This is a genomic window from Rhodococcus sp. FG69 (assembly GCF_057808915.1).
The window spans coordinates 57,672-115,342 of sequence record NZ_JBMDIX010000009.1; the positions used below are offsets into that span (position 1 = coordinate 57,672).

The following is a 57,671-nucleotide window of genomic DNA, read 5'->3' on the forward strand; positions in this document are numbered from 1 at the left end:
TGTCGTCCACGCTCTCACCGGTGGCAACCCTGGCCCCTACGGTGTGCAAGCCGCGATCGCTTCCCTGCACGCCGAGGCCCCTACGGCCGCAGAGACGGATTGGCCGCAGATCGTCGAATTGTTCGGGGTACTCGCCACCATCGCACCGTCGCCGATCGTGTCGCTGAATCGCGCGGCCGCGGTGGCCATGCGTGACGGCCCACACGTCGGCCTCGAACTACTCGAATCGCTGCGGAGCGATCCACAGTTGCAGAGCTATCACCCGTTTCATGCGGCGCGGGCGGACCTGCTGTGTCGGTGCAACCGATTCGACGAGGCCGCCGGCGACTTCAGACGAGCACTCGCACTGGCCGGGTCCGAACCCGACCGCAGATACCTTCGACGGAGGCTGATGGAGGCCGAACGAAACGACGGATAGCCGCCGTACGACTGTTCACCTGTGAAGCCGCCCGACCGCGTCGACGGGGAACTAGGATCGCGTACGCAGGGCGCAGAGCACGCAGCTGTACCGAGGGATCTGTAGGGGGATGATCGTGTCGGTCAAGCAGAACGTGGCGCGCCACCACACGTTGTCGCACATCATCGGTGGGGTCGCTGCCGTCCGTGTGATGAACAGAGCGGGGCTGGTCCCGTTCCCGAGGCTCGATCATGGAATCGCCTCACTGCGCGCGGTAGCGAAGTACGGGCCGTTCGCGGGGCCGGTTCACGCGAACGCCAGAGCTGGAGTGACGTCACCGGCGATCGTCGACGAACTCGGGCCACTGTCCTACGTCGAGCTCGAGCAGTACTCGAACGCGGTGGTGCGAGGGTGGGCGAAGGACGGCATCGGCGCCGGATCGGTCATGGGAGTCATGGCCCGCAATCATCGTGGCCTGGTGCTGACAATGCTCGCTGCAGCCAAAGCCGGTGTCAGGCTCGTGATGATGAACACCGGCTTCGCTCCGCCACAACTGGCCGATGTGTCTGTTCGGGAGCAGATCGGGTCGTTCGTGTACGACGAGGAGTTCTCAGCGGTGGCTGCTGCGCTCGCACCCGAGGTCACGCGGTACCTGGCGTGGTCTCAGTCCCCCAACCCGGACGCTACCCCACTGGATGATGTTCGAGCAGCCAACTCCATGGACGCCGTCCCGGCTCCCGAGTCGCAGGGAGGCTTCGTCTTACTTACCAGCGGCACCACTGGAACACCGAAAGGCGCACCGCGCGAACATACCTCACCGCTCGCTTCGGCTCAGTTCCTCGACCGCGTCCCGCTGCGACGTGACCAGACGATGATCATGTCAGCGCCGATCTTTCACGGCACCGGTCTGTCCCAATTCGCGTTGGCGCTCGCTCTGCGCAATACGGTCGTGATGCATCGGAAGTTCGATCCTGCGAACACGATGCAGCTCGTAGCGCGGTACCGAGCCGATTCTCTCGTGCTGGTACCGACGATGCTGCAGCGAATAGTCGACTTGCCTGCCGACACACTGTCGTCCTACGACACATCCTCGCTTCGGATTCTCTTTGCATCCGGTTCGGCGATCTCGCCCGAGCTGTGCCGCCGAACAGCCGCAGCATTCGGGCCTGTCCTGCACAATCTCTACGGCTCCACCGAGGTTGCAGTCGCAACGGTAGCCACACCCGAGGACCTCGAACGCGCACCCGGAACTGCAGGCAGGCCACCTGTCACCTGCCGGGTCGAATTGTTCGACAGCGACGGCAATCCCGTCCGTGGAGCAGGTGCCGTAGGACGCATCTTCGTCGCGAGCGGCTTGAGCTTCTCCGGCTACACCGACGGCCGCGACAAGGAACGCATCGACGGGATGCTGTCGACGGGCGACGTGGGACATTTCGATGCCGATGGTTTGTTGTTCGTCGACGGCCGTGACGATGACATGATCGTATCCGGGGGCGAGAACGTCTATCCCTTGGAGGTCGAAAACCTGCTCGCCGAGCATCCCGACATCATCGAGGCAGCCGTGCTCGGCGACTCCGATCCGGAATTCGGACAAAGATTGAAGGCGTTCGTCGTGCCGACTGCGAGTTCGCCCCGTGATGCCGATGCAATCCGGTCCTACGTCAAGGAACATCTCGCCAGATACAAGGTGCCTCGGGACATCGTTTTCGTCGACGAACTTCCCCGCAACGCGACGGGAAAGATCCTGCGGCGCGTCCTCGGCGAACTCTAGTGGACCGCCGTTCACTCACCGGGACGACCTGGTAGAGAATGAGGTACACGGTCAACGCGGAGGAGAGCAGCAGAATGTCCGATTGGGCGAAGAAGATCAAGGACGAAGCCAGAGGTTTGATCGCGGAGGCCGAGCAGGAGCTGACCGTCCTCGAAGGTGGCGACACCGTCGACCTGACAGCCGACGTGCCCGAGGACGATGACACCCCCGATACAACTGCAAGCGACACCTAGACGCTTTTTGGGAGCCGATCATCGAGTCATTCGCGCGAGGGCGCGCGGGTGACTCGATGATCTTCTGGATCGCGGAGCGGCTTCAGGGCTTCAGGTACGCACATGCGAACGTGTTCGACTACCAAAAGAGTTCGAGGTCGGTACTCGAAAGAGTACCGACCTCGAACTAGTGGTAGCGGGGACAGGATTTGAACCTGCGACCTCTGGGTTATGAGCCCAGCGAGCTACCGAGCTGCTCCACCCCGCGCTGCAAGACACGAAGTTACCCGACGGCAACGACCGATTGCAAATCGCATGTACAGCGAGCGAACATGCCGCTGGGCGCGCGCCGAGGCGGGCGGGATACCGGTCGACCGCCCTCGATTTCAGTGCCCCGCATCACAATTTCCAGGTGATACATCCCACATAACGGACCTGTAACGAACCGGATACGAATACACACCGAGGTCCGCCGACCAGGTGAAATGCCGTCTTCAGTCTCACCATGTGGATTGCTTCTTTCCCAAATCTTAGTGTGACGCCACCGAATTCCTCGACTACCTTCACGGTCGGCCCTAAAACACAGGGTCAGTACCACCCCCGCCGCTGCATTGCTCTGCCCCGCGGGAGTGGATCCCCGAAACGCACGGGGGCAGAGCCGCAACACGTACGACGCCGCACCTCCTCGGGACGGCCTCTCGAACAGGTGCACAGGACGCACACTCGCAGTCGAGTGTCCTACGGCTGGTTGCGACGGCAAGCGCGGAGAGGATTTACCCCGTATGACCACAGAAACACATTTCGCCAAGCGTGCACTCGGATGGGCCGTCGTCACCGGCGCCGTCGTAGCGATCCCCCTCGGCCTGTCCGTGGGTACCGCCAGCGCAGCCGAGCACAACTGGGACGGTGTCGCACAGTGCGAGAGCGGCGGCAACTGGAACATCAACACCGGCAACGGCTACTACGGCGGCCTGCAGTTCTCACAGAGCACCTGGACCGCGAACGGTGGCAGCGGATCGCCGCACAACGCCTCCAAGGCCGAGCAGATCCGCGTCGCAGAGAACACCCTGCAGAGCCAGGGCCCCGGCGCATGGCCCACTTGTGGCAAGAACCTGACCACCGGAACCTCGGCTTCCGAGCCCGAAGAAGCTCCTGCAGCTCCCGTCCAGCAGGCACCGGCAGCACCGGCCGCCCCCGTCGCTCCCGAGTACCAGGCGCCGGCCCAGCAGGCAGCCGAGCAGGCAACCACAGCAGCGCAGCAGGGCTTCGACGCCGCCTCCGCGCTCGCTGCTCAGTACGGCCTGAGCGCTCAGTTCGAGCAGCTCGTCAGCGCGAACGCACCTGTTCTCGCGTCGATCGGCCGCTAGCTCGAGGTCTTTTGGACTGACCGCCACATAGACGAAGCGCCCGCCGTCACTTCAGTGAAGTGACGGCGGGCGCTTTGCCGTACCGGGTCGAATATCAGTTGGCGTTGTACGCGTTGATAGCTTCCTGCAGCGCATCGAACGCGTCGCCCAGCCTGCCGAGATCGCCGCTTTGCTGCGCCGACCTGACTTCGGCGAGAGCCGAGTTGAGCCGCTGCACCTCTGCTGCCGTCGGTTGACCCTGCTGAGCCGGTGCAGGTGCAGCAGGCGCCGCTTCCGTACCGCCCTGAGTCCCGCTCGCCGGAGGTGTCGTCTCCGTTGTCGGTTGCGGATCGGCAGCTTCCCCGCCGGGAGCGGTAGCAGCAGTACCCGTTCCCGAGCCGAAGACCTGATCGAGCGCCTCCGACAACCTGGCTGCGTAACCGACGCGAACTCCGCCTTCGGAGCCGGGTTCGCGATAGCTGACGAGCACCTTCGTCAACTGCGGGAAGGTGGACGTCGAAGCATTCTTCCGTGAGGTGTACAACGGCTCGACGTACAGAATTCCGCCGTCGGCAATGGGCAACGTCAATAGATTGCCGTACTGCAGCTCGTTCGATTGCTCGAGCAGGGTTCTGTCCGACGCCACACGCGCATCCGAGGTCATCGAGTTCTGCGCCTGCTGCGGACCCTGAGTCTGAGTTTGGGTCGGAAGCTGCAGAATCGTGAACTTCCCGTAGTCCTCCGGATCGGATCGGACCGAGATGTACGACGCCAACAACTCTCGGTTGAACCCGACCATGGCACTCGTCAGACGGAACGACGGCTCACCGGTGTCAGGGTCGCCGATCAGCACGTAGTACGGAGGTTGGTTGAATTCACTGCCCGCGCCGCTGTTGCTCGTCGGGTCGCTCGGAACGGACCAGAACGCGTTGTTGGTGAAGAACTCGTTCGGGTTGTCCACGTGGTACTTCGCCAACATCTCGCGCTGGACCTTGAACAGATCCTCCGGGTATCGGAAGTGCGAACGAAGTTCGTCCGAGATGGCAGATTCGGGCTGAACCGAATCCGGGAACACGCCCATCCATGCCTTCAGGACCGGATCGTTGTCGTCGACCTGATAGAGCGTCACCGTGCCGTCGTACGCGTCGACCGTCGCCTTGACGGAGTTGCGGATGTAGGAGACCTCTTCTCGCGGAAGCGGTCTACCCGTCGTCGGCTCCACGCTGTCGACGGTGAGCCCGTCCAAGGACGCACGCTGAGCGTAGGGGTAGTTCTCCAATGTGGTGTATCCGTCGACGATCCATACGATCTTGCCGTCCACGACCGCCGGGTACGAGTCGGTGTCGGTGGTCAGCCACGGCGCAACCTTTTGCACTCGATCCCGTGGATCACGATTGAACAGAAGCTTGGAATCGTTGCCGATCGCGCTGGAGAACAGGATGTTGCGCTCACCGTACTTCGCGGCGAAGGCAAGTCGGTTGAACCAGTTGCCTACCGAGACACCACCTGCACCGGTGTAGGTGTAGTTCGAGTCGTCGGTGTCGTACTCGCGGTCGCCGGACTCGGCTGCTCCGACGATCGCGTAGTCAGGATCGGCCTGCGCGATGACCTCGCCGTAGTAGATGCGGGGTTGGTCGACCGGGATGACCTGTTCGGTCCCTTCCGACGCAATGTCGCTGACGGTGTAGATCGGGTAACCACTGTTGCTGTTGGCACCCTCGGACGTGGGATCCTGCACCGCAGCGTTCACACGGTTCGCAGGCGCTGCGACGAATCCGTTGCCGTGGGTGTACACCGTGTGGCGGTTGATCCAGTCCAGCTGGTTGCCCGTCAGACTTTCCGGGGACAGCTCACGCGCAGCGACGATGTAGTCCTGCAGCTGGCCATTGATCTCGTAGCGGTCGATATCGAGCGTCTCGGGAAAACCGAAGAAGTTCTTCAGCTGCTGCTGCTGAGTGAAGGTTCTCGACAGCACGTTCGGATCGAGCAAACGCGTGTTGGCGATGGTCGTGATATCCGCCTGGCTCTCGCGTGGATTCTGCGATCCCTCGCCGGAGTAGTCCTGGTACTCGACGACGTCGTCGCCGATCTTGTACGCATCCCTGGTCGCAGTGATGTTTCGCTCGATGTAGGCGCGCTCCTTCTCCGCAGCGTTCGGACGTACGGAGAACTGCTCCATCAGCAGTGGGAACACAGCGCCGACGAGAATCGAGGACAGCACGAGCAATGCTGTCGCGAGCGCGGGGACCCGTAGGTCACGCAGGAAGATCGCGGCGAAAAACGCTGCAGCACAGATCAATGCGATTGCCAGCAGAATCAATTTTGCAGGCAACACTGCGTTGATGTCGGTGAAGCCGGCACCGGAGAAAGTCGGTTCCTTTCGGGTGCTGGAGAGCAAGGAATACCGGTCGAGCCAGTAAGCGATGGCCTTGAAGAACACGAATGCACCGGCCAATACGGCCAGCTGGACTCGCGCGGCACGCGTCAGCGCACCCTCGCGGCCCGCAAGTCGAATTCCGCCGAAAACATACTGCGTCAACAGGTTCGCGAAGAACGCGATCAACGTTGCCACGAAAAGCCAGTTCAGCACGAACCGGTAGAACGGCAAGTCGAACGAGTAGAAACCGATGTCCAATCCGAATTGCGGATCCGTGACTCCGAAATCGTCACCGTGCAGAAACAGCTGAACCGTCACCCAGTTGGACTGCGCGATGAGACCGGAGATGAAACCGAAGGCCAACGGGATGCCGACTCCGAAGAGACGCAGCCGGCTCATGACCGTCGTGCGGTATCGCGCGATCGGATCGTTCGGCCCGGCAACGGGAACGAACACCGGACGGTTGCGGTAAGCAAGCAGCAGCGCCACGAAAACGACACCGCCCACGAGCACACCGGCGATCAGGAACAGCACGAGTCGCGTCAGCAGCGTGGTCGTGAACACCTGACGGAATCCGACCTCCCCGAACCACAGCCAGTTCGTGTAGGTGTCGATGAGGCGAGGACCGACAAGCAGCAATGCTGCGAGGACCAAGGCCAGAACTAGTAATATCCGGGCGCGCCGCGACAGCGACGGGAGACCGGTGGGGGCCCTCATGCCCACGTGCCACACTCCAACTTCGGGCGATACACCTAGGTATCGCTGATGGGGTCCCGCGGCGCACTGCGTGCGTCGCGTGTCCGATTTGAGGACCACTGTACGGAACGCATCCCCTACTCGCTCACACCCCTTCGGCGGCGCCTCGACGGTCCGACGCAGCTGCGGTCCGCGATACGCCGATGCACCAACGGGAAGATGCGGCAGCAATGGGATGATTCAGCGGTGAGCGATTTCAGCGACGACCTGTTCCGTGACGGTGTGGACCCCGACCCGAACACCGAGGCACTCTCCGATGCCCTGGCCCGATGCGCCCGGGAGGTGGTCGACTTCGTCGACAGCGAGGGATGGCACCAGCCTCCCCAACTGTTCGCGCTCGTACCGACCTCACTGTTGGCTGCCGCCGAACCAGGACTCCTCGACGAGCTCGCCGACGGTGATCTTCTGACTCCGATCCAGCAACACTCCCTCCCCGAGGACATCAGCGGAGGCTCACGCGCGCTCGACGAATTCCTCGCCACCACCACCTGGCCGGAAGGTGTCGTGGGGTGCGCAATCGTTCAGGAGATCGTCGTGTTGCCGCCCACTGCCGAATCGGCACTCGACGACGCCCTCGTCCCCCTCCTCGCCGACAGAGACGCAGCCGACGATGCGGCCCGGCATGCCGCGCACACCCACCCCGAACGCAAGGACGGTCGCCTCGTCGCCGCCGTGCTGAAAGACGGACCGTCGCTGACACTGCTTCAGATGCAACCGGACGAGGACGCGGACCCGTTCGCGCCCATCGAACTGTTGATCTACGAAAATCTGGCCCCGGGCATCGTCAGCGCTCTCCACGCCACCTTCGATCTGGTCGAGGACGACTGACCGACGTCGACTTGGTAGCTGACAAGAGGAGATCAGCAGCTCGGCACCTCTTCACCGACGCCGATTGCTTCGAGCGAATCGATGGCCCCGTCGAGCGAGTCGACCTTGACCAGGCGCAACCCATCGGGGGCGTTCTGCACCGCTTCGTCGCAATTGCTCGCGGGAACGAGAAAGGTCGTCGCGCCTGCCTCTCGTGCGGCGATGAGCTTGTATGGAATCCCGCCGATCGGACCCACCACGCCATTCGAGTCGATCGTGCCGGTACCGGCAACGAAGTCACCGTTGCTCAGCTCGCCCGGGCTGAGCTTGTCCACCACCGCCAAACTGAACATCAGTCCGGCAGAGGGACCACCGACGTCTGCGAGGTTGAACTTGACTGTGAACGGTACGTCGGGTTCCTCGGCAGGCGTCACTCCCAAATAGCCCCGCTGGGCATCGTCCGGCCGTGCGCCGAGGACGATCGACTCGGTTCGCGTGATGCCGTCCTTCTCCACCACGATGTCGATGGTGTCTCCTGGCGATCGGGCGCTTACCGACTCGCGCACGGCCGTGACCGAGTCCACCGGCTCGCCCGCCACCGACACCAACCGCTCGCCGTCGTTCAGCAGACCAGCAGCCGGTCCGTCGGGAGCAACGGCGCCGACTACGAGGACGATCGGCAGGCCGAGATGATGCAGCGCGGCGAGTTCCGCACTGTCCTCGGACTGCTCGAAGTCGGCCTGGTTGCCCTCTTGGACCTCTTCCTTCGTCTTGTCCGGCGGGTACACCTCTTCGCGAGGGACGAGGCCTTGTCGTCCGCTCGCCCAGAAGCCGAACGCTTCGAAGATGTTCAGCTGATCGCGAACCGCCACCGTGGTCATGTTCAGATGCCCTGTGGTCGGGTCGACATCGACTCCGTCGATCTGAACGACGGGCGCACCGTCTGCGTCGCCGAGCGTGTTGTAGGTCGGTCCTGGGCCCAAGGCCGCGAACGGAACAGTGATGACCGTTCCCACGACGCCGAGCACGACAACGGGCACCAAGGCGGCGACGAGAGTGGCAATCCTACGATTCACCCGACAAACATTAGAACCGCCGACTGTGACAACCATGTGAGACCCCTCCCGAACGGCGCGATCGCCGTTCGGTCTGTTCGCCGTCAGCGTGATCACCAGCGGTGCTGTTCGCGTCCAGGCCTTGTACCGTTGACCTATGAGCAATTTTGGTTTCGGAGGCTCCGACGAGGATCCCGACAAGAAGAAGGATCAAGGCGGCGACGGGTCGGGTGGTACTCCCGGCGGGTTCGGCTTCGGCGGCGAGGGATTCGACCCCGCGGCTCTGGGACAGATGCTCACCCAATTCGGACAGATGCTCAGCGGCATGGGCGCACCGGGCGCGAGCGGGGCGTCCTCGGGCCCGGTCAACTACGACCTCGCCAAGCAACTGGCACGCCAACAGATCGGGAACATCTCCCCTGTCGGCGCAGGCAAAGCCGATGCCGTCGCCGAGGCAGCGCATCTCGCGGAACTCTGGCTCGACGGGTCCACGACGCTGCCTGCCGGCGCGTCGAAGACTGCGGCGTGGAACCCAGGCGACTGGCTCGATAACACGATCGACACCTGGAAGCGCCTCTGCGACCCGGTCGCAGAGCAGATCTCCGGAATGTGGACCGCCGGACTGCCCCCGGAAGCCCAACAGATGGCCGGGCCGATGATGGGCATGCTCACACAGATGGGTGGCATGGCCTTCGGTTCCCAGCTCGGCCAGGCACTGGGTCAACTGTCCAAAGAGGTTCTCACCTCCACCGATATCGGTATTCCACTCGGTCCGAGCGGTGTCTCGGCGCTCTTGCCCGAGGCCATCGCCGCATTCACCGAGGGCCTCGAACAGCCCGAGCGCGAGGTGCTGGTGTTCCTTGCCGCCCGGGAGGCTGCTCACCAACGGCTGTACAGCCACGTTCCGTGGCTTCGTCAGCGCGTCTTGGCGACCGTCGAGGAGTACGCCCGAGGAATCCGCATGGACTTCTCGGCAATCGAGGAAGCGGCGTCCGGGCTCGACCCCGCCTCGCTGACCGATCCGTCGAAGATCGAGGAAATCCTCCAGCAAGGCTCGTTCGAACCGCAGACCACACCGGAGCAGAAGCAAGCGCTGGAACGGCTGGAAACACTCCTCGCCTTGGTCGAGGGCTGGGTCGAGACCGTGGTCGCCGACGCACTGGGAGACAGGCTGCCCGGTGCAATCGCTCTCGGCGAAACCATCAGACGGCGCCGCGCGTCGGGTGGCCCGGCCGAGCAGACCTTCGCGACGTTGGTCGGTCTCGAGCTTCGTCCGCGCAAAGTGCGTGAGGCAGGCGCGCTGTGGCGCCTTCTCACGTCGGCCGCAGGAATCGACGGACGTGACGGAGTATGGGCGCATCCCGACCTCCTGCCCGTGTCCTCCGACCTCGACGATCCGGCAAGCTTCATCGACGGCGTCGTCGGCGGCGGTTCGAGCAACTTCGACGACCCGATCGCACAACTCGAAGCAACCGAGGCGCAGGAACGTTCGGCACGAGAGCAGTCGAACAAAGAGGACGGCGGCAAGAACGAGGAGAACGAAACCTGAGTTTCGGCTCCGGGCGGGGTGTGTGCGATTTTCTTCGCCACACCCCGTTTTCTGTGCCGACCACCTGTTCGAGGCCCCTACCCCCTGTGGATAACCGGCTCTGCGGCCGGCAGTAGACGACCTCGGCTGTGCCATTGTCCTTCGTGTGCACACCTCGATGCTCCGCCGACCGAAACTGCGGGTACCGGTCTTCTCTCAGCGCGACGGAACCGTCCGGATCGGGTGGAATCCGGAGCAGTCATATCTCGTCACGCCCCCGTCCGGAATCGCCCCACACGTCGTACTGGACTTGTTGCGAAGACTCGATGGAGTTCATTCCCGGGCGCACATGATCTGGTGTGCGGGCACCGTGGGCCTCTCGGCCAACTCCATGTCGACCCTTCTGGCCGAACTCTCGGAAGCGGGACTACTCGTCGAGGGTGCAGTTGCGCCACCGGTTCGAGACGGTTCGAGCATCGAGACCACGACCGTGCACGTAGTCGGACGAGGTCCACTGACCGACGCGGTCGTGGCAGGCCTCACTCCGTCGGCGACCGTCGCTCTTCGACAGTCGGCCCTCGCCCCGGCGCAGCTGATCGTTCCCGAAAACGAACCGGGGTGCGACATCGCCGTCCTCACCGACGACATGGCGCCGGATCCACGAGTGGTGACCGGCCTGGTCCGTAGCAGAACGCCGCATCTTCAGGTACGTCTGCGCGACGGCGTCGGAATCGTCGGACCGCTGGTTCTGCCCGGAACCACGAGTTGCCTGCGCTGCGCGGATTTGACCAGGGGCAGTCTCGATCCACGATGGCCTCATGTGTCGGCACAGCTCCTGGGGCGAGTGGGTCACGCGAGCAAGCCGACGGTGCTGGCCACGGCCGCGGTCGCGCTTGCCCAGATCGAAGCATTCGTCGACGGCCGTCACGCTCCACTGGCCGATACGACGATGGAGATCGATCTACGAGCCCACCTCATGAACCGCCGGAGGTGGACGCGCCACCCCCGATGCGACTGTGCCGTGTAGAAATGGTTGTCACTAGCGCTCTGGCCTGCGGTGTGGGCAAGATCCGGCTCGGTCCGACATGATGGAGGCGTGTCAGACATTCCACGCCGGAGTTCAGCCCGAACTGCCAAGCTCGCCCGTATCCCGATCGGCATCGCCGGCCGGGCCGCAGTAGGTTTCGGGAAGAAGCTGGCCGGCGGCAATCGCGACGAAATCGATACCGACCTCGCCGCCAAGGCTGCCGAACAGCTGTTCTCGGTTCTCGGCGAACTCAAGGGCGGCGCAATGAAATTCGGACAGGCACTGTCCGTCATGGAGGCCGCCGTACCGGAGGAGTTCGCCGAACCGTATCGCGAGGCGCTCACGAAGCTGCAAGCAGACGCGCCGCCTCTGTCAGCTGCCAAGGTCCACCGAGTTCTCGACCGCCAACTGGGCACCGCGTGGCGATCACGCTTCACGTCGTTCGAGGACACTCCCGTCGCCTCCGCCAGCATCGGCCAGGTTCACCGGGCCGTATGGTCCGACGGACGCGACGTCGCCGTGAAGGTGCAGTATCCGGGCGCCGACGACGCCCTGCGTGCAGACCTGAAGACCATGTCCCGCTTCGCAAACACGTTCAGCACCATCTTCACCGGCGCAGACGTCAAGCCCGTGCTCGACGAATTGATCGCGCGGACCGAGGACGAACTCGACTACCGCATCGAAGCTGCGAGTCAACGAGCATTCGCGTCGGCATTCGCCGACGATCCCCAGTTCGCAGTTCCCCGCGTCGTCGCGAGTGCACCCAAAGTGTTGGTCACGGAATGGATGACGGGCACCCCGCTGTCGTCGATCATCGCCGACGGCACAGCCGAACAACGCAACGCTGCCGGCGAGCTTCTGGTGTTGTTCGCATTTGCTGCTCCCGCACGAGCGGCGTTCCTGCACGCCGATCCGCACCCCGGTAACTTCATGATGCTCGCCGACGGGCGACTCGGCGTCATCGACTACGGCGCGACTGCGCCGATGCCGAACGGGCTGCCGCCCATTCTCGGACAGATGGTTCGTCTGGCTCGCGACGAGCAATTCGACGACTTGGTCGAGTTGTGCACGAACCACGGGTTCGTCATCCCAGGTCGAACGGTCACCGCCAAGGAGATCTCGGACTATCTGCGGCCCTTCACCGATCCGATCAGGACCGACTCGTTTCATTTCACCAGATCGTGGCTACAGAAGGCCGCGGGCACTGCGACCGAATTCGACAGCGCGCAGTTCCGTACTGTCCGCGCACTGAACATGCCGGCCGAGTACGTCATGATCTTCCGAGTCCTCGGTGGCCTGGTTGGAATTTGCGCACAACTCGACGCGTACGCGCCGTACATGTCGATCCTGACGGAATGGATGCCCGGTTTCTCGGACGAAGCCTGACCGACTTCGCCCGAGAAACCGGGTGTGGGTCTTGTGGACGCTCAGGCGACCTGCTGGTGCTTGCGCGGACGTCCACGTGGCCGCTTCCGTGCGATGACGACGCCCTGATCGAGGATCTCGCCGCCCCACACTCCCCACGGCTCAGCGCGGTCGAGTGCTGCGCTCAGGCAGGTACGACGGATCGGGCATTCGGCACACAGCGCCTTCGCTCGCTCCAACTCTCCTGGGGTCTCGGCGAACCACAGATCGGGGTCTGCGGCGCGGCACGGCACCTCGATGCCGGCGTTGTGTGCTGCTCCGATCTGCGCATCGATCGAACACAGCGTCACTGCGTCGATTTCGGATTCGGATTCGTATCGGCATGTCGTCCGGACCGTGACGGTTGACACGTCGGTCTCCTCTACTTTTCGTACGGCGTGTTTACGGTTGTGAAGAAAAATTCTGCGAACCATGTGGGCCGAACGTTCGAATCCGAGGGGACTCACCGAACGAAAAAGGCCACGGTCCGCGTATGCGGGTCCGTGGCCGGGGAAGGCGAATCGAATTACTCTGTCGAGACTTCTCTCGATGCAGGTTCTTCGATCACGGACGTCGCGTGTGCGAGGCGATGACGTGCTGCGGGGTTGGCGGCTGCTGCTTTGGCGGCTGCTGATGGGTAGGCGCGTGCGGGGAGGGCCGACCACTGCGCTAGGGACAGCGCGGCTGCCTCCAGTGCATCCGCTACCGCTGCTGTGGCAGACGGATTCCCGGCTGCGGGTGCTTTGGCGCCGAGGATGGAGTCACCGAAAATGCGGGAGACTCCACCGGTTCCCGGCGCGGCGACAGCAAATCCGTCAGCAATACCGAATCTCGCAGTAGGGATGCAGGTGGAGCTGCCGACGACAGTCATGACCCGAACATCAGGCGCACCAACAGCATCGGACGTCAAGCGACCGGCCGACACGAAAAGTTGATTCTTCATTTCTCTCCACCTCCTGTTCCGAACTCGTTATGCGGGCAAGTGAACTCGCGGTCTCCCGTGAGCGGTGAAAACAGACTAAACCTGATGGTACGAACTGCACAAGTTATTTTCTACCTGCGGTTTCTCCGCTACGCAGTCGACGATTCTCGTACGACAGTCAGCACATCCTCGCCGAATCGCTCCAGCTTCTTGGCGCCGATTCCTGGAATCGCCACTAGCCCTCGATCGTCCTGGGGTTGCTGTTCGGCGATGGCCGTCAGCGTGGTGTCGCTGAAAACCACATACGCCGGCACCTTCAACTCTCGAGACTTGTCCAACCGCCACGATTTCAGTGCATCGAGCAATGCTTCGTCGACATCACTCGGATGACTTTCGCAGCGTCCGAGCATGGTCGCCGCCGTTCCGAGCAACGGCTTTCCGCACAGCCTGCATTTGGGGCCGGACTTCTTGCTCGGCGGAGCCGCGATGCGCGAGGCCGGTGAATCCTCGGGTATGAGTCCGGTGAGGAATCGTGATCTGCGCCGTGACTTGCGTCCGCCTTCGTTGCGCGCGAGGGCCCACGACAGGTGCAGGTGCTCCCGCGCCCTCGTGACGCCTACGTAAAGCAGTCGGCGTTCTTCCTCGATGGCAGCGTCGTTGTTGGCGCTCGGATCGTTGCCCAGCGCATGGGAGATCGGCAGGGTTCCGTCTGCAAGACCTACGAGAAACACCGCGTCCCACTCCAAGCCCTTCGCCGCGTGGAGCGATGCCAACGTCACACCTTGAACCACCGGAGGGTGCCGAGCCTCGGCGCGAGCCGCCAGCTCGACCAGCAAGGTGTCGAGATTCAACTCCGGATCCTGGACGAGAAGCTCCTCGGTGACCTGGACGAGACCACCGAGCGACGCCCACTTCTCACGCGCCTGTGCACCGGACGGCTCGGTGGCGGTCAGCCCGAGTGGCGCCAGTACCGCACGCACGAGCGCGGGCAGACCTTCGCCCAGCCTGGATTCTTCCGGAAGATCATCGCGCCCCGATGCGGAACGGAGGGCCGAAATACCCTGCCTCACTTCAGGTCTGTTGAAAAAACCCTCGCCACCCCTGACCTGGTACGGAATGTGCATCTCGGTCAACGCCTGCTCGTGCACCTCCGACTGGGCGTTGATCCGATAGAGGACGGCAATTTCCGCGGGCGCAACGCCCTTCGAGATCAATCGTTTGATGGCGCGAGCGACACCATCTGCTTCGGCCGGTTCGTCGTCGTACTCGGAGAATTCCGGCTCCGGTCCCGCCGGGCGCTGCCCGATCAGCTGCAACCGGGTACCTGCAATGCGTCCTCGAGCGGCACCGATCACCCGGTTGGCCAACGAGACAACCTCCGGTGTGGATCGATAGTCCCGTTCGAGTCGCACGACAGTCGCGTCCGGAAAGCGCCGAGAGAAGTCGAGAAGGTAGCGCGGAGTCGCCCCGGTGAACGAATAGATCGTCTGGTTCGCATCCCCGACTACCGTCAGATCGTCTCTCTCGCCGAGCCACGCGTCGAGTACCCGCTGCTGGAGCGGAGTCACATCCTGGTACTCGTCGACGACGAAGCAGCGGTAGCGCTCGCGAAACTCGTCGGCGACCGCCGAATGCTCCTCGAGAGCTGCGGCGGTGTGCAACAAGAGATCGTCGAAATCGAGAAGCATTCCGTCGCCGCCGTGCGACTTGAGGTCTTCGTACCCTGCGTATACCGACGCAACCTTCGCGGCGTCCATAGGCACCTCACGGCGAAGTCGCGCAGCCACCGTTGGATAGTCCTCCGGGGCGACCAGCGATCCTTTTGCCCATTCGATTTCGCCGGCAAGATCACGCACCGAATCGGTCGACGTCGACACTCCCGCGCGGTGCGCAGATTGGCTCACGAGAGCGAACTTCCGATCCAACAGCTGCCAGCTCGTATCGCCGACGACCTGCGGCCAGAAATACTTGAGCTGCCGCAGCGCCGCAGCGTGGAATGTACGTGCCTGAACGGGCGGACCCTCGCCGCCGACTCCCAGCTCGCGCAGCCTGCCGCGCATCTCCCCCGCCGCACGCGCGGTGAACGTCACCGCGAGGACCTGACCGGCGGATACGTGCCCGGCCGAGACGAGATGCGCGATCCTCCTGGTGATGGTGCGCGTCTTTCCTGTTCCGGCACCGGCGAGCACACATACGGGCCCGCGTGGCGCAGCCACGGCAGCCGACTGTTCGGGATCCAACCCGGCGGTCATCGAATCCACAGACATGGCGTCCATCATGTCAGCTGGCCCCGACAAGTCTTCTTTCCCTCCCGGCGCTCATCCCCTCCCGCGCTGATCGAGGCCAGATGGAACAACGGTTCCAGCCGACGTGTTGAATCCTCACGTGACTACCACCGAGAACACTGCATCCGAGAACGCCACGGCACTGACCGTCTACTCCACGACGTGGTGCGGCTATTGCCGACGCCTGAAGACCCAGCTCGACGAAGCAGGCATCGTCTACGCGGAGATCGACATCGAAGATGATCCGAAGTCGGCCGACTTCGTCGGTAGCGTGAACGGCGGCAACCACGTGGTTCCGACGGTTCTCTACGCCGACGGTTCGACCGCTACCAACCCGACGCTCGCAGCCGTGAAGCGATCGCTCGGCCTCTGACGAGTATCAGCTTCTGCTCGCTGCCCAGGCCTCCAACATCCCGCGCGCAATGGAGATGGAACCGGGCAGAAGCAACCGGGAATCGGAGTCGCTTGCCCAGTCGCCCAATTCGAGTGCCGAGCGAACCTCGTCGCGATGGAACCAGTGCGCCTCGGCGATCTCACCGTCGAGAAACCGAAGCGGGACATCGGGATCCGCCTTCGCCGAGAAGCCGATCATGACCGATCGGGGAAACGGCCACGGCTGACTACCCAGATAGGCGATGTCGGACACAGTGATTCCGACCTCTTCCTTGATCTCGCGTAGCACGCATGTCTCGAGCGATTCGCCTGCCTCGACGAAACCGGCGAGCACCGAGAACCGACGTTCCGGCCAAGCGGGAGCGCGTGCCAACAAGACTCGATCAGCACCGTCGTGAACAAGGCAGATCACGGCGGGATCGGTTCGAGGGAACTCCTCGTGACCGTTGGATGTGCTCGTTCGGGACCACCCCGCCGACGATGGCGTCGTAGCGGCGCCGTCCAGTGCACTGAAACTAGCACTGGCGTGCCAGTTCAAGATTGCCAGCGCGCTCGTCAGAATCGACAGTTGGGTTTCGTCCAGATTTTCGCCTGCGGTTCGGAGATCCTCGAGGGTGCCGGTCAGCGCGCCGACTCGCTGCGCCCACAGATGGCGACCTCTGTGGATTCCGAGGAAGACAGCATCGGGAACCGGATCCGCTGCGACCTCGATCGCCGGTGTGTAAACCAGCCCTGACTCGTCGACTCGGAGCCGACCGCGGTGGTCGACCTGCAAGACTTCGGCGTCCGACCAACCCGCTTGCAGAGCCGCGGAATCCTTACGCAACTCCTCGGCACGGTTCAACGGAGATCGAGAAAGCAGCGGTGGTGAGGCGAGTTCGAATCGTGGCACGAATACGACCCTACTTGCGCTTCCGGCTACTCTCCGACGCGGCGGATGTACAGGAGTCGATCTGTTGCCTCGACAGCATCTACCTCAGGGGATCCGACGCGGAAGAGCTTGCCGCCGCGCACGACGCCGAGCACGATGTCGGTCAGGTGCCGCGGAGATCCGCCCACCTCGTCGCGCTCGACTTCACGCTCGGCGATCGCGAATCCAGCCTCGGGAGTAAGTAGATCCTCGATCATCTCCACCACGTTCGGCGTCGTGGTTGCAATACCGAGCAAGCGGCCTGCGGTCTCCGAGGACACGACCACGGAGTCGGCGCCGGATTGTCTGAGTAGGTGCGTGTTCTCCGCTTCCCTGATTGCTGCCACGATCTTTGCTTTAGGCGCGATCTCACGCGCGGTGAGAGTCACCAGCACTGCTGTGTCGTCTCGATTGGTCGCGACGATGATCGCGGCCGCGTGCTGAGCGCCGGTCAACCTCAACACGTCGGACTTGGTCGCGGAGCCGTGCACGGTCACCAACCCCATGCTCGACGCGGAATCCAGGACCGTCTGATCCGTGTCGACGACGACGATCTCCGAAGCTGGAAGACCGTCACCGATCATCGCATCGACGGCTGTGCGGCCCTTGGTTCCGAAACCGATGACCACGGTGTGATTGCGCACGCTGCGCCTCCATCGCTGAATTTTGAATGCCTGCCGTGACCGCTCGGTGAGAACCGACAGCGTCGTACCGACGAGCAAGATGAGAAAGAGCACTCGCAGAGGTGTGATGACCAGAATGTTCACCAGTCTGGCCGACGGACTCATCGGGGCGATGTCACCGTAGCCGGTGGTCGAGAGTGACACGGTCGCGTAGTAGAACGAATCCAGGAAGGAAAGTTCGCCGTTCTGGCTGTCGCTGTAGCCGTCGCGGTCGAGGTACACCACGAACGCCGCGAGGAATAGGATCCCCAGCGCCATGAGGACCCGCTTGTAGATCGCTCGCCACGGACTCGATTCGAACTCGGGAACTCGCAGAACACCTACCAGCGCGAAGTCCGGTTTGTCGGTCAGCGTATCGCCGGCCGTCAAGCGATCGCGCAATCTACCTGCCACGTCGTCTACTCACCTCGTCCACTCTCCACGGCAGGCAGCGTAACCCCATTTCGCCGATTAGCCCGCGCCGACCCGAAAGTCGACATCGGCTGGTGGCCGGCGGTCGTCCGACACGAGCACGTGCGCCCCCGACAGGTGTGACACGGTGTAGCCATGACAGAGCGCACAAGTCAGGCTGCTGCGGTGAGATTGGCTGTGTTGTTGGGCGGCGCCGGCGTCCTGCATTTCACGAGCCCACAGTTCTTCGACATGCAGGTACCACGGGCACTCCCGGGCAATGCGCGCATGTACACACAGGTGTCAGGAGTGGCGGAATTGGCCGTTGCCGCGAGCCTCGCGGTTCCACGTACCCGGCGCATCGGCGGCGCGCTGGCCGCCGCCCTGTTCGTGGCCGTGTTTCCCGCCAACATCGACATGGCACGCCGGTACGTGAGCAGCCCGAGAACATCCTCGGTAGCGAAAGCTGCAGTGCTGGCACGCCTTCCATTGCAGATTCCGTTGGTGACGGAAGCACTGAAGGCTCGCCGTAACGCGCCGTGACGAGAACCACCATCGGTGGCCGTGCCGCTCACCCGACGCCGCCGAACTCGACATCATCGAACTCGACATCGTCGGTTCCCTCGATCAGCGCCGCCAATGCGTGTGCATCAGGAAGCTCGACCGGAGAGATAGTCCGTCCGCTTCGGACGTAGTGGAACGCGGCGCGCACCATGTCGAGCGGGACCTGTCCGGACTCTGGCCGCGCGGCCGACATCAACTCCGCCCACGCGATTCGGTAGGCCGCCAACTGCATGACGACGGACTTCTCCTCGGTCGCGGTTGGTTCCTTGCCCGTCTTCCAGTCGATCACGGTCCATCCTCCGTCCGAGTCGGCGAAGACGGCGTCGATGCGGCCACGAAGAACGGTTCCGGCCACCGAGGTCTCGAACGGCACTTCCACCTCGACAGGACTTCGCAGTGACCACTCCGAATCGAGGAACGCCTGCTGCAACGTCTCCAGGTCGACGTCGGAGGCAGCACCTGTGTCGGCGGAGCCCGGCAACTCGTCGAGATCGAGCAACCGGGTAGCACCGAACCGACGCTCGATCCACGCGTGGAAAGCAGTTCCTCTGCGCGCCAACGGGTTCGGAGGGAACGGCAACGGCCGGCGGAGCCTCGATGCAAGAGCGTCGGGATCGGCGGCGAGGTCGACCAACTGACTCACCGAGAGGTTTTCGGGCAACGCGACGCGCACGCCGATATGGGCGCGTTCTTCACGCTCGGCGAGCAATGCCTCGACGTCCGCCGCCCAGTTCTCGGGATCCTCGTCTTCGCGCCCATCGCTCGACTGCAGCGCGTCCGGATCCTCGGGACGGCCCAATGCGTCGAGTACCGCTCGGGCACCACTCTCGACGGCTGCACGTCTGCCGCCGAGCAGATCGCGCGGCCACAGCGCCGAATGTGGCTGCGCGGCGAGTGGATTCTGCGCACCCGCCTCCGGCGCTACGGCCCACTCGTCGACAACAGCGATCGGGTCATCCCCGGACGCGCCACGATCGACGAGTGTCTTCAACTCGGACAGAAAATCCGAGGGACCACGGGGTTTGCTACTTGTCTCGTCCCAGTGGTGCCCTGATACGAGCAGGACTCGTTCGGTTCTGGTCAGCGCTACGTAGAACAATCGGCGGTCCTCGGCCAACCGGCGCCGAGCCAGCGCGTCCTTGTGTGCGTCGATAGCGTTCTGCAGGTCTTTGCGGTTGTAGATGTTCTCCAGTTCGAGGACGGGTACGCCTTCGGACATGTTCCCGTCGCCGTCCACCACTGCGCGGTCGCCTCGCAGAATCGGGGGAAGTTCGGCCATTGCACCAAGCCACGTCGAGGATGCCGTCGAAGACGGAAACACGCCTTTGGATACGTGCGGGACTGCAACGACTTCCCACTCGAGGCCCTTGGCGGAATGGACCGTGAGCACCTGGACTCGATGCGGAGCGACCTCGACCTCACCGGGAGCCAAGCCGTCTTCGACGGTCTCGGCCGCCGCGAGAAAAGACAAAAACCCGGTGACCGTCGCGGTGGGGTTGTCCGAGTAGTCCGCAACGACTACCGCGAACTCGTCGAGATGCTCACGACCGACGGATCCGTCGGCGGTGATCGAAGTCCGCGCCTGGGCCTCGATTCCGATTCCCATCGACCGCTCGATGTCGGCGACCAACTCGGTCAGCGGTTGACCGATCCGATCTCTGAGCGAATGCACTTCAGCCGCGAGCGCACAGATCCGTCCGTATCCATTCTCGGAATAGCGTTCTGCGGGTCCGGGATCGGCGATGGCGTCGGCGAGACCGGCCTCCTCGGAGTGCTCTCCGGGTAGCGAGCTCTCCAACGCAGCGTCCAGGGCTGCTGCGTCGTCCACACTGCCGGAGGTTCCACGACGGCCCCGTATTCCCAGTTCTTGCGACCTACGTGAGAGTGCCCGCAGATCGGCCGCACCGATCTGCCATCGCGATCCAGTGAGAATGCGCATCGCGGCACTGCCAGCCATGGGGTCGGCAACCAGTCGCAGCATCGCGATCACATCGGCAACCTCTGGAATGTGCAGCAGTCCCCCGAGTCCCACCACCTCGACCGGCAGTCCTCGACTGCGAAGCGCGTCGGCAATGGGTTCCGCGTCGGAATTTCGGCGTACCAGCACCGCTGCAGTGGGAGGCGGCTTGTCCACGTCGAGTGCGAGGCGGTATTCCGCGGCGATTCGGTCGGCGATCCAGTCTCTCTCGGCGACGACCGTTGTGGTCATGGACAACCGTATGTCACCTTGCGTTGCGTCGGGACGAGCACGCAACGTGGGGACTCGAACCCCGCTCTGACGCAACGGCGAGGTGATGTGGTTGGCACACGCGAGCGCCTCCGGAGGGTTCCGCCAGCTCGTCAGCAACTCCAGTCGTGGCGCAGGTTTCCCGTTCGCCTGCGGGAAGTCGGTCGCGAAGCGCGGCAGGTTCGCGGCAGAAGCACCCCGCCAACCATAGATGGACTGCATCGGGTCACCCACGGCGGTGAGCGCGAGGGTCGAATCGGTCCCGCCACCGAACAGCGAGGACAGCAACACCCGCTGGGCGTGGCCGGTGTCCTGATACTCGTCGAGGAGTACGAGCCTGAAACGCTCGCGCTCTGCGCGTCCGACCTCGCGGTGTTCGGCTGCGACCCTGGCCGCGAGCGACATCTGGCTCCCGAAATCGAGAGCGCCTTCACGCCGGAGAGTCTGCGCGAGGCGCTCCACCAACTGCAGCAGCGCAACTCGCTTGTGCTGTGCGTCGAGCATGTCCAGCAGGGATTTGGTCGGTCCACCGTGTTGGCCAGGTCCCGGGGCCAGTGTGTGGACGAGTTGGTCGAGGTCGGTGTGCGCCACGCGCAGGTCGTCGGGATCGACGAGGTGCTCGGCGAGCTGGCCGGAAAGCGCCAATACCGCTTCGGTGATCGACGTGGGATTGCGGTCGGTATCCAGGTCGCCGTCCCAGGTGCTGACCACACGGTGTGCCAACTGCCACAACTCGGTCTCGGATAGCAGCGTCGCCGATGGTTCGATCGGCAGTAGCAATCCGTGCTCGGTGAGCAACCGGCCTGCGTAGGAGTGGTAGGTACTCACTTCTGGTTCACCGGTCAGGATTCGTTCGCGAAGCCCCAGACTCGGATCGAGGGCACGCACCACGTCGGAACCCGCAAGCCGCGCCAACCGCATTCTGATGCGCGAAGTGAGCTGCTGGGCCGCCTTGCGAGTGAAGGTGAGGCCCAGAACGCTGTCCGGTTCGACGAACTGGTTGGCCACCATCCACACGACACGCGCCGCCATCGTTTCGGTCTTACCTGCGCCTGCGCCCGCCACGACGAGAGTCGGGCCGAGCGGTGCCGCGATGACTGCGGCCTGCTCCTCGGTCGGCGGATGCTTCTGACCGAGGGCGCGAGAGAGCTCGATCGGATCGATTCGCGGTTCGAGATCGGTGCGCCTGCGGCGCCGACCGGTGACCACCCCTGTACTCAACTTTCGGTCACCTGTCTTCCTGTCTCGTGTGCCGGGCAACTGGATTTCACCGGACAATGCCTACACCCGTCGTTGACCTGAGCCGCGAATGTCGGTCCCTGGGTGGCTGCTGCGGCCTGATGCACGATGTCGCGCCACTCCTGCAGCTTCTCCGGCGTCGGTGCCTCCTGCACTCGCTGGGTGGCGCCGTCCTTGTTGTGCGGCTTCGCGACGAACACCAGTCGTGCACCGCCTGGTTCGTTCGCCGGTTCACCTTCGATAGCTCCCGCTGCGGCTGCAACCTGATAGGTGGCGAGTTGGTTGTGGTTGCGCGCGTCTTCCTTGGACATGACGGTCTTCGCGGTTTTGACATCGATGATCACCGGACGACCGTCCGAATCGTGCTCGAGGCGGTCGATCCGGCCCCGTAGAGCTACCGCAGGTTCACCGTCCACGCGTGATTCCAGAATGCCCTCCACCTTGACCTCGACGCCGACCTCGGTGAGTTCGCCTCGTGTCCCGCCGAGCCATTTCTCGAAGGTGTCGAGCATTGCCCCGGTACGATCCAGTTCGTGGCGCGAGTACCATTTCGAACCGAGATCTACTGCATCCCATGCTGTTTCGAGTGCACGCCGGACCTGCTCCGGCGGCATTTTACCGGCCACTGCCTGAACCAGAGTGTGCACGAGCGTGCCCGTGATTGCGTGTGTGTTCGACCCGTCGTTCCCACCGTGCCGGTCGAGCATCCATCGCAGCGGGCAGGTGGTCAGCTGCTCGACGGTCGACGGCGACAACGGGACCGGACCGTCGTCCGGTGTCCACAGCGGCGCATCGGTGCTGACGCCCGCGACGCCGAACCAATCCCGCGGATGAGCGCCCTTCACACCGGCATCCGCGAGACGGGCCAGCTGTCTGGCGGCACGTGCCGCCTTGGCCGGGTCCTTGTCGGCGACTGTCGAATCACATACAACGCTGCGCAGCTCCGCGACGAGCATCGGAAGTGCAAGGATGCGGCCGGCGACCTGCGGCTCGACCTCGGGCGGGAGGTCCGTTTCGTCGTCGTTCCCGATGTCGCGGAGTTCATCGAGGAACCTCGACCGGACCAGGTCGGTGTCTCCGGTGCTCGAATCGACAGCCGTCACGAGAAGTGTTGCGCGAGCTCGGCTGCACGCAACAAGAAATAGCCGCCGCTCCTCCGCAAGCAGCGGAGCAGTCTTGGACAACGTGGAGTCCAGCGGCTTTCCAGCATCCACGATTCCCGAGGCAAGGTCGACGAGAGTCTCCGTACCCAGCAGGCTCCCTCGCGCTCGGAGTCCTGGCCACAGCCCCTCCTGCACGCCAGCGACCGCGACGAGTTCCCATTCACGCCCGGCGGCGGAGTGCGCACTGAGCACGGTCACTGCATCTTTCGCCACCGCAGATCTTCCGGCATTGGACGCTGGAATCTGTTGCTGTGAAATGTAATCCACGAACCCTGCCAGTCGCGCCTGCGGCAGACGGTCGACGTACGACGCGGCGGATTCGAACAGCGCCACGACCGCATCGAGGTCCCGATCTGCCTGTGCTCCGGCCGACCCTCCCCACGCCGACATCGAGGACCACCGCTTCTCGAGCCCCGATGCCTGCCATGCCGCCCATAGAACATCCTCCACGCCGCGACCCCGGCGAGCTACTGCATGCGCCTTGCGCACGACCCCGAGAACTCTGCGGAGCGGGGCGGATTCGACGTCGGACAATGTCGCGATCCATGCGGACCCAGCCCGCGTTCCGTCGGATGCGACAGGCACTCCGACCGCGGCGATCGCCTCGCGCAACAATTCGGCCGAATCGCGATCGCCACCCGCCGAAAGCTCGGCTCGCCGAACCCCGCGGCGCAGCCGACGGAGTCCGACCGGGTCGGCGCCACCGATCGGTCCGGACAGCAACGCCAGGGCGTCCTCACCGTCGAACGTTGGGTCGACGAGAGCCCGCAGAACCAACAACAGTCCAACTGTGCCGTGCTGACGATGCAGAGGAAGCTCCGACGCCGGTGTCACGATCGGCACACCTGCTGCCTGCAGAGCACGGCGTAGCGGAGCCACGACCCGCGGTACCGAGCGCACGACGACGGCCATCTCGGACCATGGCATTCCGTCCACGAGGTGCGCACGGCGCATGGCGTCGGCAATGAGGGATGCCTCCTTGGCAGCCGACGGCAGAACCTCCACCAGTGTCCGCGGCTCGCCGTAGCGAGAATCCGCGACCGCCTCCGCGCCGCGGTGACGGCCGATGCCCGGCAGTCTCCTGGCGATGGTCGCCGTCAGGTTCGCGACAGCAGGTGCACTTCTGAAGTTTCGCTCGAGTACCACCCGGCGTTCGGCGCCCGGGTCGGCAAGATCGGCGATGAAGGTGGGGTCGGCGCCGCGGAATGCGAACACTGCTTGATCCGGGTCCCCGGCCACGACGGTGGATTCGGTGCCGCTGCCGACGAGGCGAATCAACTGCGCCGCGTGAGGATCCAGATGCTGGGCGTCGTCGACGACAAGATGTCTGATGCGCGCACGCTCAGAGTGCAGGAGATCGGGGTCTGTGGCGAACGCCATCAACGCGCTCCCGATCAATTCGGCAGCGTCGAGGCCGGGTGCCGATGCACCGGCGGCCTCGACGCCGACCGTGCCGCGCAGCAGCATTGCCTGCTCGTACCGACTTGCGAACTTCCCGACCGCCACCCATTCGGGACGCGAGTGTGTGCGGCCGAGTTTGACGAGATCCTCTGGTCCGATTCCCCGCTCGGCTGCGCGCAACATCAGATCTCTTACCGCCGTGGCGAAGCCGGTCATTCCGAGAGCCTGCCTCAGACGATCCGGCCAATCCGGTGCACCGTCCTCGATATCGCCGCGCAGCATTTCACGGACGACGGCGTCCTGTTCGGCTCCGGTCAGCAGCCGCGGTGGTGGATTGCCGTAGATAGCTGCCTGCAGACGCAGCACCGCGAAAGCATAGGAGTGCACGGTCCGAACGAGCGGTTCACGTGTGGCGCGCATTGCGTGCTCCCCCGCGAAGAGACCGCCGGTGATCTGCTCACGCATTGCCGTCGCTGCGCGCTTCGACTGCGTGAGGACGAGCACGGACTCGGGATCACCCGTGACAATTCTCGACACCGCGTAGTCGGCAACCAGCGAGGACTTCCCTGTCCCCGGGCCGCCGATGACCTGCCACGGCCTCCAGGCTGCAGCACCCTCTGCCGCCGCCGAGACCGCATTCGTGTCGGCGGCCAGCAAGCGGGCCGCGGACCCGTCCCAGGTGCGACGGTGTGTGGGCACCTTCGGGGCGCGCACGAGCGTGGCCGCACCACCATTCTTTCCGCCCGTCGTGCTGCCCACGGCGCCGCCTGAGATCATGGAACGATTGCATCACGGCCCACCGACAGTGTCGGTCTCAGCGTCGTCAGCGCTGATGCCATCGAGGCACAGTAGGAGTTGGCACCGAGGGAGTTCGCGCCGTGGGAGTTCGCGCCGTGGGAGCTGGGACAGTGGGAGCTGGGACAGTGGGAGCTGGCACCGTTTCTGCAAAGCTTGGCCATCCGCTCGCGTCGTAGCCGGGGGGCTGGGTCGGCAAAAAGGGTGCTGGGTCGACACAAGGGGTGCCAGGTTGCTCACCGTCCATGGAACCCGTCCCCGATCGCGCTGGTGCCGACTTAGGGCATAGTTGAACCGTGCCAGAACTGAACTTTCACACGTACGGCCCCGCCGATGGTCCCGAGATACTTGCTGTTCACGGGATGACGGGGCACGGAGCGCGCTGGGCTCACCTCGCCGAAGACCATCTACCCGAAGCTCGCGTCCTCGCCCCCGACCTGATCGGCCACGGCCGGTCGCCATGGGTACCGCCGTGGGGCATCGCCGCGCAGGTCGATGGACTCCGGTCGCTGCTGGAGAACAACGCCCGCGGGCCGGTCCTCGTCGTGGGCCACTCGTACGGCGGTGCGATTGCAGTACACCTTGCTCTCCAGCATCCCGAGCTGGTACGCGGACTCGTTCTTCTCGATCCCGCAATCGAGCTGGACGCTGCCGACTTGCTCGAGGTCGCCGGGTTGACGGCGAAGTTCCCCGACTACACCGACGCTGCGGAAGCCAAGTCCGAAAAGCTCAACGGCGCATGGGCGGACGTTCCGACGGCTCTGCTGGAACGAGAAGTCGACGATCATTTGATCGACGCCGACAACGGACGCGTCAGCTGGCGAATCTCGACCCCCGCAGTCGTCGCTTCCTGGGGAGAAATGGCCCACCCACTCGTCGTCCCACCCGCGGGAACACCGACGGTTCTGGTGCAGGCCATGCGCGTTCAGCCTCCCTACGTCAGCGAGGAATTCAAGACTGCACTGAAGGACCGCCTCGGCGACAACCTGAAAGTCGTCGAACTCGATTGTGACCACATGGTCGCCCAGGCCAAGCCTGCGGAGGTCGCCGAACTGGTGCGTGAGCTGCTGTAGATGGCGCCGATCACGGAAGGACAGGTCGACCGAGTCCGTGAGCTCGTCGCATCGATACCGGCGGGACGGGTGAGTACATACGGTGACATTGCGTCCGCGGGTGGGCTGTCGAGTCCGCGCATCGTCGGGTGGATCATGCGCACCGACTCGGCCGACCTACCCTGGCATCGGGTTCTGTCTGCGAGCGGAAAGCCGGCTACCCATCTGGCGACGCGTCAGCTCGAACGGCTCGCGAGCGAGGGCGTCCCCCACCACGACGGACGCGTCGACCTTGCTGCGGTGCGGTATTCCTTCGACGACGATCACACCACCAGTTCCGCCGGTTCGACGGGATGACCTTCCCCCGCAGCACCGGAGGACGTGTCCGCCAGTATTCGTACAGCCCTGCCGAGTTCGCCGGATGGGCGTGTGAACGGCACCCTGAGCTTGTCGTCGAATGCGTAACCGGTGCCGAATCGGGTGCCGGCGGCCAGGAGCAGATTGCGCGACGCGGCCCGCCGCACCACGTCCTGCGTGCTCGTTCCGTCCGGCAGCGAACACCACAGCGACAGTCCCCCGTCAGGAATCCTGAAGTCCCAGTCGGGAAGTTCGGCACGCATATGCGAGACGAGCAGATCCCGCTGACCCAACAACCATGTCCTCCGAGCCGTGAGAATGTCGTCGAACGAGTCCAATAGATGCACAGCGGTGGCCTGCTCGAATATCGAGACCGAGAGCTGCCTGCGGGCGTAGGTCCGTGCCATTCGCGACACGAGCTCGACGTCGGAGCGTACCCAGCCGACGCGAAGCCCGCCCCACACCGTCTTGCTGAACGATCCGATCGAGATGGTCGCCGTTCCAGGAGTCGGTGCACCGAAGGGCTCGTACGTTGCCGAGCCGTCCAGCACGAGATCGGCGGCAACCTCGTCGACGATCGTCACGATCCCGTGCCTTGCCAGCGTTGCGGACAATCGCCGTCGGCCATTCTCGCTCAGTCGAGCGCCGGAAGGATTGGAGAAGTCGGGCATCAAATATGCCAGTGTCGGAGCATTCTGGCGTGCGGCACGATCCGCATCGTCGACGAAGGCATCGGGATCTGCTGCGTCGATGGGAACGGGAACCGGCACAACACCGACACTCTCCAGCACCTCGACCGCGCCAGGGTAGGTGGGATGCTCGATGAGAACGCGATTGCCCGGGCGCGCGAACGTCTCGAACACCAGGTGAGCCGCATCGCCCGCGCCAGCCGTGACGATGATCTGATCCGGCGAAGTCGGCAGGCCGCGCACCGTGTAACGGGCTGCGATCGCCGTCCGCAGTGCCTGAGTTCCTGTCGGCGCATAACCGAGCCCAGGTAGAACCGAATCGAGTGCGCCGATTGCCGCGGCAAACGCGGCCGGAAGAAACGGCGATGCCTCGGGGGCAGCGTTGACGAAATCCAGGACGCCTGCCGAGGCCGGGAGCATCATCGTTCCCCAGGATGTTTCCTCGGCTGGACTCGCGACGAATGTTCCAGCGCCATGTACCGCCTCCGCCCACCCCTTCTCACGCAACTCCCGGTACGCAGACGTGACGGTGACACGGCTGACGCCCAAAGCCTGCGACAGCGCACGTTCGGGCGGAAGTCGGCTTCCGGTACCGATGGAACCGTCAGCGATGACGCGTCGAAGACCGTCGGCGATTCCGCGATACAGCGGTTGCCCATCGACCTCGATCGCCCCCACCAGCTTCGCCAGAGTCTTCGCATCGAACACAGCTGCATCGAACGCAGTGGTTTGCTTCCGATCGGTTGTCATCAGACCACTTTGCCACAGAGGACTGATATTGTTCGACCAATCGCAGTCCAATATTGGATCATGTTAATCACAGGACTGCTCCTTGCACTCGGAATTGCCTCACTGGCCCGGCTTCCCTTCATCGTCCGGGGAGGTGGCCGGTGCGGACTCGACGGCCCTCCACGCAGCCGTCGTGTACCGGACTGAACTCGCCCACTAACCTGGTGAGGTATGAACCTCGGACAGTTCGATCCTCGCCCCACCGCGAAGTACGCTCTGTCGAAAGCAAGTCCATTCGTGGCAGCCGCAGGCTTGGTCGTCGACGAAGTGTCCGGAACCCGCGTGGTCGGCCATATCGAGCTGTCCGAACAGCATGTGACGCCGTGGGGCGTCGTGCATGGCGGCGTCTACACCACGGCAGTCGAATCGGCGGCAAGCATCGGCGCTAGCGAGGCGGTCAAGGACCGCGGTGAATTCGCTGTCGGCGTCCACAACGCGACGGACTTTCTGCGAGCGAGCAAGGGTGGACGAGTCGAGGTGGTTGCGGAACCGTTGCAGCAGGGGCGCGTTCAGCAGCTGTGGCTCGTGACCGTGACCGCGGCGGACAGCGGGAAAGCAATTGCTCGGGGTCAGGTCCGCCTGCAGAACATACCGCTTCCAACGTGACCGAGCACTCGCCGGACTTCACCGTCGATACGGTGATCTTGGCCGGCGGCTCTGCCCGCCGGATGGGCGGGATGGACAAGCCCGCACTGACGGTAGGCCGAATCAGTCTCGTACAGAGAGCAATCGACGCAGCGGCGCGATCTCGACACATAGTCGTCGTCGGACCACATCGCCCGGAGTTGTCATCGGACATCGTTCAGACTCGCGAGGCGCCTGCGGGAGCCGGACCCGTCGCCGCGATCGCTGCGGGGTTGGCGGCCATGCCCGATTCCGACGCAGCCGTCGTCCTCGTTCTTGCCGCAGATCTCCCCTTCGTCGACGGCAACGCTGTGGAATCTCTGCTCATGCAGTTGAAGTCGCATTCTGCGGTGTTCGCTCAGGACGACACCGGACGCACCCAGTATCTGTTCGGGGCGTGGCGCGCAGACGATCTGAGTCGAAGGCTCGACGACGTGCCCGACACGTCCGATCTCGCAATGAGGTCGATACTCCCGGACGATCATGCGGTGACCACGATCGAATCCGTCGGCGACTGCGACACTGTCGCCGACCTCGAGCTCGCGAGGGAACTTCTGGCGGCCCGCTCCCCCGACGAACCCGTACCAACCGCAGAACAGGCACGCGAATTGATTCGCGAACGGATTCGCCCACTCTCTCCGAGGGCCGTCGCACCCGGAGCGGCACTCGGTTCGACACTGAGCGAGCCACTCGTCGCGGTCGAGCCGCTTCCGCCGGTGGATATTTCGGCAATGGACGGCTACGCGGTGTGTGGGGAAGCGCCATGGACGATACGTGCAGAGGTAGCCTACGCGGGCACCTACGGACACGACGGACTCGCTCCCGGTGATGCGCTCCGGATAGCAACCGGCGCTCAGGTCCCCGCAGGAGCGACCTCCGTGATTCGCGACGAGCACGTCAGCCGCGACGGGCGTCGATTGATCCGACGCGGCGGTTCACCCGTTCGAGATGACACCCGAAGAGCAGGCGAGGATTGGGCCGCCGGCATCGAACTGGTCGCCCCCGGAACACAGGTAAGCCCCGCAGTCGTGTCCGTCGCACTCAGCGCAGAGGTCGAGACCCTCACCGTACGCGGTCCCGTTCTCGCTCGAATTGCGTTGAGCGGAAACGAAATTCGATCGGACGGAGCGCTGAAACCCGGCCAGACCAGAGACAGCATCGGTTCGGTGCTACCGACCTACCTTGCATTCTGTGGGATAGACGTGCTCGACACCGTCCATCTACAGGATTCCCCGACCGCGTTCGAGAACCTCCTCCAGCAGCCGAGCGCGGCACACGTCGTGATCGTCGTCGGCGCGACGGGGGGCGGCGCAGCCGATCAACTTCGGCGCTCGCTCGCCCGCGCCGATGCCGACATCGTCGTGCACCGCACGCGCGTGCGTCCCGGTGGTTCGCAGATCACTGCGGTACTACCGAACGGAATCGTCGTGCTCGGTCTCCCCGGAAACCCACTGGCAGCAATCAGCACGGTGATGCTGACCGCACCGGCCGTGGTCGACGCGTTGACCGCGCGAACCACACCGCCTCCGGTACTCGGGTACCTGGCCGACGATTCTGCCGCTGCGCCGACCGGCCGTATCGTGCCGGTCAGACGTGACGGCGCACTGTGGCGCGCCCAACGCGATCTCCACACCGCGCATCTACTCGATCTCGTCTTTCATGATGCGCTGGCACTGATTTCGGCCGACCACACACCCGGGGCGCCGGTGGAGCTGCTACTACTGCCTCGCTGAGTGCGCGTGCTCCGCGACCGCGCGTGCGCCATCTCGAAAACGTGCAGCCACCAAGTCCACGACGTCCGGGTGCAACCCGATCGGCTCGGCGACGCCATCGCTGCCCGCGTCGGCCAGGCGTGTGTGAAACAGTCCGCGCGCGAGGAGATACGACGCAACGAACACCCGCTCGTGACCGTCCCGCCGTAGCGCATCGACCGCATCCGGAACCGAGGGCCGAGCTGTCGCCGCGTATCCGATTCCGACGCGCGAACCGGTGAGGTCGGCGAGCATTGCCGCAGCGCGCCGGTGTTCGAGCAATGCACGTTCGTCCGACGATCCCGCCGCGGCGAAGACGATGGCGTCGCCCGACGTCCACCCGGCGCGCGCCAAACGCTCCACCATCACACGCGCGAACACAGGATCCGGACCCAGCGCCCGCGTCACCGTCGTCGCCGGATGCTGGCTGGCCAGCACTTCCCGCGGGACGTCGGTGTGCACGTGATAGCCCGAGGCGAGGAACGCGGGAACCACGACGGCCGGCCCGGACAGTTCGCGCAGCACCTCGGCAGGAGACGGCCCGAGGACGTCGACGAACGCGACGCGCGTCGTTCCCACCCGGGCACTGACAGCTTCGGCGAGCGCCGCAATCATTTCCACGCCTCGCGGGTTTCGCGTGCCGTGCGCGACAAGAACAAGAGTCGGCTCAGCGGCAATCCACTTCTTCGTCATGTCAGTACTTGCTCCCTTCGCAATCGCGGACCACCGGCTCTGAAACTGTGGCACCAGCATCCGCCTCGTCGCACTCCTCGGCCACATCCGTCGGTTCTACTGCAAGTCGATAGCCACGCTTGACCACGGTTTGCACCACCTTCGGCGCGCCGAGCGAGGAACGCAGCCTCGTCATCGCGGTCTCCACCGCGTGTGTGTCGTCCCCTCCACCCGGCAGCGCACCGAGAAGGTCTTCGCGTGAGACGACGCGACCCGGTCGACTGGCAAGAGTCTTGATGAGCGCCATTCCTGCAGGTGATACCGCACGCACCTCACCGTCGACGACGACGCATCGACTGCGAACGCTCACCGCGTGTCCGCCCGCATTCATCGGCCTCCACCTGCGCGGCAGCTCCTCGGCGATGTGCCGTGCCAATGCTCCGAGGCGTGCGCGCGCAGGTTGGGTGGTCGGAACCTTCAACTGTTCGAGCGGCGCTGCAGTCACCGGGCCGACACACACGGGAAGCACTCGCGTGCGCATGGACTGCAACAGCGGCTCGAGGACGCCGTTCTCGTCGGCCCGCATGAGAAGCGAGGCAACGGCTGGTGCGCTCGTGAAGCTGATCGCGTCGAGATCTCCCACGACAACGGCTTCGATCATGCGGTCCATCGGAGCCCCGTCGTCCGGTGCCGTCCAGCGGTACACCGGCACGGGAACCACCTCGGCACCTGCATGTCGGAGGACCTCGCAAAAGTCGGGGACGGGCTCCCATTCCGTTGTTGCACCGTGCAATTGGACAGCGATACGCGTGCCTTCCACACCTTCGGCAAGTAGATGTTCGAGTACCTCAGCCGAGGATTCGGACGCAGGACTCCATTCCTCCCGCAGGTCGGCGGCACGTATGGCACCCTTCGCCTTCGGGCCACGCGCAAGCAGCCGCGATGATGCCAGTGCCCGGCCCAACGCCTCCGCCTGACCCCAACCGTCGGCTGCCTCGATCCAGCCACGAAACCCGATACCTGTTGTGGCAACGGTAATCTGGGGTGGATCGGCGATGATCGCGGCGGTGACCCGTTCCAACTCGGCATCGTCGGCCAGAGGGATGATACGAATTGCAGGCGCGTGCATCACCGTTGCGCCGCGCCGCTCGAGCAGTGTCGCGAATTCATCCGCTCGACGCGACGCAGTTATCCCGACAGTGAAACCCGCCAGAGGTTCCCCGGAAGTGTGGGTCACGTCGTGGACTCCGGTTTCGGCTCGGCGGTGTACTTCATGGTGTTGCGCCGCGCACGTAGACGACTCCGTCGACCAACTCGGTCTCGAACGATCCGAGACCGACGGTGTCGTCGTCCAGGCATCGACCGTCGACGAGTGAGAACACCTGCTTGAGCAACGGCGACGCAACAGTGGGCTCACCTCCGCGATCGCCGACGATCCCCCGCGACATCACTGCAGCACGACCGAACGGATCGATGTTTCCGACTGCGAACAGAGCTCCACCAGGAAGCAGGAACAATGCCGCCTGCGTTCCTCCGCGAAGGAGTACCCCGACGCCCCGGCCGGGGACCAAGGATTCCACGGTGCACGCGGCTGTCCACTCACGGGCTGTGTGCGTGGCGTTCGACTGGGCGGTGGTGTTTGTCCGGCTATCGATAACAGTCATCGTGGACCTCCTGGTGCTATTGCACGTTGCGGATGTTTCTTCGTCGTTAAGTGGTCATTACCCGGGTGTGCACATGCGCACGATTTCGTGATCGAACCGGTTCGGGAGCCTCAGGCGCCGATTTTCGGCATCCCCATCAGAACCGGAACCTTGCGCTCGCCGCTGTCGTCGAACGCGATCGTCGGGTCGGGTTCGCCCGGGGCATTGACGAACGATACGAACCGGCCCAGCTTCTCCTCGTCTTCCAGCACGCCTGCCCATTCGTCCTTGTACCCGGCCACGTGCCGGTCCATGTCGGCTTCCAGCTCGGCACCGATGCCGAGACTGTCGTCGCAGACGACGGCCCTGAGGTGCTCGAGGCCACCTTCCAGCGAGTCGAGCCACGGCGCCGTACGTTGCAGGCGGTCCGCAGTCCGTACGTAGAACATCAGGTAACGGTCGATGTAGCTGACGAGCGTGGTGTCGTCCAAATTGGATGCGAGCAATTGCGCGTGCTTGGGCGACTGGCCACCGTTGCCTGCAACGTACAGGTTCCAACCACCCTCGGTCGCGATGACGCCGACGTCCTTGCCTCGCGCTTCCGCACATTCGCGGGCGCACCCTGAGACGCCGAACTTGATCTTGTGCGGCGATCGCAGTCCCCGGTAGCGATTCTCCAGGTCGACAGCCATACCGACCGAGTCCTGAACGCCGTAGCGGCACCAACTGGAACCGACGCAGCTCTTCACCGTTCTCAGCGACTTGCCGTACGCCTGACCGGATTCCATGCCTGCATCGACGAGTCTCTTCCAGATGGCGGGTAGCTGATCGACGCGCGCGCCGAACATGTCGATTCGTTGTCCGCCAGTGACCTTGGTGTACAGACCGAAATCGCGCGCTACCTCACCGATGACGATGAGTTGCTCTGGAGTGCATTCGCCGCCGGGCATACGCGGGACGACGGAGTACGTTCCGTTCTTCTGAATGTTGGCCAGGAAATGATCGTTGGTGTCCTGCAACGATGCTTGTTCGCCGTCCAGAATGTGATCCGAGGAGGTCGATGCCAGAATCGACGCGACTACCGGCTTGCAGATGTCACAGCCAGTACCTTTGCCGTACTTGGCAATCAGCGAGGAGAACGTTCTCGTGTTCGTCGCGCGCACGATCTCGAACAATTCTGCGCGAGATTGACCGAAGTGCTCGCACAGAGCCTTCGACATCACCACTCCTGATGCCGCAAGCAGTTGCTTGATCGACGGCAGGCAGCCACCACACGTCGTTCCGGCGGTGGTGCAACTCTTGACCGACGCCACATCGCAGGCACCGTCGGCGATCGCACCACAGATCGCACCCTTGGTGACGCCGTTGCACGAGCAGATCTCCGCATCGTCGGGTAGTGAACCGATACCGACCTGCTCGGCCGCCGGTGAGATCAACGAACCGGGGTCGCCGGGAAGCTCGCGGCCGACGAGGGGCCTGAGCAGCGAGTATGCGGTGGCGTCGCCGACGAGAATGCCACCGAGGAGTGTTTTCGCGTCGTCCGAGACGACGAGCTTGGAGTACGTCCCCTTCGGGGCATCGCTGAAGACGACCTCGAGCGCCCCCGGCGTCGCAGCCATCGCATCGCCGAAGCTGGCGACATCGACGCCCATCAACTTCAGTTTGGTCGACATATCGGCGCCGGGGAATTCGGCGGCGCCTCCCAACAGTCGGTCGGCAACCACTTCTGCGGTGGAGTATCCGGGTGCGACGAGGCCATAGCAGCGCCCCTCGACGGCAGCACACTCACCGATTGCGAAAACCGCGGGATCAGCTGTACGGCAACCGATATCCACCATAATCCCGCCGCGCTCCCCGACGTCGAGACCACAGTCCCGAGCGAGCTGATCCTGCGGCCGCACGCCCGCCGAGAACACCAGCAGAGCGGCGTCGATGACACTGCCATCGGAGAGTTCGACGGTCAGGCCGGCCCCGTCCGAGTTCTCGGTGATCGACGACGTTCCGACGCCGGCATGCACGTGCAGTCCGAGATCGGTGACGAGACGCTGAAGCAACGCGCCTCCCCCCTCGTCGACCTGCAGCGGCATGAGCCGCGGAGCGAATTCGACGACGTGCGGTGTCATTCCCATCTTCTTCAACGCGTTGGCGGCTTCGAGGCCGAGCAGGCCGCCACCGACGACGACGCCCACCGCACCTGGCCCTGCGTGATCCGCGCGGGCACGGATCTTGTCCAGGTCGTCGAGCGTTCGATAGACGAAACACTCCGGTCGATCGTGCCCGGCGATCGGGGGCACGAACGGATAGGAGCCGGTGGCGAACACGAGGGCGTCGTACTCGATGACGTCACCGACCGACGTCGTCACCGTTTTCGCATCGCGGTCCACACTGTCGGCCCGCACTCCGATACGCATGTCCACGGCGTCGTCGCCGAGATAGTCGTTGCCCGCCAGCGCGAGTTCGCGGTGATCCCAGGCACCTACGTAGGAGGAGAGGCCGACTCGGTCGTACGCCGGCAACGCCTCCTCACACAGGACGGTGACCTTCCACTCGGCCGCCTCGTCGCGCGCACGCAGCGCCTCGACGAACCGGTGTCCGACCATTCCATGACCTACGACCACCGCGTTCTTCATCTACGGTTCCTTCCGAATTCCCTGTCGGGCAAAGCTTGTGAATCGATGACTGAGCGAGTGAGGTTCAGACGGCGACAGAGGACTGCGTCTGGCCGTCGGCGATCATGCGCGGTGAACGTAGGTAGATGACGTACGTGACGGCGCAGCACACGACATAGAAGGCGAGGAACACCCAGAACGCCGTGGTCGCGGACTTGGCTTCGCCCGAGTACGACGCGCGGAGCACCAGGTTGATACCGACGCCGCCGAGGGCGCCGATCGCGCCCGCGATACCGATGAGAGCTCCGGACATCCTGCGCGACCAGTGCTGCTGTTCCTCGGGAGACATCCCAGGCAGTTCCACCGACTTCGCGGCGAAGATTGCGGGGATCATCTTGTAGACCGAACCGTTGCCGATACCGGACAGCAGGAACAGGAGAATGAACCCGACGACGAACAGCGCCATCATGGTTCCGGTCGCCGCGCCCGCGGTGTTGTCGTCCCATGTCCCGGCAGAGACGAGAATGCCGGTCGAGAACACCATCGCTACGAACGTGTAGAGCGTGATCTTGCCGCCACCGATCTTGTCGGCGAGCTTTCCACCGAACGGACGTGAAATCGATCCGAGAAGCGGGCCGATGAACGCGATCTGAGCGGCGTGCAACGACGCTTGGGCCTGCTGGGCGGCCGTGGCAGGAGCGCCCTCCGTCAAGCCGGCCAAGAAGTTGATCTGAAGTACCTGGCCGAACGCGAAGCTGAAGCCGATGAAGGAACCGAACGTGCCGATGTACAGGAAGGCGATCCACCAGGAGTCGGAGAACCGCAGGACATCGATCATCGAACGGCCGTTCGTTTTCTGGTTGTCCAGATTGTCCATGAACAGTGCCGCGCCGACAGCTGCGCCCGCGATGAACACCAGGTACACCGCGCACACGATCTCCGGTGCAGTGTTGCCGATGGTCGCGATGACGAGGAGGCCGATCAACTGGATGACGGGTACTCCGATATTTCCGCCGCCCGCGTTGAGTCCGAGCGCCCACCCCTTTTCGCGCTGTGGGTAGAACGCGTTGATGTTGGTCATCGAGGATGCGAAGTTGCCGCCACCGAGACCGGCGAATGCGGCAATCACGATGTAGGTCGTGTACGACGCCGGATTCAACATGAAATACATGGTCAGCGCCGTCGGGATCAGCAGCACGAGAGCGCTGAAGATCGTCCAGTTGCGGCCGCCGAACTTTGCCGTGGCGAAGGTGTACGGAATGCGCAGGATCGCGCCGACGAGTGTCGGCACCGCGACCAGGAAGAACTTGCCCGCCGCATCGATGCCGTACACGGAGACCGGCATGAAGAGCACCATGACCGACCAGATGGACCAGATCGAGAATCCGACGTGTTCGGCGATGATGGACCAGATCAGATTTCGCTTTGCGATCTCCTTACCGCCGCCTTCCCACGCCTCGACGTCCTCGGAGTTCCAGTGGCTGATGCGGTGATTCACCGACACCGGAATCGTTCCTGGCCGCGTTGTCGATGTCGACGCTGTGTCGGCTGACGGTGCCTCGGGATTGCTGGTCACATGGGCCTCCTGATCGGGTGGGAGACCCAAAGATAGAAAAGCCATGTTGCGCAGGCGCTGCCCGCGGTGACCCCTTGATTAACTTGGTCTCACGTTTCCGCACGGGCGGACGTGAGACCGACAGACCATGGTCCGGTCCGTGTCACCAGGTGTCTTCGAGCATTTTCGGCCTGCAGCACACGTATCCGCCGACCAACAGGACCGCGACGCATCCAGTGAGCAGAAGCATCGGTACTCCCCAACCGCCGGACAGTGTGTGCAGAACGCCGAAGGACAGCGGTCCCGCGGCCGAGACCACGTAACCGAGTCCCTGAGTGAAGCCCGACAGCCCGGAAGACCCTGCAGGAGTGCGCGTTCGAAGGTTGATCAGCGTCAACGACATCGGGAATGTCATCGTTCCGAGCCCGATGAGGCAGACCCAGACGACGGTACCGCTGGTCGGTGAGAAGTGCAGACCGCCGAATCCGACCAGGTAGAACACAGCCGCTGCGACGACGAGTCCGTACGGGTTCCGCCAACGGGCACACAACGACGGCGCGACGAAGGAGGCGATCAGCCCCATTGCACCGAACGCGGCAACGGAGGCACCTGCGAGTGCTTCACCGATGCCCGCGTCGGTGAGAATCATCGGAAGCCACGTCAGCATTGCGTACGTGATGAACGACGTCATCGCGAACATCCCGACCATTCCCCACGCCAACGGCGAACGCCAGATCTTGCCCGCAGGCTGCGCGCGGACGGCGGCAGAGCCTTTCGCACCCGTCACATCTGTGGTGTCGCGATCTCGCCGCATGAGCACGATGCCGAGCCACGGCAACGCTGCCGCCAGGCCGGCGAACGCCCAGATGCCGATCGAGATTCGCCAACCGTGGGCTTCGGCGACTGGTACGGCGAGCAGCGGTGGAACCATCGTGCTGATCTGCATCGCACAGATATAGATGGTGCTGACCATCGCCAGCCGATCGGAGAAGTACCGTTTGACCAGCGGCGGAATCACGACGTTGCCGATGCCCATGCCTGCGAGGGCGACCGCGGACAGCAGAAGCAGCGATCCGGTGCCCGGGGCGAACGCGCGTGTCGCCATGCCGACCGTTGTCAACAGCATCGCGATCAACGCTGCGCGTTCGAGACCCGTTCGCTTCGCGATGAACGGCGTGAGCAGCCCGGAAACGGCGAACATCGCCGGTGGCAGCATGCCGACCAATCCGACCACCGTCGGACCGAAGTGCAGGTCTGCGCCGATCCGGCCGAACAGCGGGCTTATCGAGGTCACCGCCGCGCGCAACGTGAGCGCGGACAACACGATGGCAGCGAGGACGAGTACCCGACCACGAAGCAGATGCGCGACGGGAGCGCGGTCGTCGGTTTCGGTCGCTGCGATGGCACTCACAACCGAAATCATAGGATGACCGGATCATCTGGTGCAAAGCGTTAAACTGACCGACAGACCTGGAAAGACGACGGGGAGTCGCTCAGTGCAACAAGTTCAACGTTCCAGCCTGATCACACAGGTGACTGCGCAACTCCGCGAGGAGATCGTCACCCAACGATGGCCCATCGGTACTCGAATTCCGACCGAGAGCGAACTGTGCGAACTCACCGGCACCGGACGAAATACGGTGCGCGAGGCCGTTCAAGCCTTGGCCCACGCGGGAATGGTCGAACGCAGACAGGGATCGGGCACCTTCGTGATGGCCACCTCCGATCTCGGCGGCACACTCGGTAAGTACTTCGCCGACGCGCAGGATCGGGACGTGACCGAATTGCGGCGCACTCTCGAGGTCACCGCTGCCGTTCTCGCCGCCGAACGCAGGGATGCCGATGACATCCGCGCGTTGACCGACGCGCTGGAGCGTCGCAACAGATCCTGGGCGAACGATTCCGCCGAGGACGCAATCGCCATCGACGCCGAACTTCATCGGGCGATCGTCGCGGCCAGCCACAACGCGATCTATCTCGAATTCTACGACTCGCTTCTACCGATCATTCGGCAGACCATGCACCACCACGTCACCGCACACGGCAACGACTACTACGACGAGCACTCCGCCCTCGTGGACGCGATCGTCAGCGGCGATGCCGAGGGTGCACGGACAGCGTCGTCGACGTTCTTCGACGAGCTCGGACTCTCGGAGCAGTAGATACTGCAGAGCGAGAAGGTCCCTCTAGAGAAGCAGACGCACCAGGTCCGCAGTACGCGCCAGCCCAGGGAACGCCTCGGGGGTCGAACGCGGATGCAGAGCGTGCACCGAGAACCTGAAAATCAAGGCTCGCAACAACATCTGCGGCCACTCCGGCAGGTCCTCCCACCGACCGATGAGAGCGTCGTCCGCGCCTCCCCAGGAAATCGCGTCGACGACGGTCACCGCAGCCGCCCACGACGCTGGTCGCCAGTACGGCGCGATGTCAGTGATACCGGGTGCCTCGCTACCGTCGAACAGCACCGTGCCGAACAGGTCCCCGTGCACGAGTTGATCGACCGATTCCACCGGCTTCCGAAGGCTGGCGAGCTGCTTGACCAGCTCCAAGCTCTGTTTACCGTCGACCGACGTCACCTCGGGCGCTCCCGCTGCGCGCGCCGCGCGTAACGGGGTGGCTTCCCACGCGGCCCGATCGGCCGCGACGAACACGTCGGCGTCGGCCCACGGCGCGACGGGAGGCTGCACGAGGAAGCGTGGTCGATCCAGCTGTGACGTCGCGGAATGAAGTCGTACCGACAGCGAGACGACCTCGTCGTGCCGAGGCTCGGGCGAACCGACGATGAACGTGTCCGCTCGCCAACTGCTGACGACGTACCGTCCGTCGGTCGACCGCACCGGTCGCGCCAACCTGACACCGTCGACCGCCAACGTTTCGCGGACCTTCGCCGACCAGGCCGCGCGCGCATGATCGGTGACTGGAGAGAGGACGACGTCGCCGAGCCGCCACCCACCGTCCCAATCCGCACCGAGCGGAATCGGAGGTACGTCACGCAGCCCGAATGTGGAGATCACGTGTTGAGGAGGTTCCACTGAGCTCACAAGCGCCACGCTACCGCTTTTGCACTCGACGTCCCGCAGGCGCGCTAGTACACCGGAAGGGATGGATCGACCTGTGTGGCCCAGGCAACAATGCCGCCCTGCAAATGGACGGCATCGGCGAATCCAGCGCGCTTGATCACCGCGAGTGCCTCAGCGGAGCGAATGCCGGTCTTGCAATGCAGAACGATGCGACGGTCCTGCGGCAACTCGGGCAGAGCCTCGCCGGACAGAATGCGTCCTTTGGGGATCAGCGTCGCACCGTCGATACGAACGATGTCCCACTCGACTGGTTCCCGAACGTCGATCAATGCGATGTCGTCCGAACCCTTCAGCAGCTCGGCGAGCTCGGACGGGGTGATGGTCGATCCGTCCGCCGCCGCCACGCCCTCGTCTGAGACGACGCCGCAGAAGACGTCATAGTCGATCAGTTCGGTCACCGGTGTTCGGCCCGGATCGCGTTGAACCTTGATGGTCCGGTAGGTCATCGCCAGGGCGTCGTACACCATGAGCCGACCGAGGAGAGTGTCACCGATCCCGGTAATCAGTTTGATCGCCTCCGTCACCATGATCGAGCCGACCGATGCGCACAGCACGCCGAGCACACCACCTTCGGCGCACGACGGCACCATTCCCGGCGGTGGTGCTTCCGGGTACAGATCGCGGTAGTTGAGCCCGACTCCACCGGGCGCGTTCTCCCAGAACACCGAAACCTGACCTTCGAAACGGTAGATCGATCCCCATACGTACGGCTTGCCGGCGAGTATCGCCGCATCGTTGACGAGGTATCGAGTGGCGAAGTTATCGGTGCCGTCGAGTATCAGGTCGTACTGTTCGAACAGCTCGACCGCGTTGTCCCGGTCGAGCCTCGACTCGTGCAGTACGACGTCGACGCCGTCGTTGACTTCGCGAATGGAGTCACGCGCACTTGCCGCCTTCGAACGACCGACGTCGGAAGTGCCGTGGATGATCTGTCGCTGCAGGTTGGAGAGCTCGACATCGTCGAACTCGACGATTCCCAGTGTCCCGATCCCCGCTGCGGCCAGGTACAGCAACGCAGGTGAACCGAGCCCACCGGCGCCGATCACCAGCACCCGCGCCGCGCGCAGCCGTCGCTGACCGAGAGTCCCGACGTCGGGAATGATCAGGTGTCTGCTGTACCGAGCGACCTCGTCGTAGGACAGCGCACCAGCAGGCTCGACCAACGGTGGCAACACGGTCATGGGTTCTCACTCCTTGCGCACTACCGACTGAGGTGACCGAGTGTCACGATCGGCGCATCCAAACTACCTTCGCGTCAGCTACGCGGGTACGGCCACGGATTGAACCTGCACGTCTTGCCGTCCATCGGCACCACGCCCGCCGGATCCAACCGAGCGATGTCGTCGTTCGCAGTGCCGAATGTCTGCTGCATCATGACCGGCGCGAGCCCACCGTCGGTCTCACACGGCTGATGTTGCTGATAGCCGATGGCATGTCCGACCTCGTGGTTGATCTGGTACTGGCGGTACGAACCGATGTCGCCTTGGAACGCGATCGCACCCCGTACCCAGCGTGGCTCGTTCAATACGACCCTGTTGATTCCAGGGTTGTAGCAGGACACCTCGAGCTGGATGTCGTACCCGCACGCCTGCCTGATGCTCATCTGCGACGTCAGCGAAATACGGAAATCCGGCTCCCCCTGATCGATCCGCCGAAACGCGAAGCGCGGGTCGTTGGTCCAGCTCTTCGGGTTCCCCAGCGTCTGATCTACCAACCGACCGAAAGATTCGTCTCCCCCGAACCCGACCGTGTCCACACCATCTTCCACCTCGACCGTGTAGGTGAACACGCGCTCGGTCCCCTGCCCCACCTGACCGGTCGATCCGGGCACGAGATGCCAGGTCCCCGCACCCTGAGCAGTGAAGACACCTCCGTCAGGCAGCTCACCAGATGGGATCGAGTCCGCGAAATTGCCGTCGGCTGCGGGAGGCACGCCGATGACCCCGGTCGAGTCGCCAGTGTCCGAACTGAGGGTGCCGAACCCTGGATTCGCCGCCTGGTCCGGGCTGACAGCAGCAGTCGTGGAGGGGTCGCCCGTGCGCACAGCGTCGATCACCACCAACGACGTCACCACGAGCAGAATCGGGATCGCGTATGCACGCCAGCCGTACACGGATGTGAACTTGCCGAGTTTCGACTGCTTCTTTGCCTGCCGCTCCGGACGCGGAGTTCTGCTGCGGTGCGGTTCGGTCCGCGCGGTCGGGTCCCACTGCGCCCGAAGAGGCTGGTGCGAACCCCGTCCGCCGACCTCGCGGGGTAGGTCTTGCGGCTCACCGTCGTCGAACCCGCGTGAGTATCCCGTCTCGACACGCCTGGCGCCACGAGACGACCCGGCAGGCGCACCGCGACGGCTACGTCGGGTACCGCCGTATTCGGTACCGCCGTATTCGGTACCGCCGTATTCAGTACCGCCGTATTCAGTGCGGTCGTGCCCAGCGTCGCCCCATGTCCTTCCGCTGCTCGGCGGCCCGCCTCGGTCATCCACCTCGCCAGAATCTCACAGACAGTCCGATCCTCCGCTCGCCGCGCCGATGTTTGTGCGGTGGAACAAACCCCTCGACCGAATAGATGGGCGATACCGGGATCGATGCGCCTACTTGCTGGGACCACTCACGGCGACAGGCGCCCCGCCATCCCATCACAGCGAGCGGTGGCGGGTATCGTTGCTCTTCGATCTGCGCTACAGCTTTCCTGGCGGCCACTTCGGCAGCGGCACGCCGCACAGGTTCGCACTACAAGCGCAGTGACGATGCGGATGGGAATTACCACAATGACAGAACTCGCAGATCGGATGTCCTCGGACCGTCCGGCCTCTCCTGCCAGCCGTCGCAGCGCACGGCTGCCACGCGACGCACGACGCGCTCAGCTGCTCGCGGCTGCGAGCGAGATTTTCGTGAACCGCGGGTATCACGCGTCGGGCATGGATGAGATCGCCGAATGTGCAGGGGTGAGCAAGCCGGTCCTGTACCAGCATTTCCCGGGCAAGCTGGAGTTGTACCTCGCCGTGCTGCAGAGCTACGTCGACACACTGATCGCCGGAGTACGACAGGCGCTCCGGTCGACGACGGACAACCGCAAACGTGTCCGTGCAGCCGTGCTTGCCTTCTACGATTTCGTCGACACCGACACGCAGGGTTTTCGCCTCGTGTTCGAGTCGGATCTGATGGGCGATCCCCAGGTCAACGCGCGCGTCGAACAGGCGACCGAGGCGTGCGTCGATGCTGTGTTCGACCTCGTCGCGCATGATTCCGGTCTCGACCCCTACCGCGCTCGGGTGCTGGCGGTGGGACTCGTCGGTGCCAGCCAGTTCACGGCTCGCTACTGGTTGGAAGCGGATCGGCCGATCTCGAAGGAAGACGCCGTCGATACAACCGTCTCGCTTGCGTGGGGCGGCCTCTCGCACGTCCCACTCCAGGCGCCCTGACAACTGGCACCTGCCACAGCCAACAGATCCAACACGGCCGCGTATCGAATACTCGATACGCGGCCGTGTTCGATCTATGAACGCTCTTTTCGGTCACGCTGCTGCACGACCATCGCCAACTAGATGGTGGCGAAGCCGACCTTGCGGGAGTCCGCTGGACCGATCTCGACGTAGGACACCTTGGCGGACTGTACGAGGTACTTGCGGCCCTTGTCGTCGACGAGCTGAAGCACATCCTTCTTGCCCGCGAGCGCCTCGGACACGAGCGCCTCGACCTCTTCCGGGGACTGGGCACTGTTCACCACGAGCTCGCGAGAACTTTCCGACACACCGATCTTGACCTCCACGGCCAACCTCCGAACTCAATAGACAACTTCAGCTGCTTCGCCTAAAGGCTAGTGCAGCGCGCACCCGACAGGCTCGTCCCCTCGGTGTGCTGTCAGCGAACACCGCCAGTCATACCAACCCGAGAACCCGCATACGTTCGGCGTGCTGCTCCTGCATGCGGTCGAACAGCGCCGCAACTCCGTTGAGGTCCCCGGATGCGGTAATGACCAGATCGGTCAAACTCTCCCGCTGCGCGAGAACGTACTGAGCCTGCGTGATCGCCTCGCCCAACAGACGACGTCCCCACAGCATCAGGCGGGCTTTGTCCTGCGAACTGGCGCTCACTTGCTTGGACACCTCGTGGACGACGAACTCGGAGTGCCCCGTCTCTGCCAGCACCTCGCGCACGGTCGACGCCACGGCCGGATCGAGCGTGTGTGCGATCTCGCGATAGAAGTCGGCTGCTAGGCCGTCGCCGACGTACGCCTTCACGAGCACCTCCATCCACGTGGACGGGTTCGTCGACGCGTGATAGTCGTCGAGTGCGCGCACGAAGGGGTCCATCGCCGAGTACACCTCGACACCTCGGTCGGACAGCGCCTGCACGAGGGTTTCGAAGTGACTCATCTCGGCCGCAGCCATGCTGGCGAGTGCAACTCTGCCCTGCATCGACGGTGCGGTGCGCGCGTCCTCGGCCAACCGATAGAACGCCGAGATCTCGCCGTAAGCGAGCACCGCGTACAACTCGGATACGCCAGGATGGTCGAAGGCGATGCGCACGTCGTCGGGTCCCTCCGCTTCGGACTGTCGTACTGCGTCGGTGACCGGTTCAGGCGAGTGGGCTCCCATGAGTGACGATCGTAGTCGCGCGGTGCGCTCCGTCCGCCGCCGAGGACATGCGAGGATTCTCACCCCACGACTAGCCTGCGTTCGAGCGCGCCGGAGCACGATACGTGCTTTGCGCAGTCGGCAAGCTACCATGGTGGTCGGATCGCCACCTGGACCGATGACACGGACCGAACAATCACGAACGCGGCGGTCCGCACCGACAATGTGTGCGCACCTGATCCGGGTCGCTACGACTGCTTCGCCGCCTGTCGAGTACCACTCGTTCCACCGACACGGCTGAGGCTCGATGCGATATCACAACCGGGATCTAGGGCATCGACTACGGCCGGCAATAGGCCAATGCCCTTCCTTGTGCGCACGTGTGAACACGAGGAAGGCCAGACCCCTGAGCAAGATCGTTATCGACCAAGAACCCGAGACCGGCGACACGACTTTGTCCGCCCAGCTCGACGACACTCACGTGCCCCCAACGTTCGCCGAACTCGGCGTGCGAGAAGACATCGTCCGGTCTCTAGCGGACATCGGAATCGAACGCACGTTCGCCATCCAGGAGCTGACGCTCCCGCTGGCGCTAGCCGGCGACGATCTCATCGGCCAGGCACGCACCGGAATGGGCAAGACCTTCGGCTTCGGCGTGCCGCTCCTGCATCGGATCTCCACCACGGACTCCGGAACCACAGCGCTCGACGGCACGCCCCGAGCTCTGATCATCGTCCCGACACGTGAGCTGTGCGTCCAGGTCAGCTCGGACCTCGCGAACGCATCGAAGTATCTGAAGTCGAACGGCAAGCACGTCGAAGTCCTCTCGATCTACGGTGGTCGCCCCTACGAGGCTCAGATCAGCGCACTCCAGAAGGGCGTGGACGTCGTCGTCGGCACCCCTGGTCGCCTGCTCGACCTGGCCAAGCAGGGACACCTGATCCTGGGCAAGATCGGCGTCCTCGTTCTCGACGAGGCCGACGAGATGCTCGATCTCGGCTTCCTCCCCGACATCGAACGTATTCTCGGAATGGTGCCGGACAAGCGGCAGACGATGCTGTTCTCGGCGACGATGCCGGGTCCGATCATCACTCTCGCCCGCACGTTCCTGACCCAACCGACTCACATTCGCGCAGAAGAAGCCGAGTCCTCGGCCGTTCACGACCTCACCGCGCAGCACATCTACCGAGCGCACGCGCTCGACAAGGTGGAAATGGTGTCGAAGGTGCTTCAAGCCAATGGTCGAGGCGCGACGATGATCTTCACCCGAACCAAGAGGACGGCGCAGAAAGTCGCCGACGAACTCTTGGAGCGCGGCTTCGCGGTCGGTGCCGTGCACGGCGACCTCGGCCAGATACAGCGGGAAAAGGCACTCAAGAAGTTCCGTACCGGTGGCATCGACGTCCTCGTCGCCACCGATGTCGCCGCACGCGGCATCGACATCGACGACGTCACGCACGTCATCAATTACCAGTGCCCCGAGGACGAGAAGACCTATGTGCACCGCATCGGACGCACCGGACGCGCAGGCCGCACCGGTATTGCGGTCACCCTCGTCGACTGGGACGACATCCCTCGCTGGCAGCTGATAGACAAGGCGCTCGGCCTCGACATTCCTGACCCTGTGGAAACGTACTCGAGCTCACCGCACCTGTTCGAGGAACTCGACATCCCAACCGGGGTTGCCGGTTCGGTCAAGAAGACGAACGTGGAGCAGAAGGCCGAGAAGTCGACGGCCGACGCGTCAACGGCTGCACCCGCTGACGACTCGGCCTCGGCCGAGTCCGACAAGCCCGCCACACCGCGTCGAAGCCGGTCGCGTAGACGGACCCGAGCAGGACAGACCGCGAGCGGTCACACCGAGTCACCGGGCGACACGACGGCAACGGGCGATCAGGCTGCGACCACATCCGCCGAGTCGTCAGGCTCCGACGCGGGCGCGGACCAGGACGGCGGCGAAGCATCGGCGCCGCGCAAGCGTCGTCGACGTCGCCGCTCCCCGGCATCGGCTGCGTCCGGACAACCGGCGGCCGAGTAACCTTTCACCGTGCTTGCTCCCGAACGTCGCCGACGGTCGGATCTCGTTGCCGCGGCAGTTTTGGCCGTTGTCGTGGTGCTTGCTCTCGCTGTGATCTGGGTTCAGAGCGACGCACGTGGAACGACGTCCGACACTGCGCAGACCCCGCTGACTCAGGCGAACACCGCGACAGTTGTCCCGGAGTCCCTGACCGAACGTTGGCGAGCGCAGAGCCCGATCACGAAAACTCCGGTCGTGACCGGCAGTTCCGTGATCGCCGGTGACAACACCACCGTGACCGGGATCGACCCGACGACCGGCGCCGCTGCGTGGAGCTACCGCCGCGATGTTCCGTTGTGTGCTGTCACCGGTGCATGGAACACCGCCGTCGCGGTGTTCTCCGACGACCGCGGCTGCGCACAGGTCACCGAACTGGACGGTGCCAGCGGAACACGTAAGGCGCAGCGGACGAGCGACGCAGACGCCACTGTGCACCTCACCGAGGATGGGACGTACGTGACGTCACTCGGTGACTCCAGAATGGAATTGTGGCGTTCGGACCTGGTCCGCACCCTCGAGTACGGCCGCGTGGACGCCCCGGTGAACCCCAACAGCCAGCCCCGAACCGGTTGCACGCTTCTGTCCTCGGCGTCCAACAGTTCGAGACTCTCAGTTCTCGAGCGCTGTCCCGGCGAATCCGCGGCGAGACTCACTACGCTCGACCCAGCACCCGACGACGCGGGAAAGCCGGAGGAATTCGGTTCGAGCGTGGTCGCGTCATTGACTGGACCGGACGGACCGATCGATGGCGCCTCGATACTCGCCACCTCGGGCGACCGTAGTGCGTTGGCGATCCCAGCACACTCCGGTAGGCCCGCGAGGATCGCAGTGTTCGACGGAAGTGCGCAGCCACTGACCGAGTTCGACTTACCACCGGGCACCCTCGACGAACCGGCACCCGAGTTGTCGCCGGCAGTGACGAAGGCATCGAATGTGTTCAGCTGGTGGACCGGAACCGGCACCATCGCACTGAGTTCGAGCGACCTGTCCCCGCAATGGTCCCTGCCGGGCGCGCTGGGACCGGGGGTGTCGATGGCCGGCCGTCTGCTGATACCGGTGCCGAACGGAACAGTCGTCATCGATCCCGCCACGGGAACACCGGAACGGACGATTCCGGTCGACCGCGGCGACTACACCGGGCCCGTCGGAACTTCGGTGGTCGGCGACGTCGTCGTCGAACAGCGCGGCAGCGAGATAGTAGCGCTGGCCTGATGGCCGGACTCGACGAACGGATCAGCTGTTGGCGTCGGGTGAATACGTCTGCAGCGCCGATCCGTTCTGCCAGTAGTCGAGAAGATTGATCGCCAGCTCTCGATATGCCTGCGCGCCCTTGCTCTTTCGGCCCGACAGTACGGTCACACCCGACGCGGACGCCTCGGCGAACCGGACAGTGCGTGGGATCGGCGGCGCCAGCACCGGGAGCGCGTAGCGATCCGAGACATCGCTGAGGACGTCACGGCTGTGCGTCGTGCGCGCGTCGAACAACGTGGGTAGTGCACCCAGCAAGGTCAGTTCCGGATTGGTGATCTGCTGTACCTCGGAGACGGTGCGCAGGAGTTGTCCGACTCCCCGGTGCGCGAGAGTCTCGCACTGAAGAGGTACCAGCACCGAGTGCGCAGCGGTCAAACCGTTCAAAGTCAGAACGCCGAGTGACGGCGGACAGTCGATGATCACTACGTCGAAATCGTCGAGAACCGAAGCAAGAGCGCGCTTCAGCGCGTATTCCCGGCCTGCACGCATGAGCAGCAACGCCTCGGCACCCGCCAGATCGATCGTCGCGGGCAGCAAGACAATTCCCTCGTCGGTTTCGACCAACACATCGGCGATTGCTGCGTCACCGGTGAGCACCTCGTGCACCGAGGACTGGAGTTTGTCGGGATTGTGCCCGAGCGAGAAGGTGAGACACCCCTGAGGATCGAGATCCACCACGAGAACTCGTTGATCGTGCGCGTGCAGCGCCGCCGCAAGAGATGCCACCGTGGTGGTCTTCGCGACGCCGCCCTTCTGGTTGGCAACCGCCAGTACTGTCGTCACACCCTTGATCCTTGCCTACTCGGACGCGTGGAGCCAGACAGAGGCGGTTGTGGGCGCGTCGAGAGAGTCAGTGAAGCAGCACCGGCGTGGACGCGTCTGTGCCCTCGACCGGCGTGATCTTCTTTCGTGGCAGGAAGAATGCGGGGACGAAGGTGAGCACGATGAGAACGAGCGCGACCATGAACGTCGTTCCGAAAGCGCTCGCCGAGATGTCGAGTGCATCGGTGGACGAGGTCGCGTTCGCGGCATTCTTCAACTGATTGGTCAGGACAACGGACATCACGGCAGTACCGATCGAACCCGCAGTCTGCTGGACGATGTTCATCAACGTCGACCCGCGGGCGACGTTGTGATCGGTCAGTGTCTGCAGCGCCGCCGTCATGATCGGCATCATCGTCGAACCGAGGCCCATGCCCATCACGAACAACGCACCCAGAAGGACGACGTACGACGTATCGGCACCGACCTGAGTGAATACAGCCATTCCTGCGGTGATGAGCACCATTCCGCCGAGCACGATCTTGCCCGGCCCCATCCGGTCCGCAAGCATGCCCGCGATCGGCATCGTCAACATTGCGCCCAGTCCCTGCGGTGCGAGCAGCAAGCCGGCTGCAAGAGTCGTCTCGCCACGAATCTGGAGGAAGTAGCTGGGGAACAGCAGCCCGGCACCCATGAACGCCACCGTGAACAGCACGGTCGTGAGAACTGCCACGGTCAGCGCGCGATTGGCGAACAGACGTAGGTCGATCAGCGGATGCTCGGTTCGAAGCGCATGGAAGACGAACAGCACCACCAATACCGATCCGATGATCGCCGGCGCGAGAACCCGCGTTGCCAGCACCGTTTCGGTTTCGGGTATCGAGGAGACACCGAACAGGAACAATGCCAGGCCCGGCGACAGCATGAGCATGCCCCGGAAGTCGAACGCTTCCGACGGAGTCGGGTTGTCCTTCGGAAATATCACGATCGCGGCGACCAGTGCGACGGCGCCGATCGGGACGTTGATGAGGAAGATCCAGTGCCAACTTGCGGCCTCGAGCAGCCATCCGCCGAGGATCGGCCCGCTGATCGGCCCGAGCAGCATCGGCACACCGAGGACCGCCATCACTCGCCCGATCCGTTCCGGCCCCGCGGCACGAGTCATGATCGTCATTCCGAGCGGCATGAGCATGCCGCCACCGAGACCCTGCACGACGCGGAACGCGATCAACGTGGTGATGTCCCACGCAAAACTACACAGCACCGAGCCGAGCACGAACAGGATGAGGGCGGTGATGTACAGGCGCTTGGTTCCGAATCGGTCGGCCGCCCATCCGGTCAACGGAATCACGGTCGCGAGCGCCAGCGTGTACCCCGTCATGGTCCATGCAGCAGTTGCGTAGGTCGCGTCGAATACCTCCATGAACGTCGGCAATGCAACGCTGACGACGGTGACATCGAGGATGGACATGATTGCACCGAGAACAACCACGCCGGCGACCTTCAGAACGGTTGAATCGAGCTTGTCCGGGGTGCCCGGAGCCGGTCCGGACGTTCCTGCCTGCGTCATGTGAAGAGTCCTTCGTGTTGTGGCGAGCAGGACTACTGCAGCACCGGGCGGCCGGACGACCCGACACAGTATTCCCTTCGCGGCCGCGCGGCTCAATCCATTTTGCGGAGGTATCTGTCCTGGTGCCTGTGACACCCGACACGGCATCGATTACTGGGCACGGCATCATTGCGACCATGAAGACAACTCCCCCGCGACCCGCCGAATCGTCCGGCGCTCCTGGACGTGTCGTGCTCCTACGTCACGGACAGACCGAATGGGCTACGACCGGACGGCACACCGGCACTACGGATGTGCCGCTGACCGACGTCGGCGAACATCAAGCAGCGTCGGCGGGTCTGCTTGTCGGCGAGTTGGATCTTCGGACGCCTCTTGTCATCAGCAGCCCCCGATCGCGTGCGCTTCGAACAGCTCGACTGGCGGGCCTTACCGTCGAGCGCGAATGGGATGCCCTGGTCGAATGGGACTACGGCGACTACGAGGGTCTGACGTCTCCCGAGATACAGCAGACTGTGCCGAACTGGACAGTGTGGACGCACCCATGTCCAGGTGGCGAGTCGATCGACCAGATCAGCGCGCGAGCCGACCTCGTCTTGTCCGTCGTCCTCCCGGCGTTGAGGGAGCGAGACGTCGTTCTCGTCGGCCACGGCCACTTCTCGCGAGCCCTGCTGACACGGTGGTTGGAATTACCGGTCTCGGAGGGCAAGCGGTTCGCGATGTCCCCCGCTGCGTACTCGGTCCTCGGCTTCGAACACTCGTACCGACAGCTCGTGGTCCACAACATCCACCCATCGGTGCGTACCGGACGCGACCGGGAGCCTGCCCGATGATCAGGCGCGTAACGGCGGACGACGTATCGGCGATCACCGGACTGATCTACGAGCTCGCCGACTACGAGAAGTCGCTCGACCAGTGCTCCGTACGCCCCGAACAGGTGCACGCGGCTCTGTTCGGGACGAATCCTTCCGTGTTCGCGCACGTCGCAGAAGTCGACGAAACCGTCGTCGGCGTTGCATTGTGGTTTCTGAACTTCTCCACCTGGGACGGAGTCAACGGAATCTACCTCGAAGACCTCTTCGTCCAGCCCGCGTTTCGCGGCTCCGGACTCGGCACCGAACTCCTGGCCGCATTGGCCGCAGAGTGCACCAGAAACGGGTATACCCGGCTGAGTTGGTGGGTTCTCGACTGGAACGCCCCGTCCATCGGCTTCTACGAGTCACTCGGGGCTGTGGCTCAGGACGAATGGACGACGTTCCGGATGACTGGTGACGCCCTTGCCTCGTTGGCTGCCCGCACCGCCCCTGCCGACTAGGACTTACAAGTCCTCGTCGACGTGAGCGTATTCGGCGGCCATCCATCTCGACGACGGCGGGCTGAAGAGCAGGACGAGAATTGCGACCACGCACGTACCGAGGAGTATTCCGTACAGAGGCTGGTGCGAATCGGTGAGCAAGGACCACACGACCGGCAGCAGCAGCAACTGCACGACGAGTGCGATCGCCCTCCCCCAGCGCTTGCCGAGTATCAAAGCGACGCCGGCTGCACCGACGACGGCACCCACGACAGCAAACCACCCCGCAGTTCCGTAGCCGTTGGCCACTTCGTCCTCGACGCCATTGACCGCGCGTGTCAGAAGGACGACGGACGCGGCCAGCGCAACGGCACCTTCGAGCGCCACGAGGACACCGGCGGCCCTGAACGTCGGAGGTGGCACCTTGGGCAGAAGTGGCGTCGACACTCGGTCAGCCTAGAACACCGGTTCCGCAGGGCAGGTCAGGACGGGAGCCCGCGAATCGACCCACTAGGCTCGTATTCCGTGCGCGCGCTCCTGATCGTCAACCCGAATGCGACGTCGACGACCCCAGCTGCTCGGGACCTGTTGGCGCACGCTCTGTCCAGTCGGGTGCGGGTCACGGTCGCACATACGACTCATCGGGATCACGCAGCCGAGTTGGCGCAGCAGGCCCGCGAGGACGGCGTCGGGCTGGTGATCGTCCACGGCGGTGACGGCACCGTCAACGAGGTGATCAACGGCCTTCTAGGAGTGCCACTGCCGACGTCGATGCGTGCGGTCACGATCGGCGCGATCCCTGCCCTGGCGGTGGTACCCGGCGGCAGTGCGAACGTGTTCGCCCGATCACTCGGCATCCACGCCGACCCGGTGGCGGCCACGAACCAATTGATCGACCTGCTCGCTGCGCGGTCGAGAAGAACGATCGGCCTCGGCCACTGCGACAACCGCTGGTTCACGTTCAACGCCGGCCTCGGTCTCGATGCGGAAGTGTGCCAGGCGATCGACGCAGGCAGGAAGGACGGGGGTCCGGTGTCTGCGACGCGCTATGTGCGCGCAGCCGTGAAGGCGTTCTTCAGAAACAAACGCCACGATCCGAAACTGACTGTCGTAATTCCCGATCACGATCCGGTAACGGGCATTCATTACGCCTTTGTTTCCAACTCGAGTCCGTGGACCTACCTCAACGAACGCCCGGTTCATACCAATCCAGGAACCTCGTTCGATACCGGACTCGGACTGTTCGCCATGACCACCACCCGAGTGCTTCCGAGTCTGAACGTGGCGCGTCAGCTACTGTCACACGGCTCGGAACCGAAGTCTCGCAAGCTTTTTCGGGTGGACGATGTCCCACACATTCGGATCACCGCCAGCGAACCGATCGGACTTCAAATGGACGGGGACTACCTCGGACTACGAACCGAGGCGGACTTCTTCGCCACTCCGTCCGCGATGGACGTCATCGCTCCTCAACCGGACTGAACCCCTGGCCGCAGACTGACACGAACGGGACAAAAAGGGCGCCGCATACCCGCTCACCGCGCGTTTGCTGAAAAAACCTCTGCGCGATCCCGACCGAACGGGTACAAAGGAGCGCAGGACGGTTAAGTCAGCCTAACAGAGTGAGCTTGACCACGGACACACGGCTATCTCTTGACTTCCCCTAAGTTCGTGAAAGCATTCACAAGCAACAGTGCGGAAACATTGGATACGCACGAGTGAACATCAGCTGACAAATGTAAGTACAGAAAACGAAACGGCGCCTATGGCGCCCGGTAAGGAGCAGAGGATGGACTGGCGCCACAAAGCGATCTGTCGCGACGAAGACCCGGAGCTATTCTTCCCAGTGGGGAACAGCGGCCCGGCGCTTGCGCAGATCGCCGATGCCAAGGTCGTCTGCACGCGGTGCCCTGTAACCGCTGAGTGCCTGTCGTGGGCACTCGAGTCCGGCCAAGATGCCGGCGTGTGGGGTGGAATGAGCGAAGACGAGCGCCGCGCGCTCAAGCGTCGCAATGCACGCACGCGAGCACGGAGCTCCGTCTAGCCACATCCGGCGACCGCGTGAATCGAACCTCTTCACGGTTCGGACGCGAAGCCCAACAAAGCAACAGGACCCGGCTCCCTTCAGGGGCCGGGTTCTTTGCTGTCCCTACCCTTTTCGGTGTGACGACGGCGCGACGACGGAATGAGTCACAGACGGTACGCCCTTGCGGCCGAGTGGAACTCGAAGCGATGCATCCGTACCTCCCCCTGCTGCCGGATGCAGCCCGAGCGAACCGCTCAGTTCGACGGAGACGAGCGTTCGCACGATTTGCAGCCCCAGCCCCTCCGCCTTCTCCAGTGAGAATCCGGGAGGCAGTCCGCGACCGTCGTCATGGATGACGACGTCCAACCACCGCGCGGATCGATCCGCGGAGATCCGCACGACCCCCGCGGACCCCGCGTCGAAGCCGTGCTCCATGGCGTTCTGCACCAGTTCGGTCAACACCATGACCAGCGGAGTCGCGCGCTCTGCAGAGAAGACGCCGAGCCTGCCCTCGCGTACCACTCGCACGCGCGGATTGACCGTGGCGATATCGAGCATGATCGGGACCAGACGATCCACGATCTCGTCGAGATCGATTTCCTCGTCGACGGACATCGACAGCATCTCGTGAACGAGTGCGATGGAGGTCACTCGACGCACCGACTCCGAGAGCGCGACACGAGCCTCGGCGTTCTCCAACCGCCTCGACTGCAATCGCAGGAGCGCTGCAACCGTCTGCAGGTTGTTTTTCACTCGATGATGAATCTCACGAATGGTGGCATCCTTGCTCAGCAAGGCGCGATCACGACGTTTGACCTCCGTGACGTCGCGAACGAGCACGATCGCGCCCACCGACCGCCCGGCCGGTCGGAGTGACAGCGTTCGAATCAGCACCGTTGCGCCCCGAGCGTCGGCCTCCATGCGATGTCCTTCACTGCCGGACAGCGAGGAACGAATATGGTCGGCGATCTCCTGGGAATCGAACGGATCGGTAATGAGCGACCGCGTGACCGAGGCCAGATCGCGCCCGGAGAGTTCGGTGGCCAATCCCATTCGGTGATAGGCAGACAGAGCGTTCGGGCTGGCGTAGACAACCCTGCCCTCGGTGTCGAGACGGATGAATCCGTCGCCTGCGCGAGGCGAAGAATTGATATCGGTTCTTTCGTCGGGCGTCGGAAACGTGCCCTCGCTGATCATCCTGGACAGGTCGTCGGCGCAATCACGATAGGCGATCTCGAGCGCGCTCGGCGGCCGCTGGCGAGTCGGGTTGGCGTCACGGGTGAGAACGCCGATGACGTGCTCTCCGCACCGAACCGGAACGCTCTCCGTGTCGGCACCGTCGCCGCCGACGATCTGGCGCGTGATCAGCGAATCGATGACGTTCGGATGCTCCGCCTCGGACACGACCGCGCCGACCATGTCCTGGGTGAACACCGTCGGCGCCGTCGTCGGTCTGCACTGTGCGACACACAGAACCTTCGCGTCCGGGCTCCCCTCGACGTCGTCGGTTCCTACCCACAGCAGAAGGTCAGCGAACGACAGGTCGGCCAACAGTTGCCACTCGCCGACCACTCGCTGCAGATGGTCGACTGCTTCGCCGGACAGGTCGGTGTGTTCGGCGAGAAGGTCACTGAGTGTCGACACGACAGCCGACGACTAGGACACGACGGCGATAAGATCGCCCTGCTGGATCACGTCGCCCACGTTCACATCGATCCTGCTGACGGTGCCTGCAGTCTCTGCCAGGACCGGGATCTCCATCTTCATGGACTCCAGGACGACAAGGGTGTCCCCTACCGCGACGGTGTCTCCTTCGGTGACCACGATCTGGAACACGGTCGATACCATCTCCGCGCGTACGTCCTCGGCCATGACAATTCCTCTCGTTCACTTCGCTGTTTCGCAGCTGGTTTCGACACCCGTGAGGGCACAGCCGGTCACACGTGAAAGACTGTAGTGAACAAGTAGAGAGGAGCTCATCATGGGTAAGCGTGGGCGCAAGAAGCGCAGTCGCAAGAACAACAAGGCTAATCACGGCAAACGTCCGAACAGCTGACGAATTGCCGCGAGACACAGCAAAGGCCGGGAAGCACTGCTTCCCGGCCTTTCTGATGTTCTCGTACGACTCAGTCGGTCTCGGTCTGCTTGATGAAAACCGTGCGCCTGATCTCGATACTGAGCCGCTCGCGCAATCCCGCAGGTGCTTGATCGCCTCCGCACTTGCGGCTGATGAGACTCTTGACCTTCTCCTCGATGCCGTAGGCGGCGAAGCAGGAACCGCACTCGTCGATGTGGCGCTGTAGCCGAGCTCGGCTTCCTTCGTCGCACTCGTTGTCCAACATCAGCCAGACGTCAGCGATGACCGCCGAGCAGTCGAGCCGTTCGAACTGCTGATTCATTGCGTCCGCTTCTTCGTTCGCATCCGATGTCACTGCGAGACCTCCTGCTCGTGCGCATCCACCGCACCGTTGCGATTGAAACCACGTTCACGCGCCACGTCCGACAGCAGGCCCCGCAACTGCTTGCGCCCGCGGTGCAGCCGTGACATCACGGTTCCGATCGGTGTGCCCATGATCTCGGCGATCTCCTTGTACGGAAAGCCCTCTACATCGGCGTAGTACACGGCCATGCGGAATTCTTCCGGCAACGACTGCAGCGCTGCCTTGATGTCGTCGTCCGGCAGCGCGTCGAGTGCTTCGACCTCGGCGGACCGCAGACCGGTCGAGGTGTGTTCGGCCGTAGCAGCGAGCTGCCAGTCGGTGATCTCCTCGGTCGGGTACTGCGCTGGCTGACGCTGCTTCTTCCGATACGAGTTGATGTAGGTGTTCGTCAGAATGCGGTAGAGCCACGCCTTCAGGTTCGTCCCCTCGCGGAACGATCGGAACGCGGAATACGCCTTGATGTACGTTTCCTGGACCAGATCCTCGGCGTCTGCCGGGTTTCGGGTCATCCGCAATGCGGCGCCGTAGAGCTGGTCGAGCATCGGGAGCGCGTCGCGCTCGAAACGCTCGGTCAGATCCGCGGCCGATTCCGCTGCCGACTCGGCCGCCACCTGAGCTGGGCGCTCGACTTCCTCCACACTGATCCCTTCGGTAGCCCTGTTCGACCAGGTTACCGCGGGCACAGAGATGTCTTTCACGTAGATCGCGCTCGACTCGACAGGTCGCACCCGTTCGATCGTCGTCCGCTCGGTCGTCGCGACTGCCACAGCCGATCCCTTCCTTCCACATTTCATGTACCTGTTTCGAACACCACACTCGCGCTCGGTGTTCCCTGGCTCGAAGTGGCGTACGGCATCACGCTCGCTACTGTGGCCTCATGTCCGGAGCATCGACACCTGCGCTCGCTCTGTTGCTCGGGCAGAAAGTGGGCCATCGTGTGCACTCCTACGATCACGATCCACGGTCCGAGTCGTTCGGTACCGAAGCCGCGGACGTGCTCACCGACCGCCTCGGCGTCGTACCCGAGCAAATATTGAAGACACTCGTCATCAGGTGCGCCGACAACTCACTTGCAGTTGCAGTCCTGCCCGTCACCGCGACCTTGTCACTCAAGAAGGCCGCGTCCGCGCTCGGCACCAGGAAGATCGTCATGGCCGACCGGATCGAGGCCGAGCGAACGACCGGGTACGTCTTCGGTGGA

At 63.9% G+C, this 57,671-nt stretch carries 52 protein-coding genes and 1 tRNA gene (2 of these 53 cut by a window edge); 24 read left to right on the forward strand and 29 right to left on the reverse strand.

Annotated elements, in window-relative coordinates:
* From ACODSO_RS09290 to ACODSO_RS09300, 3 genes are all read left to right on the forward strand, one after another.
* A protein-coding gene (locus tag ACODSO_RS09290) for an RNA polymerase sigma factor (RefSeq protein WP_489036609.1) crosses the window boundary here: on the forward strand, window positions 1-418 show its end. Its footprint begins 836 nt before the window's first position; only the last 418 of its 1,254 coding nucleotides appear in the window; the start codon falls outside the window, past its left edge; the stop codon is at window positions 416-418.
* A gap of 190 nt (window positions 419-608) precedes the next feature.
* Window positions 609-2,168, forward strand: a complete 1,560-nt coding sequence (locus ACODSO_RS09295; RefSeq protein WP_231912321.1) for an acyl-CoA synthetase — start codon at window positions 609-611, stop codon at window positions 2,166-2,168.
* A 74-nt stretch (window positions 2,169-2,242) separates the two neighbouring features.
* Window positions 2,243-2,401: a hypothetical protein gene (locus tag ACODSO_RS09300; protein WP_197480558.1), complete on the forward strand. Its 159-nt coding sequence runs from the start codon at window positions 2,243-2,245 to the stop codon at window positions 2,399-2,401.
* A 170-nt stretch (window positions 2,402-2,571) separates the two neighbouring features.
* On the opposite strand, the gene ACODSO_RS09305 is transcribed toward ACODSO_RS09300, so the two are convergent.
* A tRNA-Met gene (locus tag ACODSO_RS09305) sits at window positions 2,572-2,648 on the reverse strand.
* 514 nt (window positions 2,649-3,162) lie between these two features.
* Between ACODSO_RS09305 and ACODSO_RS09310 the strand changes: the two genes are divergently transcribed.
* On the forward strand, window positions 3,163-3,747 hold the full coding sequence (locus tag ACODSO_RS09310) for a transglycosylase family protein (protein WP_489036610.1): 585 nt from the start codon (window positions 3,163-3,165) through the stop codon (window positions 3,745-3,747).
* 94 nt (window positions 3,748-3,841) lie between these two features.
* Here ACODSO_RS09310 and ACODSO_RS09315 read toward each other — a convergent pair whose 3' ends face one another.
* Window positions 3,842-6,826: a UPF0182 family protein gene (locus ACODSO_RS09315; RefSeq protein WP_197480557.1), complete on the reverse strand. Its 2,985-nt coding sequence runs from the start codon at window positions 6,824-6,826 to the stop codon at window positions 3,842-3,844.
* A gap of 219 nt (window positions 6,827-7,045) precedes the next feature.
* Here ACODSO_RS09315 and ACODSO_RS09320 point away from each other — a divergent pair, with 219 nt between their 5' ends.
* Window positions 7,046-7,687, forward strand: a complete 642-nt coding sequence (locus tag ACODSO_RS09320) for a PPA1309 family protein (RefSeq protein ID WP_068368851.1) — start codon at window positions 7,046-7,048, stop codon at window positions 7,685-7,687.
* A gap of 32 nt (window positions 7,688-7,719) precedes the next feature.
* Here the strand turns inward: ACODSO_RS09320 and ACODSO_RS09325 are convergent, their stop codons facing one another.
* Window positions 7,720-8,742: a YlbL family protein gene (locus tag ACODSO_RS09325; protein ID WP_489036612.1), complete on the reverse strand. Its 1,023-nt coding sequence runs from the start codon at window positions 8,740-8,742 to the stop codon at window positions 7,720-7,722.
* A gap of 136 nt (window positions 8,743-8,878) precedes the next feature.
* Between ACODSO_RS09325 and ACODSO_RS09330 the strand changes: the two genes are divergently transcribed.
* The 3 genes from ACODSO_RS09330 to ACODSO_RS09340 all read left to right on the forward strand — a co-directional run bounded on the left by ACODSO_RS09330 (window position 8,879) and on the right by ACODSO_RS09340 (window position 12,662).
* Window positions 8,879-10,270: a zinc-dependent metalloprotease gene (locus ACODSO_RS09330; protein WP_489036614.1), complete on the forward strand. Its 1,392-nt coding sequence runs from the start codon at window positions 8,879-8,881 to the stop codon at window positions 10,268-10,270.
* 145 nt (window positions 10,271-10,415) lie between these two features.
* Window positions 10,416-11,276 (forward strand): hypothetical protein, encoded by an 861-nt coding sequence (locus tag ACODSO_RS09335; protein WP_489036615.1) that lies wholly within the window; start codon window positions 10,416-10,418, stop codon window positions 11,274-11,276.
* 69 nt (window positions 11,277-11,345) lie between these two features.
* Window positions 11,346-12,662 carry an ABC1 kinase family protein gene (locus ACODSO_RS09340; RefSeq protein ID WP_068368787.1) on the forward strand — a complete coding sequence of 439 codons (1,317 nt, stop codon included), beginning with the start codon at window positions 11,346-11,348 and terminating at the stop codon, window positions 12,660-12,662.
* Window positions 12,663-12,703: 41 nt separating this feature from the next.
* On the opposite strand, the gene ACODSO_RS09345 is transcribed toward ACODSO_RS09340, so the two are convergent.
* The 3 genes from ACODSO_RS09345 to ACODSO_RS09355 all read right to left on the reverse strand — a co-directional run bounded on the left by ACODSO_RS09345 (window position 12,704) and on the right by ACODSO_RS09355 (window position 15,881).
* Window positions 12,704-13,051 carry a WhiB family transcriptional regulator gene (locus ACODSO_RS09345; RefSeq protein WP_489036616.1) on the reverse strand — a complete coding sequence of 116 codons (348 nt, stop codon included), beginning with the start codon at window positions 13,049-13,051 and terminating at the stop codon, window positions 12,704-12,706.
* Between the two features lie 155 nt (window positions 13,052-13,206).
* Window positions 13,207-13,623: a hypothetical protein gene (locus tag ACODSO_RS09350; protein ID WP_489036618.1), complete on the reverse strand. Its 417-nt coding sequence runs from the start codon at window positions 13,621-13,623 to the stop codon at window positions 13,207-13,209.
* Window positions 13,624-13,751: 128 nt separating this feature from the next.
* Complete coding sequence (locus ACODSO_RS09355; RefSeq protein WP_489036719.1) at window positions 13,752-15,881, reverse strand: ATP-dependent DNA helicase UvrD2; 2,130 nt, start codon at window positions 15,879-15,881, stop codon at window positions 13,752-13,754.
* A gap of 106 nt (window positions 15,882-15,987) precedes the next feature.
* On the opposite strand from ACODSO_RS09355, the gene ACODSO_RS09360 reads away from it, so the two are divergent.
* Window positions 15,988-16,260, forward strand: a complete 273-nt coding sequence (locus ACODSO_RS09360; RefSeq protein WP_489036620.1) for a mycoredoxin — start codon at window positions 15,988-15,990, stop codon at window positions 16,258-16,260.
* 6 nt (window positions 16,261-16,266) lie between these two features.
* Here the strand turns inward: ACODSO_RS09360 and nudC are convergent, their stop codons facing one another.
* Complete coding sequence (nudC, locus tag ACODSO_RS09365; RefSeq protein ID WP_489036622.1) at window positions 16,267-17,172, reverse strand: NAD(+) diphosphatase; 906 nt, start codon at window positions 17,170-17,172, stop codon at window positions 16,267-16,269.
* Between the two features lie 26 nt (window positions 17,173-17,198).
* Window positions 17,199-18,266 (reverse strand): potassium channel family protein, encoded by a 1,068-nt coding sequence (locus ACODSO_RS09370; RefSeq protein WP_068368778.1) that lies wholly within the window; start codon window positions 18,264-18,266, stop codon window positions 17,199-17,201.
* Between the two features lie 153 nt (window positions 18,267-18,419).
* On the opposite strand from ACODSO_RS09370, the gene ACODSO_RS09375 reads away from it, so the two are divergent.
* Window positions 18,420-18,806 carry a DoxX family protein gene (locus ACODSO_RS09375; RefSeq protein WP_489036624.1) on the forward strand — a complete coding sequence of 129 codons (387 nt, stop codon included), beginning with the start codon at window positions 18,420-18,422 and terminating at the stop codon, window positions 18,804-18,806.
* A gap of 28 nt (window positions 18,807-18,834) precedes the next feature.
* On the opposite strand, the gene ACODSO_RS09380 is transcribed toward ACODSO_RS09375, so the two are convergent.
* Window positions 18,835-22,275, reverse strand: coding sequence for an ATP-dependent helicase (locus ACODSO_RS09380; RefSeq protein ID WP_489036625.1), 3,441 nt, complete (start codon window positions 22,273-22,275; stop codon window positions 18,835-18,837).
* Window positions 22,272-25,634 carry an ATP-dependent helicase gene (locus ACODSO_RS09385; protein ID WP_489036627.1) on the reverse strand — a complete coding sequence of 1,121 codons (3,363 nt, stop codon included), beginning with the start codon at window positions 25,632-25,634 and terminating at the stop codon, window positions 22,272-22,274. The genes ACODSO_RS09380 and ACODSO_RS09385 overlap by 4 nt, the downstream gene beginning before the upstream one ends.
* Window positions 25,635-25,948: 314 nt before the next feature.
* Here ACODSO_RS09385 and ACODSO_RS09390 point away from each other — a divergent pair, with 314 nt between their 5' ends.
* Both ACODSO_RS09390 and ACODSO_RS09395 read left to right on the forward strand, forming a co-directional pair.
* Entirely contained in the window at window positions 25,949-26,725 is a 777-nt protein-coding gene (locus ACODSO_RS09390; protein WP_489036628.1) for an alpha/beta fold hydrolase, read from the forward strand.
* A complete protein-coding gene (locus ACODSO_RS09395) occupies window positions 26,726-27,061 on the forward strand; it encodes an MGMT family protein (RefSeq protein ID WP_489036629.1) in 336 nt (111 codons plus the stop codon).
* On the opposite strand, the gene yczR is transcribed toward ACODSO_RS09395, so the two are convergent.
* Window positions 27,028-28,500: a MocR-like transcription factor YczR gene (gene yczR / locus ACODSO_RS09400; RefSeq protein ID WP_489036630.1), complete on the reverse strand. Its 1,473-nt coding sequence runs from the start codon at window positions 28,498-28,500 to the stop codon at window positions 27,028-27,030. The genes ACODSO_RS09395 and yczR overlap by 34 nt on opposite strands.
* Window positions 28,501-28,710: 210 nt before the next feature.
* On the opposite strand from yczR, the gene ACODSO_RS09405 reads away from it, so the two are divergent.
* A complete protein-coding gene (locus ACODSO_RS09405) occupies window positions 28,711-29,145 on the forward strand; it encodes a PaaI family thioesterase (protein ID WP_489036632.1) in 435 nt (144 codons plus the stop codon).
* Entirely contained in the window at window positions 29,142-30,896 is a 1,755-nt protein-coding gene (locus ACODSO_RS09410; RefSeq protein WP_489036634.1) for an NTP transferase domain-containing protein, read from the forward strand. The genes ACODSO_RS09405 and ACODSO_RS09410 overlap by 4 nt, the downstream gene beginning before the upstream one ends.
* On the opposite strand, the gene ACODSO_RS09415 is transcribed toward ACODSO_RS09410, so the two are convergent.
* The 6 genes from ACODSO_RS09415 to ACODSO_RS09440 all read right to left on the reverse strand — a co-directional run bounded on the left by ACODSO_RS09415 (window position 30,882) and on the right by ACODSO_RS09440 (window position 38,804).
* Window positions 30,882-31,607, reverse strand: a complete 726-nt coding sequence (locus tag ACODSO_RS09415) for a sirohydrochlorin chelatase (protein WP_489036636.1) — start codon at window positions 31,605-31,607, stop codon at window positions 30,882-30,884. The genes ACODSO_RS09410 and ACODSO_RS09415 overlap by 15 nt on opposite strands.
* 1 nt (window position 31,608) lies before the next feature.
* Window positions 31,609-32,823: a uroporphyrinogen-III synthase gene (locus ACODSO_RS09420; RefSeq protein ID WP_489036638.1), complete on the reverse strand. Its 1,215-nt coding sequence runs from the start codon at window positions 32,821-32,823 to the stop codon at window positions 31,609-31,611.
* A 34-nt stretch (window positions 32,824-32,857) separates the two neighbouring features.
* Window positions 32,858-33,250: a nitrite reductase small subunit NirD gene (nirD, locus tag ACODSO_RS09425; RefSeq protein ID WP_489036639.1), complete on the reverse strand. Its 393-nt coding sequence runs from the start codon at window positions 33,248-33,250 to the stop codon at window positions 32,858-32,860.
* Window positions 33,251-33,360: 110 nt separating this feature from the next.
* Window positions 33,361-35,859 (reverse strand): nitrite reductase large subunit NirB, encoded by a 2,499-nt coding sequence (nirB, locus tag ACODSO_RS09430; protein ID WP_489036641.1) that lies wholly within the window; start codon window positions 35,857-35,859, stop codon window positions 33,361-33,363.
* A gap of 64 nt (window positions 35,860-35,923) precedes the next feature.
* Window positions 35,924-37,348, reverse strand: a complete 1,425-nt coding sequence (locus ACODSO_RS09435) for a nitrate/nitrite transporter (protein WP_489036721.1) — start codon at window positions 37,346-37,348, stop codon at window positions 35,924-35,926.
* A 208-nt stretch (window positions 37,349-37,556) separates the two neighbouring features.
* Window positions 37,557-38,804 carry an MFS transporter gene (locus ACODSO_RS09440; RefSeq protein WP_489036643.1) on the reverse strand — a complete coding sequence of 416 codons (1,248 nt, stop codon included), beginning with the start codon at window positions 38,802-38,804 and terminating at the stop codon, window positions 37,557-37,559.
* An 85-nt stretch (window positions 38,805-38,889) separates the two neighbouring features.
* Here ACODSO_RS09440 and ACODSO_RS09445 point away from each other — a divergent pair, with 85 nt between their 5' ends.
* On the forward strand, window positions 38,890-39,555 hold the full coding sequence (locus tag ACODSO_RS09445) for a FadR/GntR family transcriptional regulator (RefSeq protein ID WP_489036644.1): 666 nt from the start codon (window positions 38,890-38,892) through the stop codon (window positions 39,553-39,555).
* A gap of 24 nt (window positions 39,556-39,579) precedes the next feature.
* Here ACODSO_RS09445 and ACODSO_RS09450 read toward each other — a convergent pair whose 3' ends face one another.
* From ACODSO_RS09450 to ACODSO_RS09460, 3 genes are all read right to left on the reverse strand, one after another.
* Window positions 39,580-40,434, reverse strand: a complete 855-nt coding sequence (locus ACODSO_RS09450) for a TIGR02569 family protein (protein ID WP_489036645.1) — start codon at window positions 40,432-40,434, stop codon at window positions 39,580-39,582.
* Between the two features lie 44 nt (window positions 40,435-40,478).
* Entirely contained in the window at window positions 40,479-41,654 is a 1,176-nt protein-coding gene (gene moeZ / locus ACODSO_RS09455) for an adenylyltransferase/sulfurtransferase MoeZ (RefSeq protein ID WP_489036647.1), read from the reverse strand.
* A gap of 74 nt (window positions 41,655-41,728) precedes the next feature.
* A complete protein-coding gene (locus ACODSO_RS09460) occupies window positions 41,729-42,958 on the reverse strand; it encodes a DUF3152 domain-containing protein (RefSeq protein ID WP_489036649.1) in 1,230 nt (409 codons plus the stop codon).
* A 285-nt stretch (window positions 42,959-43,243) separates the two neighbouring features.
* Here ACODSO_RS09460 and fasR point away from each other — a divergent pair, with 285 nt between their 5' ends.
* The gene (fasR, locus tag ACODSO_RS09465; RefSeq protein ID WP_068368723.1) at window positions 43,244-43,897 is read left to right on the forward strand and encodes an HTH-type transcriptional activator FasR; all 654 of its coding nucleotides are present in this window, start codon (window positions 43,244-43,246) and stop codon (window positions 43,895-43,897) included.
* A gap of 119 nt (window positions 43,898-44,016) precedes the next feature.
* Here the strand turns inward: fasR and ACODSO_RS09470 are convergent, their stop codons facing one another.
* Window positions 44,017-44,244: a DUF3107 domain-containing protein gene (locus ACODSO_RS09470; protein ID WP_068368720.1), complete on the reverse strand. Its 228-nt coding sequence runs from the start codon at window positions 44,242-44,244 to the stop codon at window positions 44,017-44,019.
* Window positions 44,245-44,353: 109 nt separating this feature from the next.
* On the reverse strand, window positions 44,354-45,073 hold the full coding sequence (locus ACODSO_RS09475; RefSeq protein WP_231912319.1) for a ferritin-like fold-containing protein: 720 nt from the start codon (window positions 45,071-45,073) through the stop codon (window positions 44,354-44,356).
* Window positions 45,074-45,434: 361 nt separating this feature from the next.
* Between ACODSO_RS09475 and ACODSO_RS09480 the strand changes: the two genes are divergently transcribed.
* Both ACODSO_RS09480 and ACODSO_RS09485 read left to right on the forward strand, forming a co-directional pair.
* A complete protein-coding gene (locus ACODSO_RS09480; protein WP_489036650.1) occupies window positions 45,435-47,090 on the forward strand; it encodes a DEAD/DEAH box helicase in 1,656 nt (551 codons plus the stop codon).
* A gap of 9 nt (window positions 47,091-47,099) precedes the next feature.
* A complete protein-coding gene (locus ACODSO_RS09485) occupies window positions 47,100-48,341 on the forward strand; it encodes an Rv3212 family protein (protein WP_489036651.1) in 1,242 nt (413 codons plus the stop codon).
* Window positions 48,342-48,362: 21 nt separating this feature from the next.
* On the opposite strand, the gene ACODSO_RS09490 is transcribed toward ACODSO_RS09485, so the two are convergent.
* Together ACODSO_RS09490 and ACODSO_RS09495 are read right to left on the reverse strand one after the other, a co-directional pair.
* Complete coding sequence (locus ACODSO_RS09490) at window positions 48,363-49,163, reverse strand: ParA family protein (protein ID WP_489036652.1); 801 nt, start codon at window positions 49,161-49,163, stop codon at window positions 48,363-48,365.
* Between the two features lie 67 nt (window positions 49,164-49,230).
* Window positions 49,231-50,712: a DHA2 family efflux MFS transporter permease subunit gene (locus tag ACODSO_RS09495; protein WP_489036654.1), complete on the reverse strand. Its 1,482-nt coding sequence runs from the start codon at window positions 50,710-50,712 to the stop codon at window positions 49,231-49,233.
* 176 nt (window positions 50,713-50,888) lie between these two features.
* Here ACODSO_RS09495 and ACODSO_RS09500 point away from each other — a divergent pair, with 176 nt between their 5' ends.
* On the forward strand, window positions 50,889-51,542 hold the full coding sequence (locus ACODSO_RS09500; RefSeq protein ID WP_489036655.1) for an acid phosphatase: 654 nt from the start codon (window positions 50,889-50,891) through the stop codon (window positions 51,540-51,542).
* Window positions 51,539-52,024, forward strand: coding sequence for a GNAT family N-acetyltransferase (locus ACODSO_RS09505; protein WP_489036657.1), 486 nt, complete (start codon window positions 51,539-51,541; stop codon window positions 52,022-52,024). Before ACODSO_RS09500 ends, ACODSO_RS09505 begins: the two co-directional genes overlap by 4 nt.
* Before the next feature lie 3 nt (window positions 52,025-52,027).
* Here ACODSO_RS09505 and ACODSO_RS09510 read toward each other — a convergent pair whose 3' ends face one another.
* On the reverse strand, window positions 52,028-52,450 hold the full coding sequence (locus tag ACODSO_RS09510; protein WP_489036658.1) for a hypothetical protein: 423 nt from the start codon (window positions 52,448-52,450) through the stop codon (window positions 52,028-52,030).
* A 78-nt stretch (window positions 52,451-52,528) separates the two neighbouring features.
* Between ACODSO_RS09510 and ACODSO_RS09515 the strand changes: the two genes are divergently transcribed.
* Together ACODSO_RS09515 and ACODSO_RS09520 are read left to right on the forward strand one after the other, a co-directional pair.
* A complete protein-coding gene (locus ACODSO_RS09515) occupies window positions 52,529-53,485 on the forward strand; it encodes a diacylglycerol/lipid kinase family protein (RefSeq protein ID WP_489036659.1) in 957 nt (318 codons plus the stop codon).
* Between the two features lie 307 nt (window positions 53,486-53,792).
* The gene (locus ACODSO_RS09520; protein ID WP_026347946.1) at window positions 53,793-54,047 is read left to right on the forward strand and encodes a WhiB family transcriptional regulator; all 255 of its coding nucleotides are present in this window, start codon (window positions 53,793-53,795) and stop codon (window positions 54,045-54,047) included.
* Window positions 54,048-54,152: 105 nt separating this feature from the next.
* Here ACODSO_RS09520 and ACODSO_RS09525 read toward each other — a convergent pair whose 3' ends face one another.
* Window positions 54,153-55,673: a sensor histidine kinase gene (locus ACODSO_RS09525; RefSeq protein WP_489036660.1), complete on the reverse strand. Its 1,521-nt coding sequence runs from the start codon at window positions 55,671-55,673 to the stop codon at window positions 54,153-54,155.
* 12 nt (window positions 55,674-55,685) lie between these two features.
* Window positions 55,686-55,901 carry a biotin/lipoyl-binding carrier protein gene (locus ACODSO_RS09530; protein ID WP_489036662.1) on the reverse strand — a complete coding sequence of 72 codons (216 nt, stop codon included), beginning with the start codon at window positions 55,899-55,901 and terminating at the stop codon, window positions 55,686-55,688.
* 109 nt (window positions 55,902-56,010) lie between these two features.
* On the opposite strand from ACODSO_RS09530, the gene ACODSO_RS09535 reads away from it, so the two are divergent.
* Entirely contained in the window at window positions 56,011-56,085 is a 75-nt protein-coding gene (locus ACODSO_RS09535) for a 50S ribosomal protein bL37 (RefSeq protein ID WP_099052202.1), read from the forward strand.
* Between the two features lie 70 nt (window positions 56,086-56,155).
* Here the strand turns inward: ACODSO_RS09535 and rsrA are convergent, their stop codons facing one another.
* Together rsrA and ACODSO_RS09545 are read right to left on the reverse strand one after the other, a co-directional pair.
* Window positions 56,156-56,428 (reverse strand): mycothiol system anti-sigma-R factor, encoded by a 273-nt coding sequence (rsrA, locus tag ACODSO_RS09540; protein ID WP_489036722.1) that lies wholly within the window; start codon window positions 56,426-56,428, stop codon window positions 56,156-56,158.
* Between the two features lie 29 nt (window positions 56,429-56,457).
* Window positions 56,458-57,237, reverse strand: a complete 780-nt coding sequence (locus tag ACODSO_RS09545; RefSeq protein WP_442971313.1) for a sigma-70 family RNA polymerase sigma factor — start codon at window positions 57,235-57,237, stop codon at window positions 56,458-56,460.
* 110 nt (window positions 57,238-57,347) lie between these two features.
* Here ACODSO_RS09545 and ybaK point away from each other — a divergent pair, with 110 nt between their 5' ends.
* Window positions 57,348-57,671: the 5' portion of a Cys-tRNA(Pro) deacylase gene (ybaK, locus tag ACODSO_RS09550; protein ID WP_489036663.1), read on the forward strand. 171 nt of this gene lie beyond the right edge of the window; the window shows 324 of its 495 coding nt (coding positions 1-324); it begins with the start codon at window positions 57,348-57,350; its stop codon lies beyond the right edge, outside the window.

Excerpts from the sequence above, each read along its gene's own strand:
- yczR (WP_489036630.1), bottom strand. The coding sequence starts at position 28,500 with ATGACAACCGATCGGAAGCAAACCACTGCGTTCGATGCAGCTGTGTTC.
- ACODSO_RS09520 (WP_026347946.1), top strand. The coding sequence starts at position 53,793 with ATGGACTGGCGCCACAAAGCGATCTGTCGCGACGAAGACCCGGAGCTA.
- ACODSO_RS09530 (WP_489036662.1), bottom strand. The coding sequence starts at position 55,901 with ATGGCCGAGGACGTACGCGCGGAGATGGTATCGACCGTGTTCCAGATC.
- nirB (WP_489036641.1), bottom strand. The coding sequence starts at position 35,859 with ATGAAGAACGCGGTGGTCGTAGGTCATGGAATGGTCGGACACCGGTTC.
- ACODSO_RS09330 (WP_489036614.1), top strand. The coding sequence starts at position 8,879 with ATGAGCAATTTTGGTTTCGGAGGCTCCGACGAGGATCCCGACAAGAAG.
- ACODSO_RS09405 (WP_489036632.1), top strand. The coding sequence starts at position 28,711 with ATGAACCTCGGACAGTTCGATCCTCGCCCCACCGCGAAGTACGCTCTG.
- ACODSO_RS09505 (WP_489036657.1), top strand. The coding sequence starts at position 51,539 with ATGATCAGGCGCGTAACGGCGGACGACGTATCGGCGATCACCGGACTG.
- ACODSO_RS09295 (WP_231912321.1), top strand. The coding sequence starts at position 609 with ATGAACAGAGCGGGGCTGGTCCCGTTCCCGAGGCTCGATCATGGAATC.
- ACODSO_RS09475 (WP_231912319.1), bottom strand. The coding sequence starts at position 45,073 with ATGGGAGCCCACTCGCCTGAACCGGTCACCGACGCAGTACGACAGTCC.
- ACODSO_RS09375 (WP_489036624.1), top strand. The coding sequence starts at position 18,420 with ATGACAGAGCGCACAAGTCAGGCTGCTGCGGTGAGATTGGCTGTGTTG.
- moeZ (WP_489036647.1), bottom strand. The coding sequence starts at position 41,654 with ATGACCGTGTTGCCACCGTTGGTCGAGCCTGCTGGTGCGCTGTCCTAC.
- ACODSO_RS09355 (WP_489036719.1), bottom strand. The coding sequence starts at position 15,881 with ATGATGGACGCCATGTCTGTGGATTCGATGACCGCCGGGTTGGATCCC.
- ACODSO_RS09500 (WP_489036655.1), top strand. The coding sequence starts at position 50,889 with ATGAAGACAACTCCCCCGCGACCCGCCGAATCGTCCGGCGCTCCTGGA.
- ACODSO_RS09350 (WP_489036618.1), bottom strand. The coding sequence starts at position 13,623 with ATGAAGAATCAACTTTTCGTGTCGGCCGGTCGCTTGACGTCCGATGCT.
- ACODSO_RS09395 (WP_489036629.1), top strand. The coding sequence starts at position 26,726 with ATGGCGCCGATCACGGAAGGACAGGTCGACCGAGTCCGTGAGCTCGTC.
- rsrA (WP_489036722.1), bottom strand. The coding sequence starts at position 56,428 with ATGAATCAGCAGTTCGAACGGCTCGACTGCTCGGCGGTCATCGCTGAC.
- ACODSO_RS09385 (WP_489036627.1), bottom strand. The coding sequence starts at position 25,634 with ATGATCTCAGGCGGCGCCGTGGGCAGCACGACGGGCGGAAAGAATGGT.
- ACODSO_RS09495 (WP_489036654.1), bottom strand. The coding sequence starts at position 50,712 with ATGACGCAGGCAGGAACGTCCGGACCGGCTCCGGGCACCCCGGACAAG.
- ACODSO_RS09310 (WP_489036610.1), top strand. The coding sequence starts at position 3,163 with ATGACCACAGAAACACATTTCGCCAAGCGTGCACTCGGATGGGCCGTC.
- ACODSO_RS09300 (WP_197480558.1), top strand. The coding sequence starts at position 2,243 with ATGTCCGATTGGGCGAAGAAGATCAAGGACGAAGCCAGAGGTTTGATC.
- nirD (WP_489036639.1), bottom strand. The coding sequence starts at position 33,250 with ATGACTGTTATCGATAGCCGGACAAACACCACCGCCCAGTCGAACGCC.
- ACODSO_RS09415 (WP_489036636.1), bottom strand. The coding sequence starts at position 31,607 with ATGACGAAGAAGTGGATTGCCGCTGAGCCGACTCTTGTTCTTGTCGCG.
- fasR (WP_068368723.1), top strand. The coding sequence starts at position 43,244 with ATGACAGAACTCGCAGATCGGATGTCCTCGGACCGTCCGGCCTCTCCT.